This window comes from Rhizobium sp. LARHSG275, assembly GCF_052871115.1.
In genome coordinates, this window is the sequence record NZ_JBIXJN010000008.1 from 223,878 (window position 1) to 281,548 (window position 57,671).

The following is a 57,671-nucleotide window of genomic DNA, read 5'->3' on the forward strand; positions in this document are numbered from 1 at the left end:
GCCAGTCTTGCGAGCGGTCGCGGTCGCCACGGTCGCCGACGCTGATGAACAGCGAACCGTCGCGGGCAATCGCGATGCGCGAACCGTACTGGATGTTGCCTGGCGTGAAGCGCCGCATGGTGAAAACAGGCGTCACGGCATGGAGCGTCTTTTCGTCAGTTGAAAGCGTGGCGCTGAAGGCCTCGGTGCCGGAGCCCTGGCTGTTGGCGATGGCGGCGGTGAAATAGAGTTTTCTGGATGTCGCAAAGTCCGGAGCGAGCGCCACATCCATCAGGCCTCCCTGACCACGGGCGCTGACCTTGGGCACGCCGCCGATCGGGCCTGAAACCTTGCCGTCGCGGACGATGCGCATGCGGCCAGGCCGCTCGGTCACGAGATAGGCCCCGTCGGGCAAGACCTCGACCGCCCAGGGATGTTCGAGGTGGTCGGCGAGCTTGTCGATCCGCACTGCGAGATCCTGCGTCTTGATGGTGTCGGCTGCATCCGCCGATACGGTGCCGAACAGGACCAGCGCTGTGGCGAAATGGAGGGCGGATATTCTCTTCATCTTGCTTCCCTGTGGTCTCTCCAGGCTGAACGTGGAGCGGGCAGGGGATGGCTTCAACCCTCATTCGACCTGCAATAACGGCTTTGTGTTTACCGGTTGAACCGATCCCGTCGCCTGGTCATCGACCAATTCTGCCTCAAGGATGTAGCGCAGCGGCCCGCGTTCGGTGGCATTGAAGGGCCAGCAGGTGGTCAGCACCAGGCGGCGGCCATCGGAGGAGGGATCGATGCCGTTGGCATCCCACGGGGCGATGCGGCCTTCGCCGGCCTTGAAGGTCAATAGTTTGCCGTCGCGGCGAGTGACCTCGATCGTATCGCCGGGCCTTATATATTGCAGCCAGCGGAAGTGCGTGTCGCGATGGGCGGCGATGACGGAGGTGCCTTCCTCGCCTGGTTGCGGCGTATTGGCGAGCCAGGCCGGACCGAAGGCGAGAGCCTCGCCGGAGGCGCCGGAGAGCACGATCGCCTCCTTGCCGAGGCGCGGGGCGCGCACCTTGGCCTCGGTGGTAAAATCCGCCCAGGGCCAGGGTTTTGTTTCTTCGCCCCGCAATTCGGCAGCGAAGGCGCGTTTCAGCAGAACCTGGGAAAGCTCTGCCTTCACCTTCAGCAGGAAGCCGTCACCGATCAGCGCCAGGCCATAGAGGGCAAGGCCGGCGATGGCAAAGGCAATTGCTTTTTCGATCGAGGAAAGGCGCCAGAGGAAGAAACCCTTCTTGTGGCGCATCTTCGGTCGATCATAGGCCGTAGCGGCGGCCATGGCGAGTTCCAGATAGGTCGGAAGCGGCTCGAATTCGGCCGCTTCCTCATTCTGGCTTGCGGAGAGCCTAAAGACCATTTCGCTTGACCCCGACCGCAATAATGCCCTTGAGGCGTCGCCGCCACACGGCAAGCCCGCTTGCCGCCGTCAGCGCCACGAGCAGCATGGTCAGACCGCGGATGATCTGCTCGTCGGCGCGCGTCGCCGTCTGCGGCAGGTTCACGGTCGTGCTTTTTTGCGCGATCATGGTGGCCGCCTTGGCGGTCGGGGCTGCGGCCATCATGTTTGCGATCTCAGGCGACGCGGCGAGCTCCCGTGTTTCGGCCGCAGCCTGCACCGATCCGGGGTTTCCCGTCGGCGTAGCCGAGCCATGGCGCTCCGTGCCGCCAAGAGGAGCAGGGGTTTCGCCGAGGACCTTATCAAAGTCCCAACCTTCCGGCAGGTTGAGCGGCAGCTTGGTTGAGCCGAGTGGCTGGTCGACCGGACGAGACGGAGTGACGTCGACGGCAACCAGGCTGGTGACGCGAGAGACGAGATGATGGGCGAGCGCCACGGTCTCGATATCCTTGTCGAGCGCGGCCGGATCCTGACGTTCATAGGCGCGCGCCTCGAAATCGTCGATCTTGCGCCGCGCCCAGAGCTTGGAAATGCCGTTGCCGTTGGCGGCATTGGCGATATCCATTTCGACGCGCCACGGCTGGTCGCCTGTCTGGCCGATGATCTGCAGCTTGCCGGCGGGCTGATCGTGGGGCAGCTGCGCGGTCAGCACGACCGGCTCGCCGCTGTAGAGGTCCGGCATCGGGTTCGGCGTGATATCCTCGGCCTCGATGCCTTCGAAGGTGGCGGTGATATCGGTCATGGTTGGGTTCTGCAGCTTAGCGAAAAGCTCGCCCATGCGGCTTGCCACCTGATCGGTCGAGCCGATCGCCGTGAAGGTGCCGCGGCCGACTTCGGCGGCCTTGGTCATGAAATAGGTGTTCGGTGCCGAGCCGATGCCGACGGTGAAGACGCGGGCATCGGCTCGATTCGCGGTGATTTCCTCAAAAAGCTGCTGTTCGTTGCCGATCCCACCATCCGTCAGGAATACGACCTGGCGCAACGCTCCGCTTGCGACCGGTCCCTGGTTGCGCAGCGCAGCCTGCAAGGCAGGCAGCATTTCCGTGCCGCCGTCAGCGGTCAGGCCTCTGACATAGGCGATCGCCTTTTCGCGATTGTCAGGGGTGGCTGCGACGAGACCCTTGAAATAATCGGTCATCGTATCGTCGAAACGGATGACGTTGAAGCGGTCGTCTGGGTTCAGCTTGGCAATGGCAAGCGCCAGGCTCTGCCTTGCCTGCTCGATCGACGGGCCGGACATCGAGCCGGAATTGTCGATGACGAAGACCACCTCGCGTTTTGCCGGCGGCGCTGCCGTATCCGGGGCCGTGGGCGGAGTGACGAAGGCGAGCAGATAGGTCTTACCATCAATCACTTCGCGGAAGAGGCCGGCACTCGGCATCTTGCCAGGAGCGGCCTTCCAGGTGAGTTCAAAATCCTTATCGGCGGGAACGGTGTCCGCCTTCAGGCTGATCGTCCTCGCCTGGTCGCCGTCCTGGCTGATATCGACCGCGTGGAACGAGGATTTGACGTCGCCAAGCGCGAAGCCGGCTTTCAGGTTGACTGTCAGCGCGACTGGATTGATCTTGGCGTTCTCACGCGGATCAAGCAGGGAGGCTTCGATCTTGTCCCGGTTTTCCACGGGGTCGCGCGGCGTGGCAAAACCGGCGCCGTTGTTGAACTCGACGGTCTGGACGATCGGCGCCGGATTGTAGCGCGGGGCGACGACCATCGGGAAGCGCAGGGAGAACTCGCCGCCCGACTGGTGGATCGTCTGCTGGTATTCGATCTGGACGACGATGGTTTCGCCGGGACCGATATTGGCGACCTGGTTGGTGAAGATGTTCGGCCGCTGCTGTTCGAGCAACGCCGTCTTCTTGCCCTCGGCCTTGGCCTGCTCGTAGATCTCGCGGGCTTCCTGGCGCGGCTTGATCTGGCCTTCGATGAAGCGTTCGCCGATCTGCATTTTCAGCGCGTCGACGGCGGAACTATCCGGCAACGGGAAAACGTAGGTGCCTTCGACCCAACCCTGGCTCGGATTCTGGAAGCGCTGCGTCACCTTCACCCTGGCGATCGGGCCGGAGACATCGATGGCGACATCGGTCTTCAGCCGCGGCGCTTCGACATAGAAGCCCGGCTCCTTCGACGGAAAGAGCAGCGAGCCGCTGTTAACGTCGTTCGGCCGGACAAGAGCCGCGAGTTGGCCGGATGCCGGCTGTGCATCGGCGCGAGCGGCGGAGGCAAGCCCCAGCATCGCGGTGATGCAGGCGGCAAAAGCGGTGATGGCAACGAGACATGAAATGGAGATCCGACGCATGCGCATGCGCCTGATGGCAAACTCATCTTCCAGAAACATTGGCATACCCTCAATAACCAATTTCGGATGCCGGATGATGCGGCTTCGATCTCGGCGCGCTCGCGACGGAATTGCGGCGTGGCGCGGCATTTGTTGCGGCTTATTCATGGCAATGGCCGAATTCGACGATGCCACTGATTTCAGGGGATAAATCCGGACGACCTCAGAGATTGATTCAAGATCTGCGCATGGTGTTTCAACCACGTGACATAGGCCTCTACGAAGGGGGCGGCGTGCTAGACAGCCGGTGCGGCGAACCGATCAATAAGAATCATGCCACCATGACGCCTTTCCGCTTGAAATGCCGTCATACATTGGACATAGAGCTAACCGCAGAACTCCGGTCCCGGCTTTCTGCCCGTTTCAACCATTAGGACCGTTATCATGGCTTTCCTTGCCGATGCTCTTTCCCGTGTGAAGCCTTCAGCCACCATCGCCGTCTCCCAGAAAGCGCGCGAGCTGAAAGCAAAAGGACGTGACGTCATTGGTCTCGGCGCAGGTGAGCCGGATTTCGATACGCCCGATAATATCAAGACGGCCGCCATCGACGCGATCAACCGCGGCGAAACGAAGTACACGCCGGTCTCCGGCATTCCCGAGCTGCGCAAGGCGATCGCCGCCAAGTTCAAGCGCGAGAACGGCCTCGACTATTCCTGGGAGCAGACGATCGTCGGCACCGGCGGCAAGCAGATCCTTTTCAACGCCTTCATGGCAACGCTGAATCCCGGCGACGAAGTCGTCATCCCGGCGCCTTACTGGGTTTCTTATCCTGAGATGGTGGCGCTGTGCGGCGGCACGCCGGTTTTCGTTTCGGCTACCCAGGAGCATAACTTCAAGCTCCAGGCGGCCGATCTCGAAAAGGCGATCACGCCGAAGACCAAGTGGTTCATCTTCAACTCGCCGTCCAACCCGACGGGGGCGGCCTATACGCAGGACGAGCTGAAGGCGCTGACGGATGTGCTGATGAAGCATCCGCAGGTCTGGGTGCTGACCGACGACATGTACGAGCACCTGACCTATGGCGACTTCAAGTTCGTCACGCCTGTGGAAGTCGAGCCGAAGCTTTACGACCGCACGCTGACGATGAACGGCGTCTCCAAGGCCTATGCGATGACCGGCTGGCGCATCGGCTATGCGGCCGGTCCGATCCAGCTCATCAAGGCCATGGACATGATCCAGGGGCAGCAGACCTCGGGTGCGACGTCGATCGCCCAGTGGGCGGCTGTCGAAGCGCTGAACGGCACGCAGGACTTCATCCCTGAAAACAAGAAGATCTTCGAAGGCCGTCGCGATCTCGTCGTGTCGATGCTGAACCAGGCCAAGGGCATTGTCTGCCCGGTGCCGGAAGGCGCCTTCTATGTCTATCCGTCCTGCGCCGGCCTGATCGGCAAGACGGCGCCGTCGGGCAAGGTCATCGAGACGGACGAGGATTTCGTTTCCGAGCTTCTGGAAACGGAAGGTGTTGCCGTCGTTCACGGTTCGGCCTTCGGTCTTGGCCCGAACTTCCGCATCTCCTACGCGACTTCGGAAGAGCTGCTCGAGGAAGCCTGCCGCCGCATCCAGCGCTTCTGCGGCGCTTGCAAGTAAGCGGCTTACTGTAACGCCGATTGAGGGCCTGCCGGTGACGGCGGGCCTTTTTCAATTGCGCTGACATTGACGATGTAGCCGCATGTAGCTACATTTGACATCATGAAAACCGTCTCGATCCGCGATGCGAAGAACCGCCTGACCGAACTCGCCCGTGAGGTTGAGGAAGGTGAAACCATTGTCGTGACACGCAACGGCCGGCCGGTGTTCGATCTCGTGCCGCATCAAAAACGCGGCGGTTTGAACCTGGAGGCCGGCGAAGCCTATCTTCGTTCCAAGGGTATCACCCGCACGGAGATGTATATCGCCGACGACTTCGACGATCCTTTGCCGGAAGATTTTCTTCTCAAGCCGCTGCCGTGATCATGCGTCTGCTGCTTGACACGCACATGGTGATTGCAGTTGCCCAGAAGAAACTGGCGGAGCGTTTTCCGCGTGTCGAGCGGGTGCTTTCGGACGGTGCCGCCATCGGTTTCGTCAGCGTCGCCAGCCTCTGGGAAATTGCCATCAAGACAAGGCTTGGAAAATTGCAGCCCGGATTGCCCCTCGAGACCATTCCCGTTTATCTCGGGGAGACCGGGCTGACGATCCTGCCCATCGATATCGCGCACGTCATCACCGCCGCCAACCCCGAGCCGGAGACGCGCGATCCCTTCGATCGCTTGCTGCTTGCGCAATGCAAGGTCGAGGGGCTGCAGCTTGCGACAGTGGACCGGCTGCTCGTCGATCATCCATTGGCGCTGCGGCTCTAAGTTCACGTTCCGATTCAATATGTTCCTCATCTGAATCCGCTTTGCCTTGCAAGTCGTTGAAATCCGATTCAAAACGTGACGCAGAGCGACGGTCCGGCGGGTGATCTGCGGTTGCGGGTTGGCATCAAACCAACTAGATATCCGGCATCAAGTTTAAATTGCCGCTTCGGGGGGCTGGGATTTTGCAGCAGAGTGCCGTGATCGTCTGTTCGGATGTCAACATGCTGCCGGCCGCCTGCTGCACCCTGCTTTCGGTCAAGCGCAATCTCTCAGGTTCCACTGTTGAGTTCCTGCTTCTCGGCATCGACCTCAAGTCGAACGAGATCGCCGAGGTCGGAAATTTCGCGCGGCTGCACGACATGGCGATCAGGGTGCTGCCCTACAATACGCCGGATACGGCGCTGCAAGCGCGGGGTCGCTGGTCGGGGGCGACGCTGGCGCGGCTCTACATGGATCTGTACATTCCCGATCATGTCGAGCGGCTGCTCTATCTCGATGCCGATGTGCTTACGGTTGCGCCGGTCGACGATCTCTTCGCGATGGATCTGCAGGGCAAGGCGCTTGCTGCGGTTGACGACTATGTCATGGCCTTTCCCGAGAAGGCCGGGGCGCGGCAGCGCAAGATCGGCATGGGCCATGGCGGCCGCTACTTCAATGCCGGCGTACTGCTGTTCGACTGGTCCGTCTGCCGGGCGAGGGGGCTTTTCGCCAGGACCCGGGAAATCTTCGAGGAGCGGTCGCATCTGTTCGAGAACAATGACCAGGATGCGTTGAACGTCACGTTCGACCGCGACTGGCTGGTGCTCGATCCGCGCTGGAATACACAGACGGGCCTGCTGCCTTTCGTCGATCGGCCGGCCATCTTTCATTTCACCGGCCGGAAAAAGCCGTGGCAGGCCACCGTGCCCTGGGTGCACCGGCGGATGGCCAATCGTTATGCCGAAGATCTTCGCAACACACCCTGGGCGTCTTTCTGCAGGCAACCGTCGATGACGGACCGAGTGGCGGGCTTCCTCTCGCATGTGGGAAAGCAGATCGGCGGGCTGACGCGGCTTGCCCGGATGCGCGCCTATTTCAGCAACAGCTAGTCGGGCGGACCGCGTCGTCCTTGGAAAGTGCATGTGAGCCGATATGGAAGCAATCCCTAGCGATAACAAGGCTACGACCGCTCCGGACGGAGGCTTCAATTTCTTGACGCCGGAAGCGTGGAAGGCGCTGTTGTCGGGCTATTCCCATGTCGTGCTGGTCGCAAACAGCGAGGCGGTCGATCTCGAACGGCTGCGGAGCGAATTGCCGGAGACGGCGCTCTACGTCTTCTTCAACAAGGTCTATAAGGTGCTCGACGAACCCTTCGTCGGCCATTCCATGCTGGTTGCCCGCAGCGACGTGATGGGCGCCCATATCGTCCATCGGCGCGAAGCGGCGGATGTCTTGCGCTTCTTTGGCGGCGACGATTTCCTCGGCGTCGTCAACATCCGGGTCTCCGTCGAGGAAAATCTCAGCGAAAAGAGCTGCTTCGAAGGCGCTGAGGCCCGTCACCTTGATCTGACACAAATGCTCGCCGATCTCTATCCGATCGGCAAGATCGCGACGAGCGGCTTTGCGGTAGCGCTGTGGCTCGCCGATCTGCAGCTGCCGGGCAATATCCTGCTTGCCGGCTTTTCGGCGAAGCGGAGTGAGAAGTGGAAGGTCTTCGACGTGCACGATTGGACGTTCGAGCAGATCTTCCTGCGTCTCTTTGCGCGCATGGGGTCGATCTCCATGGTGGGCGGCGTCGATGCCAGCCCCTATTCGGCGCTCGCCAAACGGTTTCCTGAGGTGCCGCCGGTCGAGATCGCGATGACTGCGGCCGAGGTCTTGTCGGAGCGGCTCGACAATACGAACAGCCAGATCGACAGGCTGATGTCCGTCACCAAATTCATCCGCGCCGTCGACAATTTCTTTCGGCGGTTCAAACCGAAAACCCGCAAGCAGCGTTTTCTCGATAAGTCGAAGGGATGACTGTCGCAGGCCTTTGCTTACAGGCGTGGGTGGCCAAAAATGCTGTTTCCGATACCAATCAATTCATCTCTCTATACTGGCGATCGAGGTGGACAATGGAACAACAGAACGTCCGAATTTTCGTGGGATTCGATCCCAAGGAAGTGGTTGCCTACCACGTTCTCGTGCAGAGCATCATCGAGAAGTCGTCGATCCCGGTCGAGTTCTCGCCCATTGCGCTCTCCAATCTTGGCGGGATTTTCACCCGCCAGCGCAACGCGCTGCAATCCACGGAGTTCTCCTTCTCGCGTTTCCTGACGCCCTATCTGAGCGGTTACGAGGGCTGGAGCATCTTCATGGATTGCGACATGCTGATGCGTGCCGATATCGCCGAGCTTTGGGCATTGCGCGACGAGCGTTACGCCGTCATGTGCGTCAAACATGATTACCAGCCGAAGATCGACACCAAGTTCCTCGGGCAGGCGCAGACCAAGTACGAAAAGAAGAACTGGTCGAGCTTCATCCTCTTCAACAATGACGAATGCCGCGCACTGACGCCCGACTACGTCAATACCGCGACCGGGCTGCAACTGCATCAGTTCAAATGGCTGGAGAATGAAGAGCTCATCGGCGAATTGCCGGTGACGTGGAATTACCTCGTTAATGAATACGACTACCGCGAAGACGCCAAGAACGTCCATTTCACCGATGGCGGGCCGTATTTCGAGGAATACAAGAACGACGATTATGCCGAGGAATGGTTCGCAGCCCGCGAACGCCTGCTCTTCGCCCAACAGCCCGCCTAAACAGTCTGTTCTTTCCTTCCTCCGCGGGGCGGGAGCCTTCAGAGCCCCAGCGCCGTCAGCATGACGAAGGTGGCGAAGAGGATGAAATGCGTCATGCCCTCGATAGCGTTGGTCTCGCCGTCGTTGAGGTTGATCGCGGCGGCAATCAGCGTGACCGCCACCATCACCGTCTGCACCGGGGTCATCGCCATGATGAAGGGCTGGCCGGTATAGAGCGCGATCGCTTCCATCACGGGCACGGTCAAGATGACCGTCGACAGCGAGGCGCCCATGGCGATGTTGACCGTCGCCTGCATGCGGTTCCTGAGTGCCGCCCTTAATGCGGTCAGGATCTCGGGTGCGGCCGAAATCGCTGCGACGACCACGGCGGTCACGGCGATCGGCGCGCCGCTATCGCGCAGGCCTTCGGTCATGAAGGCCGCCATGAACTCCGCCAGCAGGCCGATAATGACGACGCCGATGAGAATGGTGGCGATCGAGATCGCGGCCGACTCGTCGTCGCCATGCTCGTCGGGACTTTCCTTCTTTCGTTCGGAGCGCGGGTAACTGTAGCTGAAGAAATAGCTGTGCTGGCCAACCTGCATGCGCAGGAAGAGGCCGTAAAGCGCGATCATCGCGGCGATGGTGAAGGCGGAATAATAGTGCCATTTGTCGCTGGGCACGAATTCCGGCACGATCATCGAGATGCCCATCGCGGTGAGGATCATCACGCCGTAGGTCTTGCCGGAATTGTCGTTATAGGGCTGTTCGCCGTGCTTGAGGCCGCCGAGCAGGGCGGCCAAGCCGAGAATGCCGTTGATATCGAGCATCAGGGCCGAATAGATCGTGTCGCGCACCAGCGTCGGCGAGCTTTCGCCACTCATCATGATGGCGAGGATGATGACTTCGACGGCAACGGCCGAGAGCGTCAGGATCATCGTGCCGTAGGGATCGCCGACCTTGACGGCGAGCAGCTCGGCATGATGGGCAACGCGGATCGAGGCGAGCACGATAGTGCCGACCAGGGCGGCGGCGGCAATCAGCGCGACGCCGCGCCCCATCTCGATCACTGCGTGTTCCAAGAGATAGGCGATCGCTGCAACGACAAGTGCGGCGACCAGAAACTTTTCCTCTTTAAGGCGTGACGCGATCCCCAAGCCTCTGCTCCTGTTCAGATTCATACATTTTATTTAAGTCCCTGATTTCGCCTATCAAGAAAGCCGCGGTCGAGTGCCATTTGCAGTCTTGGGCGTTTAATGGAATACTGAATGTCATCGGGGCCGGAAAGCAGATCGCGGCGTCCTCGAATTCTCGTCAAGCGGCCGCGATGATCCGGATCCTGTCCGGAAGCATGCGAATGCGCAACAAGAAGATGAGGAGACGGATGCATGATCAAGGTGGTCTACGAAGTCGTGCCGCATGACGGCGGCTGGGCCTACAGGCTGGGAGGTGTCTATTCCGAGGCATTCCCGACCCATGCCGAGGCGCTCGAAGCTGCACGCATTGTCGCGGCCGAACAGCAGGTCGGCGGCGATTCCGCCGAGATCAGTTGGCAGGACGAGAACGGCAAATGGCATGAGGAATATGCCGAGGGCGGCGATCGGCCGGAAACCGAGGTGGTGGACGGCTTGTGGAAGGACCGTACGGCCGAAGCCTCGCAAGGCATCTGAAGCTAACCATCGCCCGTCAATGCCCGCGCGACGATCGTATCGACGAATTCGCGCTTATGCGCAGTATAGCGGTCGCCGTCCATCCTGAATTCGACTGCCAGCCTGCGTTTGAGCGCGGCATAATCGGCCGCCGCTTGCGGATGCGCGATGAGATAATCCCGGAAAGCCAGCCTGTTTCGATGCGTGCCGTTGCCGGAAGGGCAAAGGTAGACCCGTTCCGCCGGCACCGAACCTCTGGATAAAAACGCCCAGACATCGTCGTCATAGCGGTTGCCGCGCGGCTCGTAGCCTTCGGCCAGAAGCACCCGTGTGGCGTCCTCGATATGCTCGAGGCCGGGAAGAACGATGTCGATGTCGATAAGCGGCTTGGCCATCATGCCCGGTATGGACGTGCTGCCGATGTGATCGATGGCGAGCGCCTGCGGCAGCAAGATTAGAAGCTTGCCGCGGATACGCTGAAAGGCTTGCGGCCATCGCGGATCGCAGGGCACGAGTTCAACCGCATGGTGCTTTGTCATTTGCATCCCGCCGGGGTGCGCGTCCGATAAGACGCGTTAAGGAGGCTCTATTGCTTCGAAATTTGCGCATGATTCTTTGCGAAAATCGATTCTGATTTTTGCGATTATGCGCTGGTCGAATATCGGAGATAGTCCTGAAGCCCCTTGACCAATACGTCAAAGGTAGCGCGGCAGCGCGGCGAAGACTTCAGGCTCTCATGCATCGCCACCCACGTGCCGAGCGGTAGGCTGAAGGCATCAGGCAGGATGTGAACCAGGTCGGGATTTTCGCGCGCGAGTCCTGTCTGGCAGATGCCGATGCCAACGCCGGCACGGATCGCCGAAAGCTGGGCGAGGTTGTTGTCGGAGCGGAAGGAGAATTCGATGCCAGGCACCGCATAGCGTTTCATCACCATACGGACATACGCCGTTTGCCGGTCGAAGCCGATGAGGCGGTGGTTTGCGAGGTCAGCCAGGGTTTGCGGAATGCCGTATCGTTCGAGATAGCGGCGATGGGCGTGAAAGCCGAGCGGGATATCGCCGATGCGGCGCACGACGAGTGCAGTCTGCTGCGGCTCGGCCATGCGCACGGCGATATCGGCCTCGCGGTTCACCAGGTCCTCGATCGTATCGGATGCCGAGAGCTCGATCTGCAATTCGGGATAGGTTTCCTGCAGCGGTCCGAGAATTCCGGGCAGCACTTCGACGGCGATGACCTCACTGGCGCTGATCCTGACCGTTCCAGCCACGCGCTCGCGCTGGCCGGATGCGGTGCGTAAAAGGGCGGCCGTGGTTGCCGCCAGCGTCTCGGCGTAAGGCCTCAGCGCCAGTGCGGCGTCGGTTGGCAGCAGCCCATTCGGCGAGCGGGTGAAGAGTTCGGCGCCGATCGCTAGTTCCAGTGCGTCGACATGGCGGCCTATGGTCGGCTGGGTCAGCCCCAGTTCGCGGGCGGCGGCCGACAGCGATCCCTGTTGGAGCACGGTCAGGAAACTGCGGTAGAAATCCCAGCTCGGTTCGGAGTTCATGTATTTTCGTATAGCAGATGCACTTCTTTCGTCAATTTCGTTTATCTCGCTCTGATGGCATGATCCTCTCATCCAATCGAAGGAGATGATTGTCATGAATAGCGAAATGAAAACGACGGCCCTCGTTCTCGGCGCCACCGGCGGTATCGGCGGCGCGGTTGCCCGCAGGCTGCTTGCGCGCGGCTGGCGCATCCGGGCGCTCAATCGTGATGCCGCCAAGGTGTCGAGGAACGAGCCAGCCTTCGACTGGATGCAGGGCGATGCGATGAATGCCGGCGACGTCCTGAAGGCGGCTGAAGGCGTCGGCCTTATCGTCCATGCCGTCAACCCACCCGGCTACCGCGACTGGGAAACGCTGGTGCTGCCGATGCTCGACAATACCATCGCCGCTGCTCGCGCCGTCGGCGCGCGAATCGTGCTGCCGGGCAACATCTATAATTTTGGTCCCGATGCCCTGCCGACGCCGACGGAAGAAAGCCCGCAGCATCCGACGACGAAGAAGGGGGCGATCCGCGTCGAAATGGAGGAGCGGCTGAAGGCGGCCTCGCAGTCCGGCGCCGGCGCCATCATCGTCAGGGCAGGGGATTTCTTCGGTCCAGGCACGACGGCCAACAGCTGGTTTTCGTCCGGTCTCGTGACCCCAGGCAAGCCCGTCGCCACGATCAGGAACCCGGGTCGGCGCGGCATCGGTCATCAATGGGCCTACCTGCCAGACATGGCGGAAACCATCGTCCAGCTCATCGAGCGGGCCGATCGGCTGCCGCCTTTCTCCGTCTATCATATGGAGGGCTTCTGGGATGCGGACGGCATGCAGATGGCCGAAGCAATCAAGCGCGTCGCCGGCGGCAAAGCAAAGATCGGCGGCTTTCCCTGGTGGATCGTGCCGCTGGCGGCGCCCTTCGTTCCGGTGATGCGGGAGATCAAGGAGATGCGCTATCTCTGGAAGCTGCCGGTGCGGATGCGGAACATCAGGCTTGTGGCCGAACTCGGCAAGGAGCCGCAGACGCCGATCGACGAAGCGGTCAGGACTTCGCTCGTGGCACTTGGCTGCCTGCCCGAATCGCACCATCAAGCCGCGGCAGACCTTATCGGGCACCCGTCGCAGAACGCGGGTTAGCTCTCGAGTTCGGCCAGCGCGATCCGGGCGACCGTCAGGGCGGTTTCTGCCTGCTGAATATTCGGATCACCGAGGAACCAGGCGGCGGAAAGGCCGGAATAGGCGGCGATCCATTGGAGCAGCCGCTTCGGTTCCAGCTTCGCTTCCGTTGAGACGATGTCGAGCTGGCGGCGGAAACGGGCAGGATCGGTGATCGTTGGCAGTTCTTCGTTGGCGAAGATATTGGCGAAATCGAAGCCGCGCTCGCCGTACAGCCGCTTCGGATCGATCGCCAGCCAGCCGCGCGCCTCGAAATCGAGAATGTTGCCGTGATGGATGTCGCCGTGGAGGATGGTGACATCACGCTGATCGGCAAGGAGGACGTTGGCGATCACCGAGCAATCGGCAAACGTGCCGCCATGCTTGCCCGCTGCCGGTTCCAGATCCCGAAACCAGCGGGTGAGAGGGATGGGATCGGGAAGTGGTTTTTCGCGCGGCGCATGCAGCCGTGCCGCCGTGCCGCAGAGGATGCGGCTTGCCTCATCGTCCTCGCCGTTCATTGCCATGGCAAGCAGCGAGCGTTTTCCCGTCGCCCGTTCCAGCAGCACAGCGTCGCCCTCATGGGCGTAGACATAGGCTGCGCCGTCACCGTCCCACCACTGCATCAGAAGAGCGCCGTATCGTTCGTCGATATCTGCCGCGACTTTCAGCATGGCGGGCTTATCCCGCCAGAGGACCGGGAGCAGGCGGCTTGAATGGGTGATGATGGGCTCGCCGTCTGATATTAGCGACCAGCGGTCAAGATAGGGAGCGAACATGGCGGCACCCTACAAAAACCCGTCGAAAATGGAAATCCCGCCTTTCGGCGGGATTCGCGTTCGCGTGTGAAAGCTTCAAGCGACCTTTTCGAGGATGGGATAGTCGATATAGCCCTTGCTGGTGCCGCCATAGAAGGTCGACTGGTCGGGCGTGTTGAGCGGCAGATTGTGTTCCAGGCGCTCGACGAGATCGGGATTGGCGATGAAGGGCTTACCGAAGGCGACGAGATCGGCGCGGCGGCTTTCGACAGCGTCGATCGCCAGATCGCGATCGTAGCCATTGTTGACCATCCAGTCGGCCTTGCCGCCGGCCTCTTCATAAGTCTGGCGCAGTGCCTTGTAATCGAAGGAGGGATTGTCGCCCTGCTTGTAGTCGCGGTCGCCGCCGGTCTGACCTTCGATGACATGGATATAAGCGAGATCGTATTTGGCCAGGCCTTCGACGACATGGGTGAAGGTCGCCTGCGGATTGGAATCGTAGCTTTCGCCTGACGGCGTCACCGGCGAGATCCGGATCGCCGTGCGGCCCGCGCCGATTTCCTTCACCACGGCATCGACGACTTCGAAGGTCAGGCGGGTGCGGTTTTCGATCGAGCCGCCATATGCATCAGTACGGTCATTGATACCGTCGCGGATGAACTGGTCGAGCAGGTAGCCGTTGGCGCCGTGGATCTCGACACCGTCGAAGCCGGCGTCGATCGCCGCACGGGCAGCCTTGCGGTAATCCTCGATGATGCCGGGGATTTCGGCGGTATCGAGCGCGCGCGGCTCGGAGGTGTCGGCAAAGCTGCCGGTGCCGTCGGCATTGACCAGATAGGTCTTGGCTTTGGCAATGCGATTGGTCGCGGAAACCGGCTTGCCGTCGTTCGGCTGCAGCGTCGTGTGCGAGATGCGGCCGACATGCCACATCTGGACGACGATCTTGCCACCGGCTGCGTGAACGGCGTCGGTGACGCGCTTCCAGCCGTCGAGAGCCTCTTTGCTGTAGAGACCAGGCACGTTGGCATATCCCTGGCCCTGATGGGTGATCGCGGTCGCTTCGGTGATGATCAGGCCTGCTGTGGCGCGCTGGCGGTAGTATTCGACGTTGAGGTCGTTAGGAACTGCGCCCGGCGAGCGGTTGCGGGTGAGCGGCGCCATGACGACGCGGTTCTTGACTGATATGTCGCCGACTTTCGTGGGTTCGAAAAGCTTGGCCATGTTGGTCCTTTCTTTTGCGGGAGGATCACTCGGCAGGGGCGAGGGCGGCCCGGCCCCTGGCGGAGAGATAGGTGAGCGCCGTCGCGCCGAGGCCGATCAGGGCCATCAAGGCTGCGGCGAGCGGAACGCGGGTGAGATCGAAGCCGGCGTCGATGACGAGGCCGCCCACCCAGGCGCCGAGCGCATTTCCGGTGTTGAAGGCGCCGATGTTGATCGTGGAGACGAGATTCGGCGCATCCTTGCCGTAGCCGACGACGCCGACCTGAAGCGCCGGCACGGCGGCAAAGCTTGCCATCGCCCAAAGGAAGAGGGTGATTTCGGCCGGGATGAAGAAGCGGCTCGTATAGCTGAAGGCGATCGAAGTGATGGCGACCGCGGCGAAGACGCCGGCAAGCGTTGCGCCGAGCCGCCAATCGGCAAGCTTGCCGCCGACGAGGTTGCCGATGGTCAGCCCGAGCCCGATCAGGAACAGCGTCCAGGTGACGCCTTCCGGTGACACGCCCGTGACGTCGCGCAGCAGCGGCGCGATGTAGGTGAAGAGTGCGAACATCGAGGCGGCGAAGAAAACGGTGGTGGAGAGCGCCAGCCACAGGCGGCCATTCCGCAGGGCTGCGATCTCACGCAGAATGCTGCCGTTTTCCTGCTGCTTATCCTTGGGCAGGATGACGATCAGGCCTGATATGGTGACGATGCCGATGACAGTGACGATGACAAAGGTGGAGCGCCAGCCATAGGCTTGGCCGATCGCGGTGCCGAGCGGCACGCCGAGAACATTGGCAAGCGTCAGGCCGGTAAACATCAGCGCGACGGCGCGGGCCTTTCGGTCTTCGGCAACGAGGCCGGCGGCGACCACCGAGCCGATGCCGAAGAAGGCGCCGTGGCAAAGTGCCGTCACGACACGGGCGATCATCAGCACCCAATAGTCGCTCGCCAGTGCGCAAAGCAGGTTGCCGGCGATGAAGAAGGCCATCAGCGCAATCAGGGCGGTGCGGCGCTTCAGCTTCGCGGTCGAAATCGCCATCACAGGTGCCCCGATCGCGACCGCAAGGGCATAACCGGTCACCAGCCATCCGGCCTGCGGGATGCTGACCGAGAGATCGGCGGCAACCTCCGGCAACAGACCCATGATGACGAATTCGGTGGTGCCTATCGCAAACGAGCTCAAGGCAAGAACGAGGAGGGCGAGAGGCATTCTAGAGGTCCTGCGTCAGCTGCTTGAGGAAGGCGGCGATGGTTTCTTCGTTGCGCTTGTAAAAGATCCACTGGCCGACGCGTTTGGTGGTGACGAGGCCGGCGCGATGCAGCGTGCCGAGATGGGCCGAGACCGTCGACTGCGACAGGCCGCAGCGCTCGAACTGGCTGGCGCAGACGCCCATTTCAAAAGGATGCTCCTGCGAGGGGAAATGCTCCTCGGGATTTTTCAGCCAGTTCAGAATGTCCATCCGGGTGGGATGGGCGAGCGCCTTGATAATTTCGTCTTTATCCATCGTGGTTCGCCGAATTATAAATCGTTTCTGATCGATATATCGATCGTCTGACTTCGATATGCAAATCACGGAGGCGTGAGGCGATGGGTTTTATTGAATGAGCAAATTTTGGGCAAAAAAAGAGGGCCACTGGAAAACCAGGGCCCTTATAATTGTGAAGGTCAAAAAACCTCCAGAGGGGAACAGCTAATGCGGTGGTACTGGGAGAGAAACCACAAGGTGCATCAGCTAAGGTGGATATGGTGCTTCCTTGGGCAGGTTTCAATGCTTTTTTGTGCATGTCTGCTATGCGCCGCACAAATTTTTTGCGGTGCGGCATTTCGTTGAGGAAGAAAGGCAAAAAAAGAGGGCCACTGGAAAACCAGGGCCCTTATAAGTGTGAAGGTCAAAAACCTCCAGAGGGGAACAGCTAATGCGGTGGAACTGGGAGGAAAAGCCACCATGTGCATCAGCTATGTGCGATATGGTGGTTTAATGGGCAAACGGCAACCCTCATTTGTGCATGCCAGTCATGCGTGTTCTGCATAGTCGGCAATTCTTCAATAAAACCAAGCTTAAAAGTTCCAGTTTCTGGCCTTGCTGACGATGAAATCGCGGAAGGCCTTCAGCTTGGCGGCGTTCTTGATCTCGTCGGGATAGCAGAAATACGTGTCGAAGGAAGGGACGTCGGCGTTGATCGCCAGTTGAATCAGGCCTGGGTCGCGGCCGACGATGTAATCCGGCAGGCAGGCGACGCCGATGCCGAGCAGGGCAGCGCGTTTGATCGAGGTCTGGCTGTTGATCTGCAGATGCGGAATACGCTTGTTGTCGGACGAGCGACCGGCGACCTCAAGCCAGTTGACGTCGAGCAGGTAGCTTGGCGCCGGCTCGCCGAAGGTGATGATGCGGTGACTGTCGAGATCCTCGACCTTTTGCGGCTCGCCATGACGATTGATGTAGGACGGGGCCGCATAGACGTGCATGTGCACGGTGAAGAGTTTGCGCTGGATGAGGTCGGATTGCTGCGGCTGGCGCAGGCGGATGGCGCAGTCGGCATGACGCATGTTCACATCCACTTCCTCGTTGTCGAGGATCAGCTGGATCTGCACATCGGGATAAAGCTGCAGGAATTCCTGGATCTTGTCGGTCAGCCAGCCCTGGCCGAGGCCGACCGTCGTCGTGACGCGCAGCTTGCCGGATGGCGTCTCGGTCGTCTCGGTGAGCTGCATCTTCACGGTTTCGAGCTTCAGCAGCACGTCATGGGCGGTGCGGTAAAGCAACTCGCCCTGTTCCGTCAGAATCAGGCCGCGTGCATGGCGGTGAAACAGCTTGGTGCCGACATCCTGCTCCAGGGCGCTGACCTGGCGGCTGATGGCGGATTGGGACAGATGCAGTTTATCCGCCGCATGCGTGAACGAACCCGCCTCGGCAGCTGCGTGAAAAATACGCAGCTTGTCCCAATCCAATGGCATTCCCCCACCCCTCATGCCGATCTTACTCCGCGGCCACGGCGACGGGCATGTGGCCCGTCAAGTATCGCTCGGCTTCAAGTGCAGCCATGCACCCCAAGCCGGCGGCAGTGATCGCCTGGCGGAATGTGTCATCCGTCACGTCGCCCGCTGCATAGACCCCCTCCAGGCTGGTCGCGGTCGAATCCGGCGCAGTCCAGAGATAACCATTGTCCTTCAGCTTCAGCTTGTCCTTGAAGAGCTCGGTTGCCGGCGCATGGCCGATCGCGACGAAGACGCCATCGATCGCCACTTCGGTGATCGTGCCGGTTCTGACATCGCGCAGGCTCGCGCCGGATACGGATTGCGGCATCGGCGGCTTGGCCGGCGTGCCGGTAATCTCGGCCACTTCGGTATTCCACAGCACCTTGACATTGTCCTTGGAGAACAGGCGTTCCTGCAGAATCTTCTCGGCTCGGAAGAAGTCGCGGCGGTGCACTAATGTCACCGACTTGGCGATGTTGGAGAGATAGAGCGCCTCCTCGACGGCGCTGTTGCCGCCGCCAACCACGATCACATCCTTGTTGCGATAGAAGAAACCGTCGCAGGTGGCGCAGGCCGAAACGCCAAAGCCCTGGAAATGCTGCTCGCTCTCGATGCCGAGCCATTTGGCCTTGGCGCCGGTGGCAATGATCAGCGTATCGGCGGTCCAGACCTGGCCGCTGTCGGTGCGGGCGACGAAAGGACGCTGGTTCATGTCGACTTCGGTCACGAGATCGTTGACGATCTCGGCGCCGACATGTTTTGCCTGCTGCAGCATCTGTTCCATCAACCAGGGACCTTGGATCGGATCGGCAAAGCCCGGATAGTTTTCGACATCAGTGGTGATCATCAGCTGGCCGCCCTGTTCGAGACCGGCGATCAAAACCGGTTTCAGCATGGCGCGCGCGGCATAGACCGCGGCAGTATAGCCTGCGGGTCCGGAACCGATGATGAGCACCTTGGTATGGCGGGCGGGCATGTCATTTCCTTTCGACTGGCAGGAGGGCGGCGGCTAATGAGCGATTGCGGCCGTTTCGCGGTCCTGCGCCATTTATGAACGTCCAATGCTTTTATTCAAGGGCAGCCTTGCGTTACCAACAAGGCAAATCGCCCAGATGTGCAAGAATCCGTCATCGGCGTGAAACTTTCTTGCGTATTCCGCGGCTTTATATAGAAGCTCGCCGCGGAGAATTAAAGAAAGGCAATGATGTGGGTCGTGCGGAACTCGACGTCATCGATATAAAGATCCTCCGGGAGCTGCAGGCCGATGGCCGCATGACCAATGTGGAGCTCGCCGATCGCGTCGGCATCTCGGCGCCGCCGTGCCTGCGCCGGGTGCGCAAGCTCGAGGAAGCGGGCATCATCGAGGGCTATCACGCGATGCTGAATAGCCCGAAGCTCGGCTTCGACCTCGTCGCTTTTTGCATGGTTGGCCTCAAGCATCAGTCGGAAGGCAATCTCAAGGCGTTTGCCGCCGCCACCGCCGAATGGCCGCTGGTGCGCCAGGCCTGGATGGTCTCCGGCGACAGCGATTTCCTGCTGCATTGCGTGGCGGAGAACCTCACCCGCTTTCAGGATTTTGTCATCGAGGTGCTGACGGCGAACGAACATGTCGATACCGTGCGCACCATGCTGACGATCCGGCAGGTGAAGAAGCTGGGACTGGTGGAAGTCTAAAGCCAGCGGCAGATCAAACATCATCGACAACTACTTGCGCGAGATATAGCCGCCCCGGTTGATGCCGTGGCGCTGGAGTTTGTCGTAAAACGTCTTTCTCGGAATGCCGAGCGCCTCGATGGTGCGGCGGACGTCGCCGTCATTGGCCGACAGGGCGTCGCGAATGATCTCCGCCTCGTAGCGCTCCAGCCGTTCGGGAAGCGTCGCATCCGTCGGCTGCGGAGGGACCGCTGCCGTTCCACCGCCTTCCACGCCAAGCACGACGCGTTCGGCATAATGCGAGAGTTCGCGGACATTCCCCGGCCATGTGTGCGAGGCGAGATGCTGCCGCACATCCGGGGAAAGCGGCGGGATATCGCGACGGAAACGCTCGGCGGCGCGAGCGGCGAAGTGGGAAAACAGCAGCGGAATGTCGTCGCGGCGTTCTCTCAGCGGCGGAATGGAGATCGTCACGACGTTCAGCCTGTAATAGAGATCCTCGCGAAAATCGCCGCGCACCGAAGGATCCCCGAGGTCGATCTTGGCGGCCGCGACGACGCGAAGATCGACCGGGCGCACCTCATTGGTGCCAAGCGGCGTGATCTCGCGCATCTCCAGCACCCTCAGCATCTTGACCTGGGTGGCGGCCGGCATGCTTTCGATCTCGTCGAGGAACAGCGTGCCGCCGCTCGCATGTTCGATGCGGCCCGTGCGGCGCTTCTGGGCGCCGGTAAAGGCGCCGGCCTCGTGGCCGAACAGTTCGCTTTCGATGACGGTTTCGGGCAGGGCGCCACAATTCAGCGCCACGAAATTGCCCTTCCGGCGGTGGCTCCACTGATGCAGGATCTGGGCTACCACTTCCTTGCCGCTGCCCGTTTCGCCGGCGACAAGCACGTCCACATCGGTATCGGCGATGTGGCGAAGGATGTTTCTAAGATTTTCCATGACAGGCGTCTGGCCGATCAGCGGCAAATTCTCCTGCGCATCTTCGGCTGCTTTCCGCAGCATGCGGTTTTCCAGAACAAGCCGCCGCTTCTCGCTAGCGCGACGCACGCTCTGGACGAGCCGATCGGCTGCGAAGGGCTTGGCGATGAAATCATAGGCGCCATCCTGGATCGCCTGAACGGCCATGGGAATATCGCCGTGACCGGTCATCAGGATTACCGGCAGGTCGGCATCGACGCTCTGGAGCGTGGCGAAGAGTTGCAGTCCGTCGATCTCCGGCATGCGGATATCGGTGACGACGGGGCCGGCAAAGTCCGCCGGCAGATCCGCCAGCGCGGCTTTCGCGCTATCATAGGCGGAAACGGAAAACCCTGCGAGTTCGAGCGTCTGGGCGGTGGCGCGGCGCAGGTCCATGTCGTCGTCGATCAGCGCAACAGGGGTCGGCGTTTCCATGATCTCAAGCCTTCCTTAGCTGAACGATGAACCTGGTTCCGCTGTTGTCGCTTAAAACCTCCATCCGGCCGCCATAGTCGCCGACGATATCCTTGGAGATCACCAGGCCGAGGCCGAGACCGCTTTCCTTCGAGGTATTGAACGGCGTGAACAAGCCCTTCCGAATATCAGGCGGGATGCCGGGACCGTTGTCGGCGACCGTGACCGTTACCATCCCTGCATCGGTGTATGTTTTGACCTCGACGCGACCCTCTCCGGCCTTCGGCGCCACCGCCTCCAGGGCATTCTGAAGCAGATTGATCAGCACCTGCTCGAGACGGATCCGGTTTCCCATCACCTGCAGTTCGGCGGGCGGCAGGTCGATGTCGAGCGTATCCATGCGGCCGGCAAACCGGCTGCGCAACAGCATCACGGCGCCCTCGATGACGTCCTTCAATCCGGTTGGTTCGGCGCTGCCGCGGCCCTTGCGCGCAAAGGTCTTCAATTCATCGGTGATCGAACCTATGCGTTCCGTCAGCGCCGCAATATTTTCGAGATTTTCGCCGGCAGGCGCCGTCTGGCCGCGATCGAGGAAGGTGCGGGCGTTATCGGCATAGGCGCGGATGGTCGCGACCGGCTGGTTGATTTCATGGGCGACGCCGGCGGCCACCTGACCCAGGATGGCCAGCCGGTTGGCCTGCACCAGATCCTGTTGCACTGCCTGCAGCTTCTGTTCCGTGCTCTTGTGGCCGATGATTTCAGCCTGCAGCCGGTCCCGAGCCTGGCTGAGATCCAGCGTCCGCTCGACTACCCGCCGTTCCAGTTCCTCCCGCGCCTGCTGTTCGCTGGAGATCCGCAGCGCGATCGCATGGCGGCGGCGCAACAGGAAGGCTGCTCCGGCCAGCAGCGGCAGGAGTATCAGCAATGCCAGCATGCGGGCTTCGCGAATCCCCGCATCGACGGATGACCCCAGCGCCACCAGATGCTGCAAATGCCATCCGGTCGCCGGCACCGACGTTGCGACATCGAGAAACCTGGTTTTCCCGGCATCGCCCGGCATGACGATCTCGACGATATCGAGCCCGTCGCCGAGATTTCGGACCATGTCGAGCGGTAGAGGCTGAAGCGGCGCAGCGCCGAATTGAAGGCTTTCGCGGATCGCCGTCAGCCGGTCTTCGGCGATCCGGCCGATCGTCATGAACCGCCATGACGGGATGCTGGTGATGAGGACAATGCCGCGCTCATCAACGACGTAGGACGGGGTGCCCGAGGCGTTCCAATCCGCCTCGATGTCGTCGAATTCGACCTTGACCACAACGACGCCCAGCAGGCCATTGCTGCCCGAAATCCGCTGGGAGATATAGAGACCCGGCTTCTTGCTGACCGTGCCGAGCGCGAAGTGCTCGGCCTGTCCTCTTTCGGCCGCCCCCTGAAAATACTCGCGGAAACGATAGTCATTACCGACGAAGCTCGTCGGTTCGCGCCAGTTGCTGGCCGAAACCGCCATGCCGTCCTTGTCGATGACATAGATGACGGCGGCCTTCGTGCCCGCCGTCAGCATTTCCAGCTTCTGACTGAGCCGCTCGAATGTGCCGGCATCGTTTCCCGCCAGCGCCGCGGCGAGAGCCACGTCCTGCGACAGCACGAAGGGAAGCGCTCGGTATTTTTCGAGAACCGTGCGCAGCAAAGCCGCATTCAGCCTCGCATCCATGCGGGCCTGTTCCTCGAGGGCAGCCTCCGCCCGGTGCCGGCCGATCTCGCCGCTTACCCACAGGCTGGCCACGACGGCGACAAGGGCGAGCACAGCATAGGCCCACCATGTCCGGCGGATGCGGTGATGCAAGGGTAGAGAAGGCCACAATTTCGGCGACACGGACATGGCAGATTTGTGCATTTTTCTGCACGAAACGCAAACGGATTTGTGCGGATTTCCGCATTTCTTAATTAGCTATCCGTAGTTTGATAAATTTTTTTGTAATGAAATCAATTGTTTGCCTGGTGGCGTAAAACTGGCACGCCGATTGCGAAAGGAATGCCAACAACGGCTGAGCTGTTGGACTTGAAGCGAACGGCTCGGGAGGCCGGAGTTCGTTCCGGACGAGCCATTAGGAGGACATCATGATCGCAGCACCACTCGATGCAGTCGCAGGCAGCAAGGGCAAGAAGCCCTTTTATAGCCATCTTTACGTTCAGGTTCTCGCGGCTATCGCCGCGGGTATCCTGCTCGGCCATTTCTATCCCGAATTCGGTACCCAGCTGAAGCCGCTTGGTGATGCCTTCATCAAGCTCGTCAAGATGATCATCGCCCCGGTCATCTTCCTGACGGTCGCGACCGGCATTGCCGGCATGAGCGACCTGCAGAAGGTCGGCCGCGTCGCAGGCAAGGCGATGCTCTACTTCCTGACCTTCTCGACGGCGGCGCTTATCATCGGCATGATCGTCGCCAATGTCGTCCAGCCCGGGGCCGGCATGAACATCGATCCGGCCTCGCTGGACCCGGCGGCGGTCGCCAGCTACGCCGCAAAGGCGCATGAGCAGAGCGTCGTCGGTTTCCTGACCAACATCATCCCGACGACGATCGTCGGCGCCTTTGCCGATGGCGACATTCTGCAGGTGCTGTTCTTCTCGGTGCTCTTTGGTATCGCGCTCGCGATGGTCGGCGAAAAGAGCGAACCGGTCGTCAACTTCCTCAATGCCCTGACTGCGCCCGTGTTCAAGCTTGTCGCCATCCTGATGAAGGCTGCCCCGATCGGCGCCTTCGGCGCCATGGCATTCACCATCGGCAAGTACGGCGTCGGGTCGATCGCCAACCTCGCCATGCTGATCGGCACCTTCTACCTCACCTCGCTGCTCTTCGTCCTCGTCGTTCTCGGCGCTGTTGCCCGCTACAATGGCTTCTCGATCGTGGCGCTGCTGCGCTACATCAAGGAAGAACTGCTACTGGTCCTCGGCACGTCGTCTTCGGAGGCCGCCCTTCCGGGACTGATGAACAAGATGGAAAAGGCCGGCTGCAAGCGCTCGGTTGTCGGTCTCGTCATCCCCACAGGCTATTCCTTCAATCTTGACGGCACCAACATCTACATGACGCTGGCGGCGCTGTTCATCGCCCAGGCAACCGGCATCCATCTCTCCTGGGGTGACCAGATCCTGCTGCTCTTGGTGGCGATGCTGAGCTCCAAGGGTGCCGCAGGCATCACCGGCGCCGGCTTCATCACGCTTGCCGCGACGCTCTCCGTCGTGCCCTCCGTGCCGGTCGCCGGCATGGCGCTCATCCTCGGCATCGACCGCTTCATGTCGGAATGCCGGGCGCTGACCAACCTCGTCGGCAATGCGGTTGCGACGATCGTCGTGGCGCGTTGGGAAAACGAGCTGGATACGGCGCAGCTTGCTGCGGCGCTGGGTGGCCAGACCGGAGAGGATACTTCGGCTGCCGGGTTGCAGCCGGCCGAATAACCAGCCGGACTATCGGTGTCCCAACATCCTGCAAACGGCCCGTTATCCGACGGGCCGTTTCTCTTTTCTGCTTCAACTGCGATTGTCGCCGAGAAGGCTGTTGTAAACGGCGCCGATCGCGCTCGCTTCTTTCTCCAGCGCGAAATTCGCCCTGACATGCCGCAGCGCATTCTCGCCATGCGCGATCGCCAGAGCGGGATCGGCGATGTAAGGCGCGATTGCCCGCGTCAGCGCTTCGCCATCGCCGGCGGCGACGACCGAGCCTGTCTCGCCCGTGACGATGAGTTCGGCATAGGCGCCCGCATCCGATGCCACCACCGCGGTGCGCGAAGCCATGGCTTCGAGCGGCGTCAGGCCGAAGCCCTCGTTGCGGGAAGGGGCGACGTAAAGCGTCAGGCGGCGATACCAGACCTTGATGTCAGGCACTTCGCCGAGGAAGAAGATACGGTCGCTCAGCCCGGCGGCGGCGACATCCACCTTGAGACTGTCTGCGAATGCCGCATGCTCCGCGGTCACGCGGCCGGAGACGACGGCCGTCCATTCGGGGTGCTGCGGCAGCAGTTCGATCATCGCCCTGACGAAAAGATCAGTGCCTTTCTGGTGGCGCACACGGCCGAAGCAGCCGATGAGATGGCGGCCGGGCAGGCCGGTGGCGGCGATGCCGTCCTCTGCGGTTTCCGGCGGATGGAACAGAGCAAGGTCGACGCCGTGCTGGATGACCGTATGCGGCACCTCGAGGAACGAGCCGGAACGGTCGCTGGTCGCGATGACAGCATCCATGCGGCGGATCAGCCATTTCGTATAGGCGGTGTGGCGGCGTTGCGCCGCCGAGGTGAAGAGAAGCTTCAGCGGCATGCGCGTGAGATGGCGAAGCAGGATGCCGACGGCCATCTCGTTGTTGCGGCGAGCGTGCCAGATACGCCCGCGCCGGCGCGCAGGCGGGCGCCAGAGGCCGAAGAGCTGCCGTCCCTTAAGTTTCGGCAGGTCCTCCGGCAGGCCGGGGCCGAGTGTCGCGATCTTGATGCCGAGCCGAATCTGGCACGGGATGAGCTGGACGATGGTCGACGTGACGCCGGAGAGCCGGCGCTTGAAATTAGGCGCGATGATCTCGACGTCACGAATATCCGGCAAGGGAGGGATCTCGCGGCTGGCGGGCGATCAGCCCCAGGAAACCTGAAGGATTTCGTAGGCCTTGGAGCCACCCGGCGCGTTGACCTCGATGGAATCGCCGACTTCCTTGCCGATCAGCGCTCGGGCGATCGGCGAAGAGATGGAGATGCGGCCGGCCTTGACGTCGGCTTCCTGGTCGCCAACGATCTGGTAGGTCTTTTCTTCCTCGGTGTCCTCGTCGACGAGCTTCACCTTGGCGCCGAACTTGATCTTGTCGCCCGACATCTTGGTGAGGTCGATGACCTCGGCGCGCGCCGTCAGGTCTTCCAGCTCGCTGATGCGGCCTTCATTGTGGCTCTGGGCTTCCTTGGCGGCGTGGTATTCGGCGTTTTCGGAAAGGTCGCCATGGGCACGGGCTTCGGCGATCGCCTCGATGATTCGCGGGCGCTCCTCCTGCTGGCGCCAGCGCAGCTCTTCCTGCAGCTTGACGAAACCGCCCTGTGTCATCGGTACCTTTTCAACCATTTTTCTGTCCTTCAATCCTTGTATCCGCACAATCAGCGGCGAACACAAAAGAAAACAGGTCCCGAAGGGGAGCTTCGGAACCGTGCCACAATCTTAGTCGGACGCTTATAGCAGATCGCCAAGGCCGATTTCCAGAAAATTCGCATGAAAGAAACGCGGCCCGCCCCAACATCAGGTGATGCGCCTCAAAATTGTGCAGGAGGCGGATGGTCCGGCCCATCCTTGGCCGGTGGGCGGTCCGACCATGGCTCTATCGTGAAGCTTCCCTGCCGCGGCAGGTTCGGGGACAGATTTCCGCGATCGATCACCGACTGGTGGATGACCGCACCGTCAGGAATGAAACGGCGATCCTGGAGCGGCAGGTAGATCCCTTCCCTGTTGCCGCGCTTGCGCCAGGAGGTTTCGGGCACGCGGCGGGGAATATATTCGAGAAGCCGCCATCCGGCGGTCATCGAATGGTGCGGATTGGCTTGCGCGTTCGGGGGCACGTAGTTCTGGATCGGCCTGCTGTTGTTCCCGAGCACGACTGCCTTGACCGTCTGGTCGATATAGTCGAGGCCGGTCTGCTTGGTTTCACTGATCATCCATTCGAGCGGGATCTTGATGATGCCGCTTTCCTTTTCCGGGTAGCCGCCGCCGACGTCGCCGTGGACGCCGGCAAACCAGACTTCCTTGACGTTCTGCGGCACCGGCTCCTTCGGCCGGAATGGCCCGCCCCAATATTCCTGCCCCGGCGTCCAGGGCATCGGGTTGAACATCGTCCGCCGCTCGTCGATTGCCATGGCATGGCGCACCCATTCGACGCTAGGATTCTTCCTGGTGAAGGGCAGGGTCCTTAGCTGCGGCAGCCGTTTGCCCATCTCGATCACCGAGGCTACGGTATCGAAAAGCCCGAGCAGCTTGATCTTCGGCCGGTAGGTCTTCAGCGTCCTTTCATAGAGCCGCATGCTGGAAAAGGCCGATGGAGCATCGTCGTCGGTCGCGCCGGCGAAGCCGCCGGCCTTCGCTTCGTTGTCGGAGATGCCCTTGTAGGTCCTGTAGGCATAATCGATGAGATTGACATGGTGCCGGCTGACGATGCCCAGCGCATGGATGAAGCCGGCGAGAACCCGGGCGCCATAGGCGCCGCGGCTGAAGCCGAAGATATGGATTCGGTCGCTATCCTCACCGCTGCCGCGTGGCGCGTGCTCATAATTGTCGACGATGAAGCGGTAGGCTTCCTTGACGTTCTGGTCGAGACCCCACCCGGTCGCCAGGCCCCAGACTTCGATGCTCTTGCGATAGGCCCTGAACCAGGCATTGGCCGCGCCAAATGTGCCGACACCGGGATCGTAGTAGACGATTTGCGTCGACGAACGTTTCAGAACGCCGAAAAGCCTGAGGATATTGGTGCGGTCCGCCGCAATCTCATTCGACGTGCCATCGAAGAGGATGACGATATTCTTGCTCATGCTCGCCCCCTGTTTGCGGGAATGCTAACATGATCGCGAAAGATGTGCATCGGACGAAGCGCGAAGGCCGCGCCTTGTTTCTCATTCGAATTCGGGACAGGAGCAGGCGCGCGCGCTGCGCCCGCCTGTGGACCGATCTCAGGCGAAGTAGCTTTGCAGCGGCCGCACTTCCAGATTGCCGGCCTTCAGCGCCTTGATCGCTTGGGCGGCGGCCTCGGCGCCTGCCATCGTCGTGTAATAAGGCACCTTCTGCATCAGCGTCGCACGGCGCAACGACTTGGAGTCCGAGATCGCCTTGTTGCCATCGGTCGTGTTGATGACGAGCTGGACTTGGCGGTTGCGGATCGCGTCCTCGATGTGCGGACGGCCTTCCAGCACCTTGTTGATCTTGGTGGCGGTGATGCCGTTTTCGGCGAGGAAGCGGGCGGTGCCGCCGGTCGCCAGCACCTTGAATCCCTGTTCGACGAGGATGCGAATCGCCGGGAGAACGCGCGGCTTGTCGGCGTCGCGCACGGAGACGAAGACCGTGCCGTCACGCGGGAGCTCGACGCCGGCGCCAAGCTGCGACTTGGCGAAGGCCAGCGCAAAATCGGTGTCGAGGCCGATGACTTCGCCGGTCGAGCGCATTTCCGGGCCGAGCAGCGTGTCGACGCCGGGGAAGCGGGCGAAGGGGAAGACGGCTTCCTTGACGGCAATGTGCTTCAGCTTGCGCGGATCGGGCTTTTCACCATAGGCGGCGAAGGTGGCGTCGAGTTTCTCGCCGGCCATGACGCGGGCGGCGATCTTGGCGATCGGCGCGCCGATGGTCTTGGCGACGAAGGGCACGGTGCGCGAGGCGCGCGGATTGACTTCGAGAACGTAGACGGTGCCGTCCTTGATGGCGAACTGGACGTTCATCAGGCCGCCGACATTGAGCGCCTTGGCCATAGCCTTGGCTTGGCGTTCGAGTTCGTCGAGCAGTTCGACCGACAGCGAGCGCGGCGGCAGCGAGCAGGCGCTGTCGCCGGAATGGATGCCGGCTTCCTCGATGTGCTCCATGATGCCGGCGACATAGACGTCGGTGCCGTCTGAGAGGCAGTCGACATCGACTTCGATGGCGTTGCTGAGATAGCTGTCGAAGAGCAGCGGGTTCTTGCCGAGCAGGGTGTTGATCTGGCCGGTCTTGTCGTTGGGATAGCGCTGCTTGATATCCTCAGGTACCAGTTCAGGCACGGTATCGAGCAGGTAGCTCTGCAGCTGGCCTTCCGAATGCAGGATCTGCATGGCGCGGCCGCCGAGCACGTAAGAGGGACGCACGACCAGCGGGAAGCCGATTTCGGTGGCGACCATGCGGGCCTGCTCGACCGAATAGGCGATGCCGTTGTTCGGCTGGTTGAGGTCGAGCTTCATCAGCAGCTTCTGGAAGCGGTCGCGGTCCTCGGCAAGGTCGATCATGTCGGGCGCGGTACCGAGGATCGGGATGCCGTTCTTTTCCAGCGCCTCGGCAAGCTTCAGCGGCGTCTGGCCGCCGAACTGGACGATGACGCCGACGACCTCACCCTTTTCCTGTTCTGCCCGCAGGATCTCGATCACGTCTTCGGCCGTTAGCGGCTCGAAATAGAGGCGGTCCGACGTGTCGTAGTCGGTCGAGACGGTTTCCGGGTTGCAGTTGATCATGATCGCTTCATAACCCGCATCCTTCAACGCGAAGGCGGCATGGCAGCAGCAATAATCGAACTCGATGCCCTGACCGATGCGGTTCGGGCCGCCGCCGAGGATGACGACTTTCTTGCGGTCGGAAATCTCGGCCTCCGAGCGGGCGGCGCCGACGAAGGGCGTCTCGTAGGTCGAATACATGTAGGCCGTCGGCGAGGCGAATTCGGCCGCACAGGTGTCGATGCGCTTGAAGACGGGGCGGACGTTCAGGCCGTTGCGGAATTCGGCGACTTCCTTCGGGCGCTTGCCGGTCAGCGTCGCCAGGCGCGCGTCGGAAAAGCCCATGGCCTTCAGCATGCGCAGGTTGGCGGCATCCTGCGGCAGGCCCTGCTCGCGAATACGGGCCTCCATCTCGACGATCGCCTTCAGCTCGGCGATGAACCAGGGATCGATCTTGCAACCTTCGTGGACTTCGGCTTCGCTCATGCCCTGGCGCAGCGCCTGGGCGACCATGCGGAGCCGATCGGGCGTCGGTGTGCCGATCGCGGCGCGGATGGCGTTCTGGCTGGATTCGCCCTCTTCAAAGCCGGGGATCTCGATTTCGTCGAGGCCGGTCAGGCCGGTTTCCAAGCCACGCAGCGCCTTCTGAAGCGATTCGGCGAAGGTGCGGCCGATCGCCATGACTTCGCCGACCGACTTCATCGCGGTGGTCAGCACCGGCGAGGCGCCGGGGAATTTCTCGAAGGCGAAACGCGGGATCTTGGTGACGACATAGTCGATCGACGGTTCGAAGGAGGCGGGTGTGGCGCCGCCGGTAATGTCGTTTTCCAGTTCGTCGAGCGTATAGCCGATCGCGAGTTTGGCGGCGATCTTGGCGATCGGGAAGCCTGTGGCCTTGGAGGCGAGCGCCGACGAGCGCGAGACGCGCGGGTTCATTTCGATGACGACGAGGCGGCCGTCCTTCGGATTGACGGCGAACTGGACGTTCGAGCCGCCGGTCTCGACCCCGATCTCGCGCAGCACCGCGATCGAGGCGTTGCGCATGATCTGGTATTCCTTGTCGGTCAGCGTCAGCGCCGGGGCGACGGTGATCGAATCGCCGGTGTGGACGCCCATCGGGTCGATGTTTTCGATCGAGCAGATGATGATGCAGTTGTCCGCCTTGTCGCGGACGACCTCCATTTCATATTCCTTCCAGCCGAGCACCGATTCCTCGACCAGCACTTCGGTGGTCGGCGAGGCATCGAGACCACCGCCGACAATCTCGAAGAATTCCGAGCGATTGTAGGCGATGCCGCCGCCGGTGCCGCCGAGCGTGAAGGAGGGGCGGATGATGGCGGGCAGGCCGACATGGTCGATCGCCTGGGCAGCAATCGCCATGGCATGGCTCATGTAACGCTGCTTGCGGTCGCTTTCGCCGAGGTTCCACTGGTTTTCCAGCTCGTCCAGCGCCGTGTCGAGGGCGGGGCCGGAAAGGCTTTCACGCAGCTTGACGCGCTCGGCCTCGTGCGTCTTGCGGTCGAGGTCCTTGATGTCGGTGGCGTTCGCCAGCATCGAGCGTGGGGTTTCCAGCCCGATACGGGCCATCGCCTCGCGGAACAGCGCGCGGTCCTCGGCCATGTCGATGGCGGCGGGCTTGGCGCCGATCATCTCGACATTGTAGCGGTCGAGCACGCCCATGCGCTTCAGCGAAAGCGCGGTGTTCAGCGCCGTCTGGCCGCCCATGGTCGGCAGCAGCGCATCCGGGCGCTCCTTGGCGATGATCTTGGCGACGACTTCGGGGGTGATCGGCTCGACATAGGTGGCGTCGGCAAGACCCGGATCGGTCATGATCGTCGCCGGGTTGGAGTTGACGAGGATGACGCGGTAGCCTTCCTCCTTCAGCGCCTTGCAGGCCTGGGTGCCGGAATAGTCGAACTCGCAAGCCTGGCCGATGACGATCGGTCCCGCGCCGATGATGAGGATCGATTTGATATCTTGGCGCTTCGGCATGAGTGCTTCCGTTTTCTGGCTGCGCAGAAAGCCGGCCAGGGTGGGAGATCACCGGGTCGGGTCGCGCATGCTGGGTCTTTTCAGGCTAGAAGCGGCTTATAGGCAAATGTATTTGCAAACGGAACCCCATAAATCGCGGAATCGACAGGAATCCAACACAGCACGAAAGACTGTTCCCGTCAGGCACGACCACCTCCCGGATTTCGCCGCCGCCCTGCTTCCCCAAGGGGAAAGCGGGAGTCCCGTCAAGCGCTTGGCGCGTCGTCTTTATGTGAAGCAGCGGCTTTAGAGCATGATGCCGAAAAGTGTGAGCGGTTTTCGGACGACATCATGCTCAACTATATAATGTAGAACAGGATTCAGATTTTAGGCCGACCCGGCCTAAAGCCATCCTGTTCTAGGTGAAGCGGCGGCGCACATCCTCGGCATAGCTGCGGCTGACCGGGATTTTCGTGCCGTCGCGGGTCAAGATCAGCAGCCTGCCATTGTCGCGTTTCAGGCTTTCGACATGGTCGTCGGCCACCCAGTGCGAGCGATGGACGCGAAGGCCCGGCGTTGCGGCGGTTTCCTTCAGCGCATCGGCGAAACGTAAGAGTATCAGTTCGCGCCCGCGGCCGGTCACCACCTCGGTATAGTGATCCTGGACGGAGAGGCGCAGCAGCGGGCCACGATTCTCGGGCTTCAACCGGTCGAGGATCGAGGTGCCGGGGCTGGCTTCCTCAGGAACTGCGGCTTCGGCGATTTTCTGGCTCATCGCCATGTAGGTCAAAAGGCAGAAGAGGGCGCAGAGCGGCACCGCAAAAAACGCGCGCTGCAGGCCGCTTTCGAGCGTGGTCGTTTCGCCGGTGAAGATATAGTCGACGAGACCGATGGCAAAACCGATCGGCAGGGCGGCTATGAGCGAACCCGTCATCATGCGGGCGAACATGGAAACGATCACCTCCCGCAGCAGTCTTTCGGCCGCAACCGCGCAGAGGATGGCGATCGCCCAGGCAACGGCATGCAGGGTCAGCCAATAGGCGAGGCGTTCGGCGAAGGCCATGCTTTCCATCGTGCCGTAGGGGCCGGTGACGGCAAAAAGCAGAACGATCGCGGCAAAGGTTCCCCAGAAGCGCCGGGATTGGAGAAAGACCTGCAATTCGCGAAGCGTGGATTGCAAGAAGGGATGAATCACGAAGTTTTCCTGCCGTTCGCGCGGTTCGGTTTGAGGCAGATGAAGTCTTGGCGGAAACAGGGATCGAATTCAACCGGATGTCGCTCATGACCCTCGAACCGCTCCTCGACGCCCCGTTCGCCGTTCAGATCCATGTCGCCGCGGTTACGCCGGCAGCACTTCTCGGCGCCTATATCCTGCTGCGCCCCAAAGGCACGCCACTGCACCGGCTGCTCGGCAGGATCTGGATGGCGCTGATGATTGTCACGGCGATGTCGAGCTTCTTCATTCATGAGCTCGATCTGTTCTACGGGTTCAGCCCGATCCATCTTCTGTCGATTGCAACATTGTTCGGCAGCTGGAATGCGATCGCGGCGGCTCGTCGCGGCGATATCCGCCTGCACAAGCGCATCGTAACCGGCCTTTATTTCGGCGGCATCGTCCTTGCCGGGCTGTTCACTTTCCTGCCTGGCCGGATCATGCATACGGTCATCTTCACCGGCGCGGAATGGCCGGCTGTCCTTGCTGCGGCGGTGACCGGCTCGATCCTGATCGCAATCGTGCTGCGTCGCCGACGCGAGCGCCTGATTGCCCGATGAAGTCGCTGGAATTCCGGCCGCCGACGGATATATAGATTGCTTGAGTGCAAGCAGGGGCATTGCCGGGGAGAGCGAAGATGGAATGGAGAGGCCGGCGTCAGTCCGACAATATCGAGGATCGCCGTGGCGATCCGACCGGCGGCGGTTTCGGCCGCGGCGGCGGCTTTAATTTCCCCTCCGGCGGCGGCGTTCGCCGGGCCGGCGGTGGCCTCAGCATCGGCACGATCATCTTCCTCGTCGTCATCTATTTTATCTTCAAGGCGATGGGTATCGACCTGATGCAGGTGCTCGATACCGGCGGCACGACGAGCGGTCCCGGCTACGAGCAGAGCCAGTCCGGCGGCACGCGCACGCCTGCCAATGACGAGATGACCGCCTTCATGCGCACCGTTCTTGCCGAGACCGAAGATACCTGGCAGCGCATTTTCCAGGCGCAGGGCCAGAATTACGAGGAGCCACGCCTCGTGCTGTTCTCGGGCTCGACGGCTTCGGCCTGCGGCTCGGCATCGGCGGCAACAGGTCCGTTCTACTGCCCGAGCGACCACAAGGTCTATCTCGACACCGAGTTCTTCCGGGAGCTTTCCGACCGGTTCGGCGCGTCGGGCGATTTTGCCGAGGCCTATGTCGTTGCCCACGAGGTCGGCCATCACGTGCAGAACTTGCTCGGCATCCTGCCGAAGTTCAACCAGGCCCGCCAGCGCATGAGCGAGGCCGAGGCCAACAAGATGTCCGTGCGCGTCGAGCTGCAGGCCGACTGCTTCGCCGGCATCTGGGGCAAATATACCCAGCAGAAGGGCCTGCTGGAGTCCGGCGACTTGGAGGAGGCGCTGAACGCCGCCCAGCAGATCGGCGACGATACGCTGCAGAAGCGGTCACAGGGTTACGTCGTCCCGGAAAGCTTCAACCACGGCACCTCGGAGCAGCGCGTCAGATGGTTCAAGCGTGGCTTCGACAGCGGCCAGTTGTCGGCCTGCGATACGTTCTCCGGGCCGATTTAGGAGTGGAGAGGAAGGGCGCATGGCACAACACTCATCGCGGCCCTCCCGATCCGTCCTTATTTCTCGCTGTCCATATGCTGCAGCATGTGTTCGGGATAACGCCCACCCGCGGCCGCATCTTTCGGCACGGCGCGTTCGATGATGGCGAAATCTTGCGGTGAAAGATCGACGGCGCGTGAGCCGAGCGCCTCCGTCAATCGATCGCGGCGGCGAGCGCCGATGATCGGGACGATATCCTTGCCCTTGGCGGCAACCCAGGCGATGGCGATCTGGGCGACAGAGACGCTCTTTGCCTCGGCAATCTCACGCAGCTTCTCCACCAGAGCGAGGTTCTGCTCGATATTGCCTTCCTGGAAGCGCGGGCTGTAGGCGCGGAAATCGCCGGCCGTCCCACCGTGGCCCTTTTGCCAGTGGCCGCTGATCAGGCCGCGCGAGAGCACGCCGTAAGCGGTGATCGAGATGCCGAGTTCGCGTGTCGTCGGCAGGATCTTCTCCTCAATGCCGCGCGAGATCAGCGAATATTCGATCTGCAGGTCGACGATCGGGGCGACAGCGGCGGCGCGACGGATGGTATCGGCGCCGACTTCCGACAAGCCGATATGCCTGACATAACCCGCCTTGACCATGTCGGCGATGGCACCGACCGTGTCTTCGATCGGCACGTTCGGATCGAGGCGGGCAGGACGATAGATGTCGATATAGTCGACGCCGAGGCGCTGCAGCGTATAGCTGAGGAAGTTCTTCACCGCGACCGGGCGGGCGTCAATGCCGTTCCAGCCGCCGACGGGATCGCGCAAGCCGCCGAACTTGACGCTGATGACGGCGTTTTCGCGCCTGCGGCCCTTCAATGCCTCGCCGATTAGCATTTCGTTATGGCCCATGCCGTAGAAATCGCCGGTGTCGAGCAGGTTGATGCCGGCATCGAGGGCGGCATGAATCGTCGCGATGCTTTCTGCGCGATCGGACGGGCCGTACATGCCCGACATGCCCATGCAGCCGAGGCCGATGGCCGAGACATCGGGTCCGGTCTTTCCCAAACGATAGGTCTGCATTGTCTTCTCCATCTTCTGCGCCGCGGCGCGATCGCATATCCGCGCCGGGCGTCGTCATCGATGCTGCCGTTCTACCGCTTTCGCATTCGGGCGATAATCGGAGAGTATCAACAGGCTGTGCGGGGGAATGCACAATGACCGGTCTCTCTTGTGATCTGGATGCCGTCGCGGCGATTGCAAGAGAACGCGTTGCCCGATCCGCTGGGCGGCTCTCGATTTTCTGAAGCTGGAACGGCAGCGCGCGCCCTCCGGTTGAGATCTCTCATAAATTCCCGTACAGCATTATCAAAAGCTTTGAAATGTTCACGGATTGTTTCGGTTTCTTTTCTGAGCTATGTCACTTTCTCGGCGACGAGATCGTCTTTTCAGGACCAACCGCTGTAGAGATGCCTCATGCTTGACCCGAAATTTGTTCGCCGCGGCCTTTTCCTGGTCTTCATCATCCTTTTCCTCGACATTATCGGCATCGCCATCATCATGCCGGTGCTGCCCGCCTATCTGGAGCAACTGACCGGCGGCAGCGTCAGCGATGCGGCGATCGACGGCGGGTGGCTGATGCTCGTCTATGCCGGCATGCAATTCCTGTTCGCGCCGCTGCTCGGAAACCTGTCCGACCGTTTCGGCCGCCGGCCGATCCTTTTGCTTTCGGTGCTGACCTTCGCGATCGACAATTTCATCTGCGGCATCGCCACCAGCTTCTGGATGCTGTTCGTCGGCCGCGTGCTTGCCGGCATCAGCGGCGGCAGCTTCGCCACCTGCTCGGCCTATATCGCCGACATCAGCACGGAGGAGAACCGGGCGAAGAATTTCGGGCTGATCGGCATCGCCTTCGGCGTCGGCTTCACCATCGGCCCCGTCGTTGGCGGTGTCCTCGGCGAATTCGGCCCCCGTGTGCCATTCCTCGGCGCGGCTGCGCTGTCGCTTGTCAATTTCATCGCCGCCTGCTTCCTTTTGCCCGAAACGCTGGAGGCGAAGAACCGCCGCCGGTTCGAATGGAAACGCGCCAATCCGCTCGGCGCGTTGCGCCAGATGCGCCATTATCCCGGCATCGGCTGGGTCAGCCTCGTCATGTTCCTATTCTTCCTGGCGCATGCCGTCTATCCCTCGGTCTGGTCGTTCGTCTCAACCTATCGCTACGGTTGGAGCGAGGGACAGATCGGCCTGTCGCTCGGCATTTACGGCATCGGCGCCGCGACCGTCATGGGGCTGGTTCTGCCGCGGATCGTGCCGGTGCTCGGCGAGTGGAAGACCGCTCTTCTCGGCCTCTGCTTTTCAACTGCAGGATTGACCGGCTATGCCTTCGCCTGGGAGGGCTGGGTGGTTTACGTTGTCATCGTCGCGACCGTCATCGAAAACGTCGCCGACCCGCCGCTGCGCAGCATCGCCGCCGGCATGGTGCCGCCGTCGGCGCAGGGCGAGCTGCAGGGCGCGCTGACCAGTCTCAGCAGCATCACCACCATTGTCGGGCCACTGATCTTCACGCAGATGTTTTCCTACTTCACGCGGCCCGAGGCGCCTGTCACTTTTGCCGGCGCGCCGTATCTCACGGCCGCCGTGCTCATCCTTCTGGCCGCCGGGGTATTCCTCACAAGGGTTCGGGTGAGGGAGCCGGCCGAGGCGCTGGAAGCCACGGGCTGACCGATCAGAAATGGTGATGCGATGATGAATTTTTCATCATCTGCCTCATTTGGGGTAGTTCTTTGCAGGGCTTTGATCTAAGCCCGGATGGTATTTCGCCGCAAGTTGCGGCGACGCATATTTCAATCACAGGACTGGTGTCATGGACACGCCGATCGACGCGCGCAGGCTTGCGCCGACAACCGATAATCGTTGGGGCGCACATTTCCGCGCCACGCTGGCGCTCGGCGTTCCGCTGATCGGCGCGCAGCTTGCCCAGCTCGGCATCAACACCACCGACGTGATGATCGTCGGCCGCCTCGGCGCCGAGCATCTGGCGGCAATGGTGCTTGCGGCGCAGTTCCTGTTCACGATCCTGATCTTCGGCTCGGGCTTTGCCATCGCCGTCATTCCAATGGTGGCACAGGCCTATGGCCGCGGCGACCTCGTCTCGGTGCGCCGGTCGCTGCGCATGGGTCTGTGGGTGGTGATAGCATACTGGGTGATCATGCAGCCGGCCTTCTTCAATTCGGAGCAGATCCTCCTTTTCGCACAGCAGAAGCCCGAGGTGGCCAAGCTCGCTCACGGCTACATCATGATCGGCCAGTTCGGCGTGCTGCCGGCACTGCTTTTCAATGTCATGCGCGCGCTGGTCAGCGCCATCGGCAAGGCGGGCATCATCCTCAACGTCACCATCGCCACGCTGGTGATGAATGCGATTTTCGCCTATATGCTCGTGCTCGGCCATTTCGGCTTTCCGGCGATGGGGCTCGAAGGTGCGGCGATCGTTTCGGTCGCCGTGCAGACAGCCGGCTTCCTGTTCATCCTGGCTTTCGTGCAGCGGCGGGAAGAGACGCGCCGCTACGAGATCTTCGTGCGGTTCTGGAAGCCCGACTGGCATGCGCTGCTGGAGGTCATCCGGCTCGGTTTCCCGATCAGCGTCACCATCCTCGCCGAAGTCAGCCTGTTCACGGTGGCTTCGCTCTTGATGGGCTATATCGGCACCATCGAGCTCGCCGCCCACGGCATTGCCCTGCAATGGGCCTCGATCGCCTTTATGATCCCGCTCGGCCTCAGCCAGGCGGCGACGGTGCGCGTCGGCGTCGCGCATGGGCAGGGCGATTATCAAGGGCTGGTGCGCGGCTCGATCACGGTGCTCATCCTCGCCTGCGCCATTTCGGCGGTCGGCAGCGTGCTCTTTGCTACCTTGCCACAATTCCTCGGCAGCTGGTTCCTCGACGTCAACTCGCCCGAGGCGCCTAGGGTGCTTGCCTATGCCGGGCCGCTGATCGTCGTTGCCGGACTTTTCCAGCTCGTCGACGGGCTGCAGGTGATTGCCAATGGATTGCTGCGCGGCCTCAAGGACGCACGCGTGCCGATGGTCATGGCGTTGATCGCCTACTGGCCGATCGGCTTCTTCCTCGCCTGGGCCTTTGCCTTCCCGCTGGGTTTCGGTGGCATCGGCATCTGGTTCGGCTTCCTCGTCGGACTGGCGGCCGCCGCCGTCATGCTCTGCGCGCGCTTCTACCTTCTTCTTCGCCGGGAGGCGGAACTGGCCCACGCCTGAGCCGGCCGCCTCTGCGGTCAGGCCGCGACAGGCTTGTAGCCGGCGATATCGGCGCGAATGCCGAGACGCGCAAACATTTCCTGCGGATCGAAATTGGCGGCCTTGTGGGCCGCAGCGACGGCGGCCCGCGCGCGTTCGACGACCTCTGTATTTTCCCATTCGGCAATCGTGACGAAATTGAATTCGCCCGGACCGGCGACCTGCTCCAGCACCCTGTGATCGATGAAGCCGTCCTGCGCCTCCAGCACCTTGTGGGTCATCATCACTCTGACGAGAAATTCCTCGCGTGCCGCCGCCGGCACGATGAACTTGTCTACTCGAAAGAAAGGTCCGCTCATCCAGTTTTCTCCTGCATCAGATGTCTGCAGGCAGATCTGTAATTCCTCAAGTTAAGCTGAGGTCAAGAGGCGGGTAAAGAAAAAGGCCCGGCTGCTGCATAATTCCTCAAATCGGAATTTATTTAATGAATTATGCAGAAATTCAAAGTGTTACAGCGTCCTTTGCGCATCTGAAAAGACGCGCGGCGCTGCAAGCGGGCCTTCCTCGGAAATGGGCATTATTTGAAATCAGCGCTCGGCGAGCGCCGGTTCGCCCTTCTTCTCGCGCACCATGTTGATGAAGCGGCGGAAGAGATAGTGGCTGTCCTGCGGGCCGGGAGAGGCTTCCGGATGATGCTGGACGGAGAAGACCTGCTTGCCGAGGACGCGCAGGCCGCAATTGGTGCCATCGAAAAGCGAAATATGAGTCTCTTCAACGCCATCCGGCAGCGACTTCGAGTCGACCGCGAAGCCGTGGTTCATCGAGACGATCTCGACCTTGCCTGTGGTATGGTCCTTGACGGGGTGGTTGGCACCATGATGGCCCTGATGCATCTTCTCGGTTTTCGCGCCGAGTGCGAGGCCCAGCATCTGGTGGCCGAGGCAGATGCCGAAGACCGGAATATCGGTCTTAACAAGCGTCTTGATCACAGGCACGGCATATTCACCGGTTGCCGCCGGATCGCCCGGGCCGTTCGACAGGAAGATGCCGTCCGGCTGCATGGCGAGCACATCTTCGGCGCTCGTTGCGGCCGGCACGACCGTCACTTTGCAGCCGAGGCCGGCAAACAGGCGTAGGATGTTGCGCTTGACGCCGTAATCCAGGCAGACGACGTGGTATTTCGCGTCCGTCGCCTTGAGTTCACCGTAACCTTCATTCCACACCCACGGCGTTTCGACCCATTGCGAGGACTGGCCGGACGAGGCGATCTTGGCAAGGTCGAGACCTTCGAGGCCGCTCCAGGCTTTGGCTTCGGCCTTCAGCGTCTCGATGTCGAAGACGCCGTTCGGGTCGTGGGCGATCACCGCGTTCGGAGCGCCGTTCTCGCGGATCCAGGCGGTCAGCGCGCGCGTGTCGATGCCGCAGAGACCGATGACGCCGCGGGCCTTCAGCCATTGGTCGAGGTGCTTGGCGGCGCGGTAGTTCGAGGGGTCCGTGATGTCGGCCTTGAAGATGACGCCGACGGCGCCATGGCGGGCGGCAGGGGTCAGATCCTCGATGTCCTCATCATTGGTGCCGATATTGCCGATATGCGGGAAGGTGAAGGTGACGATCTGGCCGAGATAGGAAGGGTCCGTCAGGATCTCCTCGTAGCCTGTCAGCGCGGTGTTGAAGACCACTTCGGCCGGCACCTTGCCGGTGGCGCCGATGCCCTTGCCTTCGATGACCGTGCCGTCGGCAAGAACGAGCAGGGCGGTCGGCTTTTCGATTGTCCAGGGTGCTGTCGCGGTCATCTTCATCCCGTTTCCGGCAGGCGGGCGCGTTGCCGCGGCTCGCCGCCTTTTGATCTCGCAGGCGTGTGGACGCGGCAATGCCGCGCGCTTCAGGCCTGATCACGAATTTTGGTGCAGGTGGCGGTAAATAGCCACGCAATCGCTTAGCGTCAATCTTTGTAGCCGAGATTGCCGCCGTTTTCCTGCGCTTTATCGCGCCGACCGCGCAATTTATTTGATCCCCCGCATCAGCCTGGTTTATGAAGCGGCATCAAAACAGGAGTGAAGACCATGCTGCGCGATCAACTCGCCACCCAGCTGAAAGAGGCGATGAAGGCCAAGAATGCGGAGCGGCTTTCCACCGTCCGGCTGATTCAGGCCGCGGTCAAGGACCGGGATATCGCCAATCGCGGCATCGGCAAGGAGCAGGCGAGCGACGACGAGATCCTGCAGATTCTCGCCAAGATGGTGAAGCAGCGCGACGAATCGGCCAAGATCTACGAGGAGAATTCCCGGCCGGAGCTTGCCGCCAAGGAGCGCGCGGAAATCACCGTCATCCAGGATTTCATGCCGAAGCAACTTTCGGACAGTGAAGTGCGCGCCAACGTCTCGGCGATCATCACTGAAACGGGTGCCGCGGGCGCCAAGGACATGGGCAAGGTGATGGCGGCGCTGAAGGAGCGTTATGCCGGCCAGATGGATTTCGCCAAGGCGTCGGCGACGGTCAAGGAACTGTTGAACGGATAAGCCTCAGATGGCGCGTCTTGCCTGCGGTTCGTCACGGACCGCAGGCCCGAGCACCGCTTCGGCGGCGGCATCGATGATGGCGAATTTCGCCGCCTGATAATTCCAATATTCGCGGATGAAATGGGCCGACAGCCAGAAGTCGCCCTTGCGGGAGGGTTCGGTCCAGCCAATGCTCTCCATGGTCGCTGCCTGCATCAGAAGGCGCTTCAGGTGGGTATTGGAGATCATGAACTGTTCGCGGATTTCCCTGAGCGACAGAGGGCCGAGCACGACGCGATCGGCCGTTCTTGGAAATTCGGGAAGGCGCGAGATCAGGTAGTCCATCACCAGCCCGCCGGAATTCGCCCAGTTGAAGAGGTTGAAGGTGGCGCCCGGATTGCGGACCGCCTCACTCCCGATGATCGCCCTTGCGATCAGCGGCTGGATCGCTGCCATCATCGCCGAGGGATCGGCGGTGATCTTATTGGCGCGCTCACCACCGTCGAGACCGTCGAGGATCATCATATGGGCGACGAGCCATCGGGCGAAATGCTGCTCGGCAATTTCGGTGGGCTCCAGGTAACGTGTGCGCTTATCGGGACCGGGAACCGGTCGCAGGAAGCGATAGGCCAGCATTTCCTGCATGAAGGCCGCGGCCGTGTTGCGGCTGGCAATGTCGTTCCTGACTGCAAAATCGATGAAGCGGCCGGAATAGAGGCCGCCGCTCTTCCCGTCGTCGGAATAACCGTAATGAAGCGCGAAGCCGGCATGGGCCATCAGCCAGCGCTGCTGCGCGGCGAAGATCGAGGCGATGCGCGGGCTCTCGCGATAGATGGCGAGCATCTGATCGGCGCAATGAAGGATGGCCGCGAGAAAGCGGTCGTCTGCTGCAAGATTGTCCGCGGTAAAAGCCATTTGGAGAGGTCCAGGGAGTTCGGCGCATCCATCTTTCATGCGAGCGCCGCCTGTCAACGGTTTTGTCAATAAGAGGTTAATTTCAAAAGGAGAGTCGTCGCAAGAGAGCATAAAATTTAAGAAGGCAGGAGCTGGGGGCGCTCCTGCCTTCTTGCTCTTTGCGTCCACCCCGGCACGCAGGGCCGAAGCCCAAGCCGGAGGGTATTTGCAAAGACACCCTTGCGAAGCGGCGCCGGGGGTAGGGATGGTGCTTCGCTCGGGGATCGCTTTGTTGAGATCGAACCTATTGCGGTGCAGCGGCTTATTCAAATTACAAAAAAATAATAATTGCCGGAAACGGTGGTTTAAGAGGCGTCGAAGCGGACTGTCGGGAAGTGGCGAGCAGGATGATGAGGCGCAATCATCTGAAGGGGTAATCCATTGTTTCAAAAATATTTTTTCTCACCTCTGTTGGATGCCGCCGCTCTTGCCGAAGCTTTTCTGACGGCGGAATTCTGGCTCTGAAGGGACAATAATGTCGCACCCTGTCGCAGGGGGCGATAACGTGTTGTTGATTGGATAATCGGAACCGCCGATGACCGCCACATAGCCTGTGAATAGCGGGTTTTCATGACAAGTTTCGTGGCATGGAGCGGAAAAGCAGCTTATATGGAGGTTGGCCAAGAGGTATAAATGCGCTTTTCCAACACCTTTCTCGATGATATCCGCGATCGCGTTCCGATTTCGAACGTGATTGCGCGCCGCGTCAGCTGGGACAAGCGCAAGACCAACGTGTCGCGCGGCGATTACTGGGCCTGCTGCCCGTTCCATGGCGAGAAATCGCCGAGCTTCCATTGCGAGGACCGAAAGGGTCGCTACCACTGCTTCGGCTGCGGCGTCACCGGAGACCATTTCCGCTTCCTGACCGAGCTGGAGGGCCTGAGCTTCCCCGAGGCGGTGCAGCAGATCGCCGATATGGCCGGCGTGCCGATGCCGCTTGCCGACCCTGTGATGGAGAAGCGCGAAAAGGAGCGCGGCTCGCTGATCGACGTCATGGAAATGGCGACACAATTTTTCCAGGATCAGCTGCAGACGGCGAACGGGGCGAGGGCGCGCGCCTATCTGCGCGACCGCGGATTGACGGGGCGCACCATCGAGACCTTCCGTCTCGGCTTTGCGCCCGACAGTCGCAATGCGCTCAAGGAATTCCTCGCCGGCAAGGGTGTCTCCAAGGAGCAGATCGAGGCCTGCGGCCTGGTCGTCCATGAAAACGTGCCGGTTTCCTACGATCGTTTCCGCGACCGCATCATGTTCCCGATCCTTTCGTCGCGGGAAAAGGTGATCGCTTTCGGCGGCCGCGCCATGTCGGCCGATGCGCCGGCGAAATATCTGAACTCCAACGAGACGGAGCTCTTCCACAAGGGCAATGTCCTTTACAATTTCGCCCGCGCGCGGCGCGCGATCCAGGGACCGGGCCGCGGCGACGGTCAGGACGACGATGCGACCGGCACGATCATCGCCGTCGAAGGCTATATGGATGTGATCGCGCTCTATCAGGCGGGCATAGAGAATGCTGTCGCGCCGCTCGGCACGGCGCTCACCGAAAACCAGCTCGAGCTGCTCTGGAAGATGGTGCCGCAGCCGGTGCTCTGCTTCGACGGCGACGGCGCCGGCATCCGCGCTGCCAACCGCGCCGCCGAACTGGCATTGCCGCATCTGAAGCCCGGCCGTTCCGTTCGCTTTGCGCTTCTGCCCGACGGCAAGGATCCCGACGATCTGGTGCGCGATGATGGGCGCGCGCCTTTCGACAAGGTGATGAGCCAGGCAAAGCCGCTCTCCGAGATGCTTTGGAGGCGGGAGGTCAATACCGGCAAGTTCGACACGCCCGAGGCGCGCGCCGAGCTCGAGGCGCGGCTGAAGCAATTGGTCGCGGTCATCGCCGACGAGAATGTGCGCCGCCACTACCAGCAGGATATTCGCGACCGGCTGAACGCCTTCTTCCAGCCGCAGTTCCAGAACCGCAACAATGGCGATCGCCGCGCCGGCTTCAACGGCAACGGCAATTACCGGACGGGCCGCGACAATGCCGGCAAGGCCGGGCCGAAAAGTCCAAGCGTCATTTCCGAAAGGCTCGCCCGTTCAGGCCCGGTGCGTGGCCACCAGAACAATACGGCACTGCGGGAAAGCGTGCTGGCGCTGACCGTCGTCAATCATCCCTCGCTGATGATCGACGATTATGACGAGATCGCCGCGATCGAATATGACAGCCGCGAGTTGCAGCGGCTCTGGTCGGCGATGCTGGGAGCGGCCGCGGCCGTCGCCGGCCCGCATCTGACACGCGAATATCTGACCGAAAGGCTGGAATTCGAAGGCTTCGGCCCGCTCATCAAGAGCCTCGACCAGCAGGTGCGCAATGCCCGGCTGTGGATCGCGACCGAGGAGGCGGCGATGGAGGATGCGCGTGAGGGATACCGCCAGGCGCTGGCCTCCCACAAGCGGGCGAAGGCGTTGCGCCGGCAGAAGATCGAGCTCGAGCGCGAAATCGCGCTGGCGACCGAAGCCGGCGACGGCGAGGCGATCGTTCAGCTGATGCGCGCGCAGCAGGAAGTGCATTTCGAAGGGGTGCGCCTAGAGAACCAGGAGGCCATCATCGATGGCTTCGGCGTGCTTTCCGGCCGCGTCAAAGGGGCGGCGAACCACTGATGTCGCTGACCGAACGAAACGAACCGGGCTTTTCCGCTTCCGGCGCGCTGTTTTCTTCCGGCCGCTCGCCGCTCGATATCCTCAAGCAGGTCTACGGCTATTCCTCCTTCCGCGGCAAGCAGCAGCAAGTCGTCGAGCATGTGGTTTCCGGCGGCGATGCGGTCGTGCTCTTTCCCACGGGTGCCGGCAAATCGCTGTGCTTCCAGATCCCGGCGCTCTGCCGCGACGGCGTCGGTATCGTCGTTTCGCCGCTAATTGCGCTGATGCGCGATCAGGTGGAGGCGATGAAGCAGCTCGGCATCCGGGCGGCCGCGCTCAATTCGTCGCTGTCGCGCGAGGAGTTCGTCGAGGTTCGCCGCGCGCTTTCGGCAGGCCAGCTCGACCTTCTCTATGTGACGCCCGAGCGCATTCTGACCGATGGTTTCCGCGAGCTGATCGCCAACGAGAAGATCGCGCTGTTTGCCATCGACGAGGCCCATTGCGTCTCGCAATGGGGTCATGATTTCCGGCCGGAATATCGCGCTCTCGGCCGGCTTGGCGAGCAATATCCCGGTGTTCCCAGAGTGGCGCTGACGGCGACGGCCGATCCGCATACGCGCGACGACATCATCGAGCGGCTGGGGCTCGATGCTGCCGAAATCTTCACCACCAGCTTCGACCGACCGAACATTGCCTACGAGATCGTCGAGCGCGACCAGCCGCGCCAGCAACTGCTGAGGTTCCTGTCCGGCCACAAGGGCGACAGCGGCATCGTCTATTGCCTGTCGCGCGCCAAGGTCGAGGATACGGCGGAATGGCTGAACGGCCAGGGCATTCGCGCCCGTGCCTATCATGCCGGCATGGACAGGGCGGTTCGTGACGCCAATCAGGATGCCTTCTTGAAGGAAGAGAATCTTTGCCTGGTCGCCACCGTCGCCTTCGGCATGGGCATCGACAAACCGAACGTGCGTTATGTCGCCCATCTCGACCTGCCGGGTTCGGTCGAAGCCTATTATCAGGAGACGGGCCGCGCCGGCCGCGACGGCCTGCCGTCCGAAGTCTGGATGGCCTATGGCATGGCCGACGTCATCCAGCGCGGCCGGATGATCGACGAGGGCAGCGCCGCCGCGGAGATCAAGCGGGTCGAACGCGCCAAGCTCAACGCATTGCTGGCGATCTGCGAGACCGCCTCCTGCCGCCGTCAGGCAATTCTTGCCCATTTCGGCGAAGCGCATGCCGGACAATGCGGCAATTGCGACACCTGCCTGAAGCCGGTCGAGACCTGGGAGGGCACGGAGGCGGCGATCAAGGCGCTGGCGGCCGTCTACCGCACCGGCGAGCGTTTCGGCGCTGGCCATGTCGTCGATGTCCTGCTCGGCAACGTCAACGAAAAGACCGAACGTTTCGGCCATGCCGAGATGCCGGTCTTCGGCGCCGGCAAGGATATTCCGGCGCGCGCCTGGCAGTCGGTCTTCCGCCAGTTGCTCGCCATGGGGCTGATCCGCGTCGACCACGAGGCTTTCGGGGCGCTGAAGCTGGAGCCGGAGGCGCGCGCCGTCTTCAAGCACGAGCGGCAGGTGTTCTTCCGCAAGGACCGCCCGGCCTCGGAACGGCGCACGAAGAAGGCAGAGCGCAGCGAACGCAAATCGGGACTGTCAGGCGCAGACGGCGGTCTTTTCGAGGCGCTCAGGGCCGAGCGCATGGCGATCGCCAAATCGCTCGGCGTGCCGCCCTATGTCGTCTTCCCCGATACGACGCTGATCGCCTTCGCCACGGAGCGACCTCGCAGCCGCAAGGAGTTGCTCGCCATATCAGGCGTCGGGCAGGCGAAGCTCGAACGTTACGGCGATGCCTTCCTCGAGATCATCCTGGCGCAGGACAACGGCTGAGCGGACCCGTCTGATCCTTGAGATCGGACGAGGGGGCATGGTATTCCTGCTCTTAAGGGAGGAGTGCCGATGGCCCAGAATATCTACGACCGACCGGAATTCTTCGCCGGATACAGCGGCATGAGACGATCCTTGCACGGGCTCGACGGAGCATCGGAGTGGCCGGCGGTGCGCGCGTTGCTGCCCGATCTTTCCGGCAAGCGTGTTGTCGATCTCGGCTGCGGCTTCGGCTGGTTTTCGCGTTTTGCCGTGAGCCAGGGTGCTGCAAGCGTGCTTGCGCTCGACATCTCGGAAAAGATGATCGCCAGAGCGAGGGCCGATACGGCTGACGCAGCGATCACCTACGAGATCGCCGATCTCGAGCGTCTCAGACTTGCTCAAGCCTCCTTCGATTTCGCCTATAGCTCGCTGGCGCTGCATTATATCGAGGATTTCGCCGGTCTCGCCGCGACGGTCTATCGCGCGCTTTTGCCGGGATCGCAATTCGTCTTCACCATCGAGCATCCGATCTTCATGGCGCCGACCAATCCCGCCTGGGCCACCGATGCCGAAGGGCGGCGCATCTGGCCGCTCGACCGCTATTCCGTCGAAGGTCCGCGCACCACCGACTGGCTCGCCAAGGGTGTCGTCAAGCAGCATCGCAAGCTCGGCACCACGCTCAACACCTTGATCGCGGCCGGTTTTGCCATTCGCCATGTCGAGGAGTGGAGCCCGAGCGAAGATGAGCTCCAAGACAATCCAGACTGGGCCGAGGAGCTGGACCGGCCGATGTTCCTGCTGATTGCGGTTCAGCGCTGAGAAGACAAACGGGCGGCAATATGCTAACCCGGCGGGCAAACGGAAATCTCCGGGAAAGGCCGTCCATGACCTCGCAATTTCTCTCCCATCTCAGCAACGAGATCTCGGCGCTGAAGGATGCCGGCCTCTACAAATCCGAGCGCGTCATCAGCTCCAAGCAGGCGGGCGAGATCGCGATTTCCACCGGCGAGCGGGTGCTGAATTTCTGCGCCAACAACTATCTCGGCCTTGCCGACAACCAGGAACTGGCCGAGGCCGGCAAGCAAGCGCTCGACCGATACGGCTACGGCATGGCCTCGGTGCGTTTCATCTGCGGTACGCAGGAAGAGCATAAGCAGCTCGAGGCGCGCATCTCCTCCTTCCTCGGCATGGAAGACACGATCCTCTATTCCTCCTGTTTCGACGCCAACGGCGGTCTCTTCGAAACGCTGCTGTCGGAAGAGGACGCGATCATCTCCGACGCGCTGAACCACGCCTCGATCATCGACGGCGTCAGGCTTTCGAAGGCCAAGCGCTTCCGCTACGCCAACAACGACGTGGCGGCACTCGAAGAGGAACTGAAAAAGGCCGAAGGCAGCCGCTTCAAGCTGGTTGCCACCGACGGCGTCTTCTCGATGGACGGAATCATCGCCAATTTGGGCGGTGTCTGCGATCTCGCCGAGAAATACGGTGCGATGGTCATGGTCGATGACAGCCATGCCGTCGGTTTCGTCGGCAAGAACGGTCGCGGCTCTGCCGAACATTGCGGCGTCGAAGGCCGGATCGACATTATCACCGGCACGCTGGGCAAGGCGCTCGGCGGCGCCTCGGGCGGCTATACCTCTGCCAAGGCCGAAGTTGTGGAGTGGCTGCGGCAGCGCTCGCGGCCCTATCTGTTCTCTAACACGCTGGCGCCCGTCATCGCCGCCGCCTCGCTCAAGGTTTTCGACCTTATCGAAAATGGCGATGCCTTGCGCAAGCGCCTTTCCGACAATGCCGATCTGTTCCGCACCGAAATGACCAAGCTCGGCTTCACGCTTGCCGGCGAAGGCCATCCGATTATCCCCGTCATGCTGGGTGATGCCAAGCTCGCCCAGGATATGGCAAGCCTGATGCTGAAGAAGGGGATCTATGTGATCGGCTTCTCCTTCCCCGTCGTGCCGAAAGGCCAGGCCCGCATCCGCACGCAAATGTCGGCGGCGCATTCGCGGGCGGATGTGGAGCGGGCAATCGCGGCCTTTGCCGAGGCAGGGCGGGAACTGGGTGTGATTTGAGTGGGATTTGAGAATAGGGTTTGCCCCTCACCCTAACCCTCTCCCCGCCAGCGGGGAGAGGGGACCTGCCAAACGCAGCGTCAAGGGGAAGGAAGCCGGTGCGGCATATCCCTTCGCCCCGCTTGCGGGGAGAAGGTGCCGGCAGGCGGATGAGGGGCTGCGACAGATACGGGGTCAAGGAATACAGATATGTCGAACATGATGAAGGCGCTGGTCAAAGCGAAACCGGAGGTCGGGCTCTGGATGGAGAATGTGCCGGTGCCTGAGGTCGGGCCGAACGATGTGCTGATCCGGGTGAAGAAATCGGCGATCTGCGGCACCGACGTCCATATCTGGAACTGGGACCAGTGGGCGCAGAAGACCATTCCGGTACCGATGGTGGTCGGCCATGAATTCTCCGGCGAGATCGCCGAGATCGGTTCGGCGGTCACCCGCTATCATATCGGCGAGCGGGTCTCCGGCGAGGGGCATATCGTCTGCGGCAAGTGCCGCAACTGCCGGGCGGGCAGGGGGCATCTCTGCCGCAACACGCTCGGTGTCGGCGTCAACCGCCCGGGCTCCTTCGGTGAGTTCGTCTGCATTCCCGAAAGCAATGTCGTGCCGATCCCGGACGATATTTCCGACGAGATCGCCGCGATCTTCGATCCGTTCGGCAATGCCGTGCACACCGCGCTTTCCTTCGATCTCGTCGGCGAGGACGTGCTCGTCACCGGCGCCGGACCGATCGGCATCATGGGCGCGCTCGTCGCCAAGCGATCCGGCGCCCGCAAGGTCGTCATCACCGATATCAATCCGCACCGGCTGGAGCTGGCGCGCAAGCTCGGCATCGACCATGTCGTCGACGCATCGAAGGAAAACCTCGCCGACGTGATGAAGGCGATCGGCATGACGGAGGGTTTCGACGTCGGGCTCGAAATGTCTGGGGCCGCACCTGCCTTCCGCGACATGATCGACAAGATGAACAATGGCGGCAAGATCGCCATTCTCGGCATCGCGCCGGCGGGCTTCGAGATCGACTGGAACAAGGTGATCTTCAAGATGCTCAATCTCAAGGGCATCTACGGTCGCGAGATGTTCGAGACCTGGTACAAGATGATCGCCTTCGTCCAGGGCGGCCTCGATCTCGCGCCGATCATTACCCACCGGATCGGCATCGACGATTTTCGCGACGGCTTCGAGGCGATGCGGTCGGGCAATTCCGGCAAGGTTGTCATGGACTGGAAGTGAGGAGGACGACATGCTCTGCGAAGGAAGCTGCCATTGGGGCAAGGTGGCTTTCGAGGTCGAAGGCGAATTCGATATTGGTGCGCTGACGGTGAAGGCGTATGACGGCGCGGCGCGTTAGCCACTATCTCTCGGAAAGCACGATGCGCAGATTCAAAGTGTTAAAGGGCGCACGGCGCTCTAAAGGCGTATATACCGTCTGCACAACTGCAAAAATGAGGGAAATAACCGGTATGGCGGGCAAAATTCTTGCTGCCCTTGTCTTTTGTTCGCAGCATCTTAAATAAGGGTTCGCAATCGCTGCCGCGGTTCAAAGCCTGTGGATAAGGCTTTTTCCGTATTTTTGTGGGCTTTTTTTCTGGAAAAGCTTGACGAGAACAAAAAATGTGGGAATCACCGTTCGACTTGTTGAATGGTGAACTGGGTCAAGGCGGATCGCGCAACCATGACCGGAAATCCAAAAGCAAGAAAGCTTTGCTGTCCGGTGCCGGTAATCGTGGTTAATCAGGCTTTAAATGTCATCCCGTTAGGTGGGCAAAGGTGATTCGAGGGCGGCGCGTGCGGCGCGTCAGGCCCTGAGACAGCCCGTTCACCGTAGCGAGATTGGATAGCGTCAGGAAGGCGACGATATAAATGGCAACCAAGGTCAAAGAGAACGAAGACGCGGAAGTCGAACGCGACGGCGCAAGCGACGGCCCTCTTCTCGATCTTTCCGACGACGCGGTCAAGAAGATGATCAAAGCCGCCAAGAAGCGCGGCTATGTGACCATGGACGAGCTTAACGCGGTCCTGCCGTCCGAAGAAGTGACGTCCGAGCAGATCGAAGACACGATGTCGATGCTGTCCGACATGGGCATCAACGTCATCGAAGACGAGGAAGCCGAGGAAGCCGGTGCTTCTGGCGGCAGCGATGACGACGACGCCGGCGGCGAGGAGGAGAGCGAAGGCGGCGAACTCGCGCCTTCGAGCGGCACGGCGCTGGCGACCGCCAAGAAGAAAGAACCGACCGACCGTACCGACGATCCGGTTCGCATGTACCTGCGCGAGATGGGCTCGGTGGAGCTTCTGTCCCGCGAGGGCGAAATTGCGATCGCCAAGCGCATCGAGGCCGGCCGCGAAACGATGATCGCGGGCCTCTGTGAGAGCCCGCTGACCTTCCAGGCGCTGATCATCTGGCGCGACGAGCTCAATGAAGGCACGACGCTGCTGCGCGAGATCATCGATCTCGAAACGACCTATTCCGGCCCTGAAGCCAAGGCTGCGCCGCAGTTCCAGAGCCCGGAGAAGATCGAGGCCGATCGCAAGCTCGCAGAAGAGAAGGAAAAGACCCGTCGCGCCCGCTCCGGTGACGACGACATCACCGATGTCGGCGGCGAAGGCCTGCCTCCCGAAGAGGAGGAAGAGGACGAAGACGAATCCAACCTTTCGCTGGCGGCGATGGAAGCCGAGCTTCGCCCGCAGGTGATGGAGACGCTGGATACGATCGCCGAGACCTACAAGAAGCTGCGCAAGCTGCAGGACCAGCAGGTCGAGCAGCGGCTGTCGGCTTCCGGCACGCTGTCCACTGCCCAGGAGCGCCGCTACAAGGAACTCAAGGATGAACTGATCAAGGCCGTCAAGTCTCTGTCCTTGAACCAGAACCGCATCGACGCCTTGGTCGAGCAGCTCTACGACATCAATAAGCGCCTCGTTTCCAACGAGGGTCGCCTGCTGCGTCTGGCCGAATCCTACGGCGTCAAGCGCGACTCCTTCCTGGAGCAGTATCAGGGCGCCGAGCTCGATCCGAATTGGATGAAGTCGATCGGCAATCTGGCCGCCCGCGGCTGGAAGGAATTCGCCAGGGGCGAAAACACGACGATCCGCGACATTCGCCAGGAAATCCAGAATCTGGCGACCGAGACCGGTATCTCGATCTCGGAATTCCGCCGCATCGTCCATATGGTGCAGAAGGGCGAGCGCGAAGCGCGTATCGCCAAGAAGGAAATGGTCGAAGCGAATCTTCGCCTGGTCATCTCCATCGCCAAGAAATATACGAACCGCGGCCTGCAGTTCCTCGACCTCATTCAGGAAGGCAATATCGGCCTGATGAAAGCGGTCGACAAGTTCGAATACCGCCGCGGTTACAAGTTCTCGACCTATGCGACATGGTGGATCCGTCAGGCGATCACCCGTTCGATCGCCGACCAGGCCCGCACGATCCGCATTCCGGTGCACATGATCGAGACGATCAACAAGATCGTCCGCACGTCGCGCCAGATGCTGCACGAAATCGGCCGCGAGCCGACGCCGGAAGAGTTGGCCGAAAAGCTGGCCATGCCGCTCGAAAAGGTCCGCAAGGTCCTGAAGATCGCCAAGGAGCCGATCTCGCTCGAAACCCCGGTGGGTGACGAAGAGGATTCGCATCTCGGCGATTTCATCGAGGACAAGAACGCGCTGCTGCCGATCGACGCCGCCATCCAGGCGAACTTACGCGAGACGACGACCCGCGTTCTTGCCTCGCTGACACCACGCGAAGAACGTGTTCTGCGCATGCGCTTCGGCATCGGCATGAACACCGACCACACGCTCGAAGAAGTCGGTCAGCAGTTCTCGGTCACCCGCGAACGTATCCGACAGATCGAGGCGAAGGCGCTGCGCAAGCTCAAGCATCCGAGCCGCTCCAGAAAGCTGAGAAGCTTCCTCGACAGTTAAGGCTTCGGCCACGTCGTTCTGATTGGAAAAGCCGGGCTGCGTGCCCGGCTTTTGCTTTTGTGATTAATACCAATGATCCCGGCATCTTTCTTGTCCCTCCACGGTGACAAGCCTATAATCCGGCCACGGGGGAAGGCATCGATCGCAACCCGCGAGCGAGGGCTGACGTGTGCCTGTGTGAACGAATCCTCCGCTAGATCCGGATAGTTTCAGCCCCGACAGGCCTGAAATCTGAATTCGGATCCACATCAAAGAAATAGAGCATGACGTCGTCCGAAAACGGCTGACACTTTTTCGGCGCCATGCTCTGGGAGGTGCGACACGACCACTTACATTCTTTTGATCAATTGGACGGATCAGGGCGTCCGCAATGTCCGCGACTCGGCAAAACGGCTCGATGCGGCGAAGAAGTTGCTCGCCGGCGTCGGCGGCTCCTTCAACCAGTTCTTTCTGACGATGGGCGGGCACGACATGGTCGCCGTCTGCGAGGCGCCCGATGACGCGGTCATGGCGCATTTTACCCTCTCGCTGGCGATGGGCGGCAATGTCCGCACGGAGACGCTGAAGGCGTTCCCGGAGGCCGCCTACCGGGATCTCATCGGCTCGCTCGGGTAACCGGAGCCGGCGACCGTCGATCTTAGATGTTGCGGAGCACTCGCTGCGCTGGCAGTGTTGCGGCGTGCTTCAATTTCCGCGGCAGGCTCCGGCCCGACTTTTCGGCAAGCTCATGATGAAAGCGCTCCTCAGTTTCATGATCGTCATCGATCGTCCGACAGGCGCTTCCTGACCGATGGAACTGGCGGCGGGCAAATGGGATGACGGGATCCAGCGGGGCGCTGCGGCGTCGTTCGCGCTGCATGCCATCGCGATCCTGCTCCTGCTGCTGCTGTTGCCGAAGGCCGAGCCGCCGCTGCCATTGCCGGATGACGGCCTCTCAGTGGAGATCGTCCCGCAGGCTGTGGAATCGCTGAACATGCCCGAGCCTGTCAAGGCGCCTTCGCCGGAACAGGCAAAGCCTGAAGCGGCAAAACCCGAAGCCGAGCCGGCGGTGCCGGTTACAAATAATCCGCCTGCCGCGGCAATGCCTTCAGTGGCACCGATCACTTTGCCAATGCCAAAGCCGACGGAATTCGTCGAGGCAAGACAGCTGTTTTCCGACAAGGTCCTTGCCGATCCGCGCAGCCGCCGCGCCCGCGAGGCGCTGCGCGGCCTTGCCGGCAGCGAGCGCAATCTGCAGCTCTGTGATCTCGAGGCGCTGGAGCAGGTCCGCCAGGCGCAGCCGGCCATGGCGCCGGATGCGCTTGCGCCCTATGCGATGGCGGCGGAGAAGGTCAGCGGCAACAGCGTCGAGGTGAAGGGCGGCGCCTTCCGCAGCAAACGGAAATGGTACAACATCCAGTTTAAATGCGAGCTCGATGCCGGCTCCGGCAAGGTGGTGTCCTTTGCCTTTCTCGTCGGCGATGCCATTCCGCAAGGCGAATGGCAAGAGCACAATCTGGTGGCCGACGATGGAGCCGTCGACCAATAACTCTCGTCGCTGCTGCGATCACGCGGTTTTTTTCTTTTGTGGCTTGATGCTGCCGGCTTTAGAGGCCACATCGCTGCTGTGACAGAAGAAGACGTAGAACCGGCGGAAACGCAGCGCGAAACGGGAAAGCAGCGGCCTGAAATCCGCTGGGGCGTCGTCGCGTCCGTTGTTGCGCATATTCCTATCCTTGCTCTTCTGATTTTCGGGCTGCCGACGATCGAGCCGAAGCCTGTTGAAGACGAGAGCGTGAAGGTGGAGCTCGTTCCGCCGCCGGAGGAGAAGAAACCGGAGCCCAAGCTCAAGGAAAAACCACCGGAGCCGAAGCCGCCGGAAGAGGCCAAGAAGGAACCACCTCCGCCTCCGCCGCCGCCTCCACCACCGCCACCGCCGGCCGGCAAGACTCCCGAGCAAGCCAAGCCGAAGCCTATGCTGACTCTGAGCCCTGTCATCGAGTTTGGCGAGAGGAATAGCGGCCCCGAAAAGTCGTTGGCGGGAAACTCTCCTCAGGGCGAAACCAAACCCGCACCAACTCCGCCGCAGCACGATGCCGAACCGGCGCAGATGCCGACAAAGGCTGCTGCAGAAAAACCAAAAACTGAGGAGCCTCCTTCAAAGCCGGTGCCGGACGATGTGAAGCTTCCTGAGGTCGCGACGACTGACGTTTCCCCAGAGCGTAATGGGCCGCCGACAGGCGTCTCTGGCGAAGCCAATACAAGTATCGAGCGGGCCAAGCCGCCGGAGCAGCAGACCGCTGAGAAACCGAAAGTGATAGCTAAAGACGATCTGCCCAAGGCAAAAACTCTGTTTTCACGGACGGAAGATGGCAGTTTGTTTGCGCAAACTGCGGTCAGCGGTCTTCCGCGCAAAGAGCGAGTGGCCACGCTTTGCGCCACCGAGCTTCAGGGCCAACTCGTTCACGGTTCGCCGCGTTATTTCCCGTCCGCATTGCCTAGTTTTGGATTGCGAACCGGTACCATCCTTGATGTGAGAGATGCCGCCTTTGGCACGGTCAAGGGCTGGTACCAGGTTCGTTTTCGTTGCGAGGTGGATGAGGAAGCCACGAAAGTCGTATCGTTTGCCCACGAAGTTGGTGGATTGATCCCCCGCAGTCAGTATGCGAAATATGAAATTCGTGACTAGTCCTAGCGATCCTGGATTGCGTCTCATTCGGGAACAAGCCACGCGCAAGGAACCGCACCTAGCCTTTTCTCATGGCCGTGATGATTCCGGTGAAGAAGAGGACAGATGATATGTCGAACGAGTTTGAGCTTTTTTTTGAGCGACAGGACGAAGCCGTGAGTGCGGTGTTCCTGGAAAACAAAGGCGATGAGCTGACCGATATTTTGGTGGCTGCTCTGGAAGAGGCTTTCGAAATCCTTCTTGAAGCCGCGCCCGCCGAAACCGTTCATTGAGGTCGCAGAGGGCTCGCTCAGTCTGCCAATGTGTGCTGACCGATCGCGCCGCTTGCGGTGCCCCGCCTTGTCGGGATAATGCGCCAGCATCAATGGCCCAGATATCATGTCGATTTCCCAAGAGGATCAACCCTCGTCGGCGGGCGCGCTTGATGCCCGTCTGGCCGGTTATCGGTTCGAACGCGATGCGCTCGGCCGTTCCGTCGCGCGCGTCTTCCGGCTGGAAGCTCTCGGATTGCCGACGCTTTATCTGAAAGTCGAAGAGGCCGGTCCCTTCGGCGAGCTCGCTGACGAAGCAGACAGGCTTCATTGGCTCAAGGCTTCCGGTCTGCCATGTCCCGATATCATCGCGGAGGACAGCGATGGTGTGCACAATCGGCTGCTGATCAGCGCGCTCCCAGGGAGTGATCTCGCCAGCGCATCGGTGCTGACGCCGCTTGCGCGGGTCGAGCTGTTGGCTGCGGCGCTCCTCGAACTGCATCGCCTGCCGATCGCATCCTGCCCCTTCGATCATCGGCTGGAGGCACGTATGGCGGCGGCGAAAGCACGGATGCAGGCCGGCATAGTCGACGAGACCGATTTCGACGAGACGCGGCTTGGAAAGAGTGCCGAAGCTCTGTTTGCCGAACTCCAAAGCGGGAGGCCGGACCGCGAGGATCTCGTCGTTACCCATGGTGATGCCTGCCTGCCGAATTTCATCGCTTTGGAAGACGGGTTCTCCGGCTATATCGACTGCAGTCGTCTCGGCGTCGCCGACCGCTATCAGGATATCGCGCTCGCCTGCAGCAGCATCGCCTATAATTTCGGAGAGGCGCTGGTGCAGCCCTTCCTTGATCGCTACGGCATGCCGGCCACGGATCTGGCGAGACTCGATTATTATCAGCTGCTCGACGAATTCTTCTAGGCAAGCATCTTAGCCGCAATGATTGCGTCATCTCACGGCGGCTGGCAGAGTGGCCAGGATCGGACCTGCGGGCAGAGAATGGCGAAAAACCAGTTCAGGATGTTGCGCTCGGCGATATCAGGCGTCGAAGCGGTGGAGGCGGAAACGCATCATAGCTTCGCTCGGCATACGCATGAGCAGTTCGGCATCGGCCTGATTTCCGCCGGGGCGCAGTCGTCGCTCAGCGGCCGCGGCATGGTGGAGGCTGAGGCCGGCGACATCATCACGGTCAATCCGAACGAGGTGCATGACGGCGCGCCGATCGGCGAGGGCCGATCCTGGCGCATCCTCTATTTCGATCCCGGCATCGTCACCGGCCTATCGCGAGAGATCAGCGAAGGCGGGGCAGGGCGACTGGAAATCCCGCATCCCGTTATCCGCAATGCGGCGATCGCCGCCCGCTTCGAAACGCTATTTGGTGCAGTGACCGGCGGCAGGGCGGCGGACGAGTTGCTGCATGAAGAACTAAGTCTGCAATTCGTCGCCGACCTCATGCGTGAGCGCTGCGGTACCGAAGAGCGGCCGCTGGTGCCGGCGTCGATCCGCGCGGCCCGAGACCTGATCGACGACGATCCGCTTGCCGCCGTCTCGCTTGCCGATCTCTCCAGGGAAAGCGGGCTCAGCCGCTTCCAGGTGCTGCGCGGTTTTGCCAAGGCGACCGGCTTGACGCCGCATGCCTATCTCGTCCAGGCCCGCATCCATATCGCTCGCCGGCTGATCGCTCAGGGCATGCCGCTGGCGGAAGCGGCCTTTGCCAGCGGCTTTGCCGACCAGAGCCACATGACGCGGGTCTTCGTGCGCAAATACGGTCTGTCGCCGCGCCTCTATGCCGGCGCCTTTCTCTGAGCGGTGCCGGCATATCGCGCTTCGTCACCGGCACGGAGATGCTTGCTGAGGCACGAGTTCAAAACCCAAGGATGACACGCATCCCCGTCGCACAGCCCCTTTATACAGCAACGGCAACGTACAAGGATGAGGGCTGATCGTGGGTGCCGCGGGCTGCCACCTCTCTCCAGCCTCATCCTTGAGGAGCCCCGAAGGGCCTCGAAGGACGGGCTGGCCGCCGCGCTTTAGTTCTTTGTTTTATGCCTGCAATTTCGTTCAAGACCCTGATCCATCCCTGCTGTTTTCTCGGCGCAACCAACAGGGAGACGCTGAATGTCGAAGCAGGTTCAAGGTTATGTCTATCTGGCGCTGGCGATGCTAACGGTCGGAAGCACTGTTATCGCAAGCAAGCTGATCGCGTCGGGTCTGCCGCCATTCAGCGCCACCGCGTTGCGCTTTGCCATCGCCTTTCCCCTCTTTCTCCTGCCGATGTGGGCGACCGGCGCGCGGCTGCCGAGGTTTTCCCGACATGACCGGCTCATCCTCATCATCCAGGCCGGGGCCGGCAGCGTCGGTTATACGACGCTGCTGATCTCCGGCCTCAGCTTGACCTCGGCGGCCGATGCCGGCGTCATCATCGGCACGCTGCCGGTGGTTTCGGCCGCAATCTCCATCCTGCTGCTTCGCGAACGGCCGCAGCGTGCCCTGCTTCTTGCGGTAGCGCTTGCGACATCAGGCGTGCTGTCGAT

The 57,671-nt window shown here is 61.5% G+C and carries 51 protein-coding genes (2 of these 51 cut by a window edge); 28 read left to right on the forward strand and 23 right to left on the reverse strand.

What is annotated here, in order from left to right; all coding sequences use genetic code 11:
• The 3 genes in view from ACIPSK_RS13190 to ACIPSK_RS13200 are tightly spaced (at most 60 nt apart) and all read right to left on the reverse strand, a layout consistent with a single transcriptional unit that may run on beyond the window.
• Window positions 1-547, reverse strand: partial view of a PQQ-dependent sugar dehydrogenase gene (locus ACIPSK_RS13190; RefSeq protein ID WP_162116541.1) — the start only. It extends 596 nt beyond the left edge of the window; 547 of the gene's 1,143 nt are visible here — the first part of the coding sequence; its start codon is at window positions 545-547; the stop codon falls past the left edge of the window.
• Between the two features lie 60 nt (window positions 548-607).
• Window positions 608-1,381: a class GN sortase gene (locus tag ACIPSK_RS13195; RefSeq protein WP_162116542.1), complete on the reverse strand. Its 774-nt coding sequence runs from the start codon at window positions 1,379-1,381 to the stop codon at window positions 608-610.
• A complete protein-coding gene (locus ACIPSK_RS13200) occupies window positions 1,371-3,755 on the reverse strand; it encodes a marine proteobacterial sortase target protein (protein ID WP_162116543.1) in 2,385 nt (794 codons plus the stop codon). The genes ACIPSK_RS13195 and ACIPSK_RS13200 overlap by 11 nt, the downstream gene beginning before the upstream one ends.
• Window positions 3,756-4,139: 384 nt before the next feature.
• Between ACIPSK_RS13200 and ACIPSK_RS13205 the strand changes: the two genes are divergently transcribed.
• From ACIPSK_RS13205 to ACIPSK_RS13230, 6 genes are all read left to right on the forward strand, one after another.
• Window positions 4,140-5,342: a pyridoxal phosphate-dependent aminotransferase gene (locus ACIPSK_RS13205; protein ID WP_003561278.1), complete on the forward strand. Its 1,203-nt coding sequence runs from the start codon at window positions 4,140-4,142 to the stop codon at window positions 5,340-5,342.
• Window positions 5,343-5,444: 102 nt separating this feature from the next.
• Window positions 5,445-5,705, forward strand: coding sequence for a type II toxin-antitoxin system Phd/YefM family antitoxin (locus ACIPSK_RS13210; protein ID WP_011652922.1), 261 nt, complete (start codon window positions 5,445-5,447; stop codon window positions 5,703-5,705).
• Window positions 5,706-5,707: 2 nt separating this feature from the next.
• A complete protein-coding gene (locus tag ACIPSK_RS13215) occupies window positions 5,708-6,094 on the forward strand; it encodes a type II toxin-antitoxin system VapC family toxin (protein WP_170281321.1) in 387 nt (128 codons plus the stop codon).
• A 197-nt stretch (window positions 6,095-6,291) separates the two neighbouring features.
• Window positions 6,292-7,182 (forward strand): glycosyltransferase family 8 protein, encoded by an 891-nt coding sequence (locus tag ACIPSK_RS13220; protein ID WP_312858810.1) that lies wholly within the window; start codon window positions 6,292-6,294, stop codon window positions 7,180-7,182.
• 43 nt (window positions 7,183-7,225) lie between these two features.
• Window positions 7,226-8,095 carry a 3-deoxy-manno-octulosonate cytidylyltransferase gene (locus tag ACIPSK_RS13225; RefSeq protein ID WP_162116545.1) on the forward strand — a complete coding sequence of 290 codons (870 nt, stop codon included), beginning with the start codon at window positions 7,226-7,228 and terminating at the stop codon, window positions 8,093-8,095.
• Window positions 8,096-8,190: 95 nt separating this feature from the next.
• The gene (locus tag ACIPSK_RS13230) at window positions 8,191-8,880 is read left to right on the forward strand and encodes a glycosyltransferase (protein WP_162116546.1); all 690 of its coding nucleotides are present in this window, start codon (window positions 8,191-8,193) and stop codon (window positions 8,878-8,880) included.
• Window positions 8,881-8,918: 38 nt separating this feature from the next.
• Here the strand turns inward: ACIPSK_RS13230 and ACIPSK_RS13235 are convergent, their stop codons facing one another.
• Entirely contained in the window at window positions 8,919-10,016 is a 1,098-nt protein-coding gene (locus ACIPSK_RS13235; protein WP_162116547.1) for a calcium:proton antiporter, read from the reverse strand.
• Window positions 10,017-10,247: 231 nt separating this feature from the next.
• Between ACIPSK_RS13235 and ACIPSK_RS13240 the strand changes: the two genes are divergently transcribed.
• Window positions 10,248-10,529 (forward strand): DUF2188 domain-containing protein, encoded by a 282-nt coding sequence (locus ACIPSK_RS13240; protein WP_017965291.1) that lies wholly within the window; start codon window positions 10,248-10,250, stop codon window positions 10,527-10,529.
• Window positions 10,530-10,531: 2 nt separating this feature from the next.
• On the opposite strand, the gene ACIPSK_RS13245 is transcribed toward ACIPSK_RS13240, so the two are convergent.
• Complete coding sequence (locus tag ACIPSK_RS13245; protein ID WP_162116548.1) at window positions 10,532-11,047, reverse strand: GrpB family protein; 516 nt, start codon at window positions 11,045-11,047, stop codon at window positions 10,532-10,534.
• Window positions 11,048-11,151: 104 nt separating this feature from the next.
• The gene (locus tag ACIPSK_RS13250) at window positions 11,152-12,051 is read right to left on the reverse strand and encodes a LysR family transcriptional regulator (protein WP_017965289.1); all 900 of its coding nucleotides are present in this window, start codon (window positions 12,049-12,051) and stop codon (window positions 11,152-11,154) included.
• A gap of 94 nt (window positions 12,052-12,145) precedes the next feature.
• Here ACIPSK_RS13250 and ACIPSK_RS13255 point away from each other — a divergent pair, with 94 nt between their 5' ends.
• On the forward strand, window positions 12,146-13,168 hold the full coding sequence (locus ACIPSK_RS13255; RefSeq protein ID WP_162116549.1) for an NAD-dependent epimerase/dehydratase family protein: 1,023 nt from the start codon (window positions 12,146-12,148) through the stop codon (window positions 13,166-13,168).
• Here the strand turns inward: ACIPSK_RS13255 and ACIPSK_RS13260 are convergent.
• The 6 genes from ACIPSK_RS13260 to trxB all read right to left on the reverse strand — a co-directional run bounded on the left by ACIPSK_RS13260 (window position 13,165) and on the right by trxB (window position 19,100).
• Window positions 13,165-13,965, reverse strand: a complete 801-nt coding sequence (locus tag ACIPSK_RS13260) for an aminoglycoside phosphotransferase family protein (RefSeq protein WP_162116550.1) — start codon at window positions 13,963-13,965, stop codon at window positions 13,165-13,167. The two genes, ACIPSK_RS13255 and ACIPSK_RS13260, sit on opposite strands and share 4 nt — an antisense overlap.
• Before the next feature lie 75 nt (window positions 13,966-14,040).
• Window positions 14,041-15,165, reverse strand: a complete 1,125-nt coding sequence (locus ACIPSK_RS13265) for an alkene reductase (protein WP_162116551.1) — start codon at window positions 15,163-15,165, stop codon at window positions 14,041-14,043.
• Between the two features lie 25 nt (window positions 15,166-15,190).
• Complete coding sequence (locus ACIPSK_RS13270; RefSeq protein WP_162116552.1) at window positions 15,191-16,357, reverse strand: MFS transporter; 1,167 nt, start codon at window positions 16,355-16,357, stop codon at window positions 15,191-15,193.
• 1 nt (window position 16,358) lies between these two features.
• On the reverse strand, window positions 16,359-16,652 hold the full coding sequence (locus ACIPSK_RS13275; RefSeq protein ID WP_011652911.1) for an ArsR/SmtB family transcription factor: 294 nt from the start codon (window positions 16,650-16,652) through the stop codon (window positions 16,359-16,361).
• A 554-nt stretch (window positions 16,653-17,206) separates the two neighbouring features.
• Window positions 17,207-18,103, reverse strand: a complete 897-nt coding sequence (locus ACIPSK_RS13280; RefSeq protein WP_026154247.1) for a LysR family transcriptional regulator VtlR — start codon at window positions 18,101-18,103, stop codon at window positions 17,207-17,209.
• Between the two features lie 22 nt (window positions 18,104-18,125).
• Entirely contained in the window at window positions 18,126-19,100 is a 975-nt protein-coding gene (gene trxB, locus ACIPSK_RS13285; RefSeq protein WP_162116553.1) for a thioredoxin-disulfide reductase, read from the reverse strand.
• 230 nt (window positions 19,101-19,330) lie between these two features.
• On the opposite strand from trxB, the gene ACIPSK_RS13290 reads away from it, so the two are divergent.
• Entirely contained in the window at window positions 19,331-19,798 is a 468-nt protein-coding gene (locus tag ACIPSK_RS13290) for an Lrp/AsnC family transcriptional regulator (protein WP_003541645.1), read from the forward strand.
• A gap of 30 nt (window positions 19,799-19,828) precedes the next feature.
• Here ACIPSK_RS13290 and ACIPSK_RS13295 read toward each other — a convergent pair whose 3' ends face one another.
• Both ACIPSK_RS13295 and ACIPSK_RS13300 read right to left on the reverse strand, forming a co-directional pair.
• Complete coding sequence (locus ACIPSK_RS13295; RefSeq protein ID WP_162116554.1) at window positions 19,829-21,175, reverse strand: sigma-54-dependent transcriptional regulator; 1,347 nt, start codon at window positions 21,173-21,175, stop codon at window positions 19,829-19,831.
• A gap of 4 nt (window positions 21,176-21,179) precedes the next feature.
• Window positions 21,180-23,048 (reverse strand): sensor histidine kinase, encoded by a 1,869-nt coding sequence (locus ACIPSK_RS13300; protein WP_162116555.1) that lies wholly within the window; start codon window positions 23,046-23,048, stop codon window positions 21,180-21,182.
• A gap of 224 nt (window positions 23,049-23,272) precedes the next feature.
• Between ACIPSK_RS13300 and ACIPSK_RS13305 the strand changes: the two genes are divergently transcribed.
• Window positions 23,273-24,607 (forward strand): dicarboxylate/amino acid:cation symporter, encoded by a 1,335-nt coding sequence (locus ACIPSK_RS13305; RefSeq protein WP_017965280.1) that lies wholly within the window; start codon window positions 23,273-23,275, stop codon window positions 24,605-24,607.
• Between the two features lie 72 nt (window positions 24,608-24,679).
• Here ACIPSK_RS13305 and ACIPSK_RS13310 read toward each other — a convergent pair whose 3' ends face one another.
• From ACIPSK_RS13310 to ACIPSK_RS13330, 5 genes are all read right to left on the reverse strand, one after another.
• Window positions 24,680-25,738, reverse strand: a complete 1,059-nt coding sequence (locus tag ACIPSK_RS13310; protein ID WP_162116556.1) for a glycosyltransferase family 4 protein — start codon at window positions 25,736-25,738, stop codon at window positions 24,680-24,682.
• Window positions 25,739-25,765: 27 nt separating this feature from the next.
• Window positions 25,766-26,242: a transcription elongation factor GreA gene (gene greA / locus ACIPSK_RS13315; RefSeq protein ID WP_017965278.1), complete on the reverse strand. Its 477-nt coding sequence runs from the start codon at window positions 26,240-26,242 to the stop codon at window positions 25,766-25,768.
• Window positions 26,243-26,427: 185 nt separating this feature from the next.
• Entirely contained in the window at window positions 26,428-27,693 is a 1,266-nt protein-coding gene (locus ACIPSK_RS13320) for a T6SS phospholipase effector Tle1-like catalytic domain-containing protein (protein ID WP_162116557.1), read from the reverse strand.
• Between the two features lie 138 nt (window positions 27,694-27,831).
• Entirely contained in the window at window positions 27,832-31,320 is a 3,489-nt protein-coding gene (carB, locus tag ACIPSK_RS13325) for a carbamoyl-phosphate synthase large subunit (protein WP_162116558.1), read from the reverse strand.
• Between the two features lie 397 nt (window positions 31,321-31,717).
• A complete protein-coding gene (locus tag ACIPSK_RS13330; protein WP_017965275.1) occupies window positions 31,718-32,494 on the reverse strand; it encodes a LytTR family DNA-binding domain-containing protein in 777 nt (258 codons plus the stop codon).
• Window positions 32,495-32,541: 47 nt separating this feature from the next.
• Here ACIPSK_RS13330 and ACIPSK_RS13335 point away from each other — a divergent pair, with 47 nt between their 5' ends.
• Window positions 32,542-33,072, forward strand: coding sequence for a DUF2306 domain-containing protein (locus tag ACIPSK_RS13335; RefSeq protein WP_162116559.1), 531 nt, complete (start codon window positions 32,542-32,544; stop codon window positions 33,070-33,072).
• 77 nt (window positions 33,073-33,149) lie between these two features.
• Window positions 33,150-34,070, forward strand: coding sequence for a KPN_02809 family neutral zinc metallopeptidase (ypfJ, locus tag ACIPSK_RS13340; protein WP_162116560.1), 921 nt, complete (start codon window positions 33,150-33,152; stop codon window positions 34,068-34,070).
• 56 nt (window positions 34,071-34,126) lie between these two features.
• On the opposite strand, the gene ACIPSK_RS13345 is transcribed toward ypfJ, so the two are convergent.
• Window positions 34,127-35,122, reverse strand: coding sequence for an aldo/keto reductase (locus ACIPSK_RS13345; protein WP_162116561.1), 996 nt, complete (start codon window positions 35,120-35,122; stop codon window positions 34,127-34,129).
• A gap of 393 nt (window positions 35,123-35,515) precedes the next feature.
• On the opposite strand from ACIPSK_RS13345, the gene ACIPSK_RS13350 reads away from it, so the two are divergent.
• Both ACIPSK_RS13350 and ACIPSK_RS13355 read left to right on the forward strand, forming a co-directional pair.
• Window positions 35,516-36,760, forward strand: coding sequence for a TCR/Tet family MFS transporter (locus ACIPSK_RS13350; protein WP_162116562.1), 1,245 nt, complete (start codon window positions 35,516-35,518; stop codon window positions 36,758-36,760).
• A gap of 142 nt (window positions 36,761-36,902) precedes the next feature.
• Complete coding sequence (locus tag ACIPSK_RS13355; RefSeq protein WP_162116563.1) at window positions 36,903-38,306, forward strand: MATE family efflux transporter; 1,404 nt, start codon at window positions 36,903-36,905, stop codon at window positions 38,304-38,306.
• 17 nt (window positions 38,307-38,323) lie between these two features.
• On the opposite strand, the gene ACIPSK_RS13360 is transcribed toward ACIPSK_RS13355, so the two are convergent.
• Together ACIPSK_RS13360 and carA are read right to left on the reverse strand one after the other, a co-directional pair.
• Window positions 38,324-38,644, reverse strand: coding sequence for an antibiotic biosynthesis monooxygenase family protein (locus ACIPSK_RS13360; protein WP_162116564.1), 321 nt, complete (start codon window positions 38,642-38,644; stop codon window positions 38,324-38,326).
• 228 nt (window positions 38,645-38,872) lie between these two features.
• Complete coding sequence (gene carA / locus ACIPSK_RS13365; protein ID WP_032985309.1) at window positions 38,873-40,078, reverse strand: glutamine-hydrolyzing carbamoyl-phosphate synthase small subunit; 1,206 nt, start codon at window positions 40,076-40,078, stop codon at window positions 38,873-38,875.
• Window positions 40,079-40,348: 270 nt separating this feature from the next.
• Between carA and ACIPSK_RS13370 the strand changes: the two genes are divergently transcribed.
• Entirely contained in the window at window positions 40,349-40,804 is a 456-nt protein-coding gene (locus ACIPSK_RS13370; protein WP_065280775.1) for a GatB/YqeY domain-containing protein, read from the forward strand.
• 3 nt (window positions 40,805-40,807) lie between these two features.
• Here the strand turns inward: ACIPSK_RS13370 and ACIPSK_RS13375 are convergent, their stop codons facing one another.
• Window positions 40,808-41,698, reverse strand: a complete 891-nt coding sequence (locus ACIPSK_RS13375; RefSeq protein ID WP_162116565.1) for a hypothetical protein — start codon at window positions 41,696-41,698, stop codon at window positions 40,808-40,810.
• 672 nt (window positions 41,699-42,370) lie between these two features.
• On the opposite strand from ACIPSK_RS13375, the gene dnaG reads away from it, so the two are divergent.
• The 13 genes from dnaG to ACIPSK_RS13440 all read left to right on the forward strand — a co-directional run.
• The gene (dnaG, locus tag ACIPSK_RS13380) at window positions 42,371-44,380 is read left to right on the forward strand and encodes a DNA primase (protein WP_162116566.1); all 2,010 of its coding nucleotides are present in this window, start codon (window positions 42,371-42,373) and stop codon (window positions 44,378-44,380) included.
• A complete protein-coding gene (gene recQ / locus ACIPSK_RS13385) occupies window positions 44,380-46,248 on the forward strand; it encodes a DNA helicase RecQ (protein WP_162116567.1) in 1,869 nt (622 codons plus the stop codon). Before dnaG ends, recQ begins: the two co-directional genes overlap by 1 nt.
• 69 nt (window positions 46,249-46,317) lie before the next feature.
• Complete coding sequence (locus ACIPSK_RS13390) at window positions 46,318-47,046, forward strand: class I SAM-dependent methyltransferase (RefSeq protein ID WP_017965217.1); 729 nt, start codon at window positions 46,318-46,320, stop codon at window positions 47,044-47,046.
• A 65-nt stretch (window positions 47,047-47,111) separates the two neighbouring features.
• Window positions 47,112-48,299, forward strand: coding sequence for a glycine C-acetyltransferase (locus ACIPSK_RS13395; RefSeq protein WP_162116568.1), 1,188 nt, complete (start codon window positions 47,112-47,114; stop codon window positions 48,297-48,299).
• A 189-nt stretch (window positions 48,300-48,488) separates the two neighbouring features.
• Window positions 48,489-49,526: an L-threonine 3-dehydrogenase gene (gene tdh / locus ACIPSK_RS13400; protein WP_162119564.1), complete on the forward strand. Its 1,038-nt coding sequence runs from the start codon at window positions 48,489-48,491 to the stop codon at window positions 49,524-49,526.
• Between the two features lie 630 nt (window positions 49,527-50,156).
• Window positions 50,157-52,214 (forward strand): RNA polymerase sigma factor RpoD, encoded by a 2,058-nt coding sequence (rpoD, locus tag ACIPSK_RS13405; protein ID WP_017965213.1) that lies wholly within the window; start codon window positions 50,157-50,159, stop codon window positions 52,212-52,214.
• A 333-nt stretch (window positions 52,215-52,547) separates the two neighbouring features.
• Window positions 52,548-52,829, forward strand: a complete 282-nt coding sequence (locus ACIPSK_RS13410; protein WP_446532938.1) for a GYD domain-containing protein — start codon at window positions 52,548-52,550, stop codon at window positions 52,827-52,829.
• A gap of 175 nt (window positions 52,830-53,004) precedes the next feature.
• Window positions 53,005-53,742 (forward strand): DUF930 domain-containing protein, encoded by a 738-nt coding sequence (locus ACIPSK_RS13415; RefSeq protein ID WP_162119562.1) that lies wholly within the window; start codon window positions 53,005-53,007, stop codon window positions 53,740-53,742.
• A gap of 36 nt (window positions 53,743-53,778) precedes the next feature.
• On the forward strand, window positions 53,779-54,882 hold the full coding sequence (locus ACIPSK_RS13420) for a DUF930 domain-containing protein (protein ID WP_162119561.1): 1,104 nt from the start codon (window positions 53,779-53,781) through the stop codon (window positions 54,880-54,882).
• Window positions 54,883-54,992: 110 nt separating this feature from the next.
• Complete coding sequence (locus ACIPSK_RS13425; RefSeq protein ID WP_168724987.1) at window positions 54,993-55,154, forward strand: hypothetical protein; 162 nt, start codon at window positions 54,993-54,995, stop codon at window positions 55,152-55,154.
• A gap of 106 nt (window positions 55,155-55,260) precedes the next feature.
• The gene (locus ACIPSK_RS13430) at window positions 55,261-56,058 is read left to right on the forward strand and encodes an APH(3') family aminoglycoside O-phosphotransferase (protein WP_162119560.1); all 798 of its coding nucleotides are present in this window, start codon (window positions 55,261-55,263) and stop codon (window positions 56,056-56,058) included.
• Between the two features lie 78 nt (window positions 56,059-56,136).
• Window positions 56,137-56,943, forward strand: a complete 807-nt coding sequence (locus tag ACIPSK_RS13435) for an AraC family transcriptional regulator (protein WP_162119559.1) — start codon at window positions 56,137-56,139, stop codon at window positions 56,941-56,943.
• Window positions 56,944-57,255: 312 nt separating this feature from the next.
• Window positions 57,256-57,671: the start of a DMT family transporter gene (locus tag ACIPSK_RS13440; protein WP_162119558.1), read on the forward strand. 481 nt of this gene lie beyond the right edge of the window; 416 of the gene's 897 nt are visible here — the first part of the coding sequence; its start codon is at window positions 57,256-57,258; the stop codon falls past the right edge of the window.

Coding starts and splice junctions, on each gene's coding strand:
- ACIPSK_RS13195 (WP_162116542.1), bottom strand. CDS start 1,381: ATGGTCTTTAGGCTCTCCGCAAGCCAGAATGAGGAAGCGGCCGAATTC.
- ACIPSK_RS13200 (WP_162116543.1), bottom strand. CDS start 3,755: ATGTTTCTGGAAGATGAGTTTGCCATCAGGCGCATGCGCATGCGTCGG.
- ACIPSK_RS13205 (WP_003561278.1), top strand. CDS start 4,140: ATGGCTTTCCTTGCCGATGCTCTTTCCCGTGTGAAGCCTTCAGCCACC.
- ACIPSK_RS13210 (WP_011652922.1), top strand. CDS start 5,445: ATGAAAACCGTCTCGATCCGCGATGCGAAGAACCGCCTGACCGAACTC.
- ACIPSK_RS13215 (WP_170281321.1), top strand. CDS start 5,708: ATGCGTCTGCTGCTTGACACGCACATGGTGATTGCAGTTGCCCAGAAG.
- ACIPSK_RS13225 (WP_162116545.1), top strand. CDS start 7,226: ATGGAAGCAATCCCTAGCGATAACAAGGCTACGACCGCTCCGGACGGA.
- ACIPSK_RS13230 (WP_162116546.1), top strand. CDS start 8,191: ATGGAACAACAGAACGTCCGAATTTTCGTGGGATTCGATCCCAAGGAA.
- ACIPSK_RS13240 (WP_017965291.1), top strand. CDS start 10,248: ATGATCAAGGTGGTCTACGAAGTCGTGCCGCATGACGGCGGCTGGGCC.
- ACIPSK_RS13245 (WP_162116548.1), bottom strand. CDS start 11,047: ATGACAAAGCACCATGCGGTTGAACTCGTGCCCTGCGATCCGCGATGG.
- ACIPSK_RS13250 (WP_017965289.1), bottom strand. CDS start 12,051: ATGAACTCCGAACCGAGCTGGGATTTCTACCGCAGTTTCCTGACCGTG.
- ACIPSK_RS13255 (WP_162116549.1), top strand. CDS start 12,146: ATGAATAGCGAAATGAAAACGACGGCCCTCGTTCTCGGCGCCACCGGC.
- ACIPSK_RS13260 (WP_162116550.1), bottom strand. CDS start 13,965: ATGTTCGCTCCCTATCTTGACCGCTGGTCGCTAATATCAGACGGCGAG.
- ACIPSK_RS13265 (WP_162116551.1), bottom strand. CDS start 15,165: ATGGCCAAGCTTTTCGAACCCACGAAAGTCGGCGACATATCAGTCAAG.
- ACIPSK_RS13270 (WP_162116552.1), bottom strand. CDS start 16,357: ATGCCTCTCGCCCTCCTCGTTCTTGCCTTGAGCTCGTTTGCGATAGGC.
- ACIPSK_RS13275 (WP_011652911.1), bottom strand. CDS start 16,652: ATGGATAAAGACGAAATTATCAAGGCGCTCGCCCATCCCACCCGGATG.
- ACIPSK_RS13280 (WP_026154247.1), bottom strand. CDS start 18,103: ATGCCATTGGATTGGGACAAGCTGCGTATTTTTCACGCAGCTGCCGAG.
- trxB (WP_162116553.1), bottom strand. CDS start 19,100: ATGCCCGCCCGCCATACCAAGGTGCTCATCATCGGTTCCGGACCCGCA.
- ACIPSK_RS13295 (WP_162116554.1), bottom strand. CDS start 21,175: ATGGAAACGCCGACCCCTGTTGCGCTGATCGACGACGACATGGACCTG.
- ACIPSK_RS13300 (WP_162116555.1), bottom strand. CDS start 23,048: ATGCACAAATCTGCCATGTCCGTGTCGCCGAAATTGTGGCCTTCTCTA.
- ACIPSK_RS13305 (WP_017965280.1), top strand. CDS start 23,273: ATGATCGCAGCACCACTCGATGCAGTCGCAGGCAGCAAGGGCAAGAAG.
- greA (WP_017965278.1), bottom strand. CDS start 26,242: ATGGTTGAAAAGGTACCGATGACACAGGGCGGTTTCGTCAAGCTGCAG.
- ACIPSK_RS13320 (WP_162116557.1), bottom strand. CDS start 27,693: ATGAGCAAGAATATCGTCATCCTCTTCGATGGCACGTCGAATGAGATT.
- carB (WP_162116558.1), bottom strand. CDS start 31,320: ATGCCGAAGCGCCAAGATATCAAATCGATCCTCATCATCGGCGCGGGA.
- ypfJ (WP_162116560.1), top strand. CDS start 33,150: ATGGAATGGAGAGGCCGGCGTCAGTCCGACAATATCGAGGATCGCCGT.
- ACIPSK_RS13345 (WP_162116561.1), bottom strand. CDS start 35,122: ATGCAGACCTATCGTTTGGGAAAGACCGGACCCGATGTCTCGGCCATC.
- ACIPSK_RS13350 (WP_162116562.1), top strand. CDS start 35,516: ATGCTTGACCCGAAATTTGTTCGCCGCGGCCTTTTCCTGGTCTTCATC.
- ACIPSK_RS13355 (WP_162116563.1), top strand. CDS start 36,903: ATGGACACGCCGATCGACGCGCGCAGGCTTGCGCCGACAACCGATAAT.
- ACIPSK_RS13360 (WP_162116564.1), bottom strand. CDS start 38,644: ATGAGCGGACCTTTCTTTCGAGTAGACAAGTTCATCGTGCCGGCGGCG.
- carA (WP_032985309.1), bottom strand. CDS start 40,078: ATGACCGCGACAGCACCCTGGACAATCGAAAAGCCGACCGCCCTGCTC.
- ACIPSK_RS13370 (WP_065280775.1), top strand. CDS start 40,349: ATGCTGCGCGATCAACTCGCCACCCAGCTGAAAGAGGCGATGAAGGCC.
- ACIPSK_RS13375 (WP_162116565.1), bottom strand. CDS start 41,698: ATGGCTTTTACCGCGGACAATCTTGCAGCAGACGACCGCTTTCTCGCG.
- dnaG (WP_162116566.1), top strand. CDS start 42,371: ATGCGCTTTTCCAACACCTTTCTCGATGATATCCGCGATCGCGTTCCG.
- recQ (WP_162116567.1), top strand. CDS start 44,380: ATGTCGCTGACCGAACGAAACGAACCGGGCTTTTCCGCTTCCGGCGCG.
- ACIPSK_RS13390 (WP_017965217.1), top strand. CDS start 46,318: ATGGCCCAGAATATCTACGACCGACCGGAATTCTTCGCCGGATACAGC.
- ACIPSK_RS13395 (WP_162116568.1), top strand. CDS start 47,112: ATGACCTCGCAATTTCTCTCCCATCTCAGCAACGAGATCTCGGCGCTG.
- tdh (WP_162119564.1), top strand. CDS start 48,489: ATGTCGAACATGATGAAGGCGCTGGTCAAAGCGAAACCGGAGGTCGGG.
- rpoD (WP_017965213.1), top strand. CDS start 50,157: ATGGCAACCAAGGTCAAAGAGAACGAAGACGCGGAAGTCGAACGCGAC.
- ACIPSK_RS13415 (WP_162119562.1), top strand. CDS start 53,005: ATGGAACTGGCGGCGGGCAAATGGGATGACGGGATCCAGCGGGGCGCT.
- ACIPSK_RS13425 (WP_168724987.1), top strand. CDS start 54,993: ATGTCGAACGAGTTTGAGCTTTTTTTTGAGCGACAGGACGAAGCCGTG.
- ACIPSK_RS13430 (WP_162119560.1), top strand. CDS start 55,261: ATGTCGATTTCCCAAGAGGATCAACCCTCGTCGGCGGGCGCGCTTGAT.
- ACIPSK_RS13435 (WP_162119559.1), top strand. CDS start 56,137: ATGGCGAAAAACCAGTTCAGGATGTTGCGCTCGGCGATATCAGGCGTC.